This is a genomic window from Novosphingobium sp. (genome assembly GCF_036820275.1).
GTDB lineage: Bacteria > Pseudomonadota > Alphaproteobacteria > Sphingomonadales > Sphingomonadaceae > Novosphingobium.
Genome location: NZ_DAISLT010000031.1, coordinates 1 through 57671 on the forward strand (window position 1 = coordinate 1; position 57671 = coordinate 57671).

The 57671-nt window shown below is 62.3% G+C and carries 50 protein-coding genes and 1 pseudogene (1 of these 51 running past the window's edge); 15 read left to right on the forward strand and 36 right to left on the reverse strand.

The genetic code is table 11. From position 1 onward, the window contains the following. The first annotated feature begins 797 nt into the window (after positions 1-797). Complete coding sequence (locus V7066_RS20350) at positions 798-4667, forward strand: hypothetical protein (RefSeq protein WP_334184808.1); 3870 nt, start codon at positions 798-800, stop codon at positions 4665-4667. 23 nt (positions 4668-4690) lie between these two features. Here the strand turns inward: V7066_RS20350 and V7066_RS20355 are convergent, their stop codons facing one another. Both V7066_RS20355 and V7066_RS20360 read right to left on the reverse strand, forming a co-directional pair. Continuing rightward, positions 4691-6622, reverse strand: a complete 1932-nt coding sequence (locus V7066_RS20355; RefSeq protein WP_334184809.1) for an ATP-dependent helicase — start codon at positions 6620-6622, stop codon at positions 4691-4693. After that, on the reverse strand, positions 6619-8676 hold the full coding sequence (locus V7066_RS20360) for an ATP-dependent nuclease (RefSeq protein WP_334184810.1): 2058 nt from the start codon (positions 8674-8676) through the stop codon (positions 6619-6621). The genes V7066_RS20355 and V7066_RS20360 overlap by 4 nt, the downstream gene beginning before the upstream one ends. Before the next feature lie 267 nt (positions 8677-8943). On the opposite strand from V7066_RS20360, the gene V7066_RS20365 reads away from it, so the two are divergent. Both V7066_RS20365 and V7066_RS20370 read left to right on the forward strand, forming a co-directional pair. Beyond that, positions 8944-9444 (forward strand): DUF2726 domain-containing protein, encoded by a 501-nt coding sequence (locus tag V7066_RS20365; protein ID WP_334184811.1) that lies wholly within the window; start codon positions 8944-8946, stop codon positions 9442-9444. A gap of 11 nt (positions 9445-9455) precedes the next feature. Further along, on the forward strand, positions 9456-9881 hold the full coding sequence (locus V7066_RS20370) for a hypothetical protein (protein WP_334184812.1): 426 nt from the start codon (positions 9456-9458) through the stop codon (positions 9879-9881). Positions 9882-10512: 631 nt separating this feature from the next. Here the strand turns inward: V7066_RS20370 and V7066_RS20375 are convergent. The 3 genes from V7066_RS20375 to V7066_RS20385 are packed head-to-tail and all read right to left on the reverse strand — an operon-like array spanning position 10513 to position 14560. Then, positions 10513-12528, reverse strand: coding sequence for a hypothetical protein (locus V7066_RS20375; RefSeq protein ID WP_334184813.1), 2016 nt, complete (start codon positions 12526-12528; stop codon positions 10513-10515). After that, positions 12525-13772 (reverse strand): hypothetical protein, encoded by a 1248-nt coding sequence (locus V7066_RS20380; RefSeq protein ID WP_334184814.1) that lies wholly within the window; start codon positions 13770-13772, stop codon positions 12525-12527. Before V7066_RS20380 ends, V7066_RS20375 begins: the two co-directional genes overlap by 4 nt. A gap of 59 nt (positions 13773-13831) precedes the next feature. Continuing rightward, positions 13832-14560 (reverse strand): trypsin-like serine peptidase, encoded by a 729-nt coding sequence (locus tag V7066_RS20385; protein WP_334184815.1) that lies wholly within the window; start codon positions 14558-14560, stop codon positions 13832-13834. A 394-nt stretch (positions 14561-14954) separates the two neighbouring features. On the opposite strand from V7066_RS20385, the gene V7066_RS20390 reads away from it, so the two are divergent. Together V7066_RS20390 and V7066_RS20395 are read left to right on the forward strand one after the other, a co-directional pair. Continuing rightward, positions 14955-15989 (forward strand): ETEC_3214 domain-containing protein, encoded by a 1035-nt coding sequence (locus tag V7066_RS20390; RefSeq protein WP_334184816.1) that lies wholly within the window; start codon positions 14955-14957, stop codon positions 15987-15989. A gap of 186 nt (positions 15990-16175) precedes the next feature. Next, positions 16176-17099: a DUF3616 domain-containing protein gene (locus tag V7066_RS20395; RefSeq protein ID WP_334184817.1), complete on the forward strand. Its 924-nt coding sequence runs from the start codon at positions 16176-16178 to the stop codon at positions 17097-17099. 324 nt (positions 17100-17423) lie between these two features. Here the strand turns inward: V7066_RS20395 and V7066_RS20400 are convergent, their stop codons facing one another. The 3 genes from V7066_RS20400 to V7066_RS20410 all read right to left on the reverse strand — a co-directional run bounded on the left by V7066_RS20400 (position 17424) and on the right by V7066_RS20410 (position 18981). After that, the gene (locus tag V7066_RS20400) at positions 17424-17654 is read right to left on the reverse strand and encodes a hypothetical protein (protein ID WP_334184818.1); all 231 of its coding nucleotides are present in this window, start codon (positions 17652-17654) and stop codon (positions 17424-17426) included. Positions 17655-17753: 99 nt separating this feature from the next. Beyond that, positions 17754-18029, reverse strand: a complete 276-nt coding sequence (locus tag V7066_RS20405; protein ID WP_334184819.1) for an HU family DNA-binding protein — start codon at positions 18027-18029, stop codon at positions 17754-17756. Positions 18030-18066: 37 nt separating this feature from the next. Beyond that, positions 18067-18981: a HEPN domain-containing protein gene (locus V7066_RS20410; RefSeq protein ID WP_334184820.1), complete on the reverse strand. Its 915-nt coding sequence runs from the start codon at positions 18979-18981 to the stop codon at positions 18067-18069. Between the two features lie 267 nt (positions 18982-19248). Between V7066_RS20410 and V7066_RS20415 the strand changes: the two genes are divergently transcribed. After that, a complete protein-coding gene (locus V7066_RS20415; RefSeq protein ID WP_334184821.1) occupies positions 19249-20328 on the forward strand; it encodes a hypothetical protein in 1080 nt (359 codons plus the stop codon). Here V7066_RS20415 and V7066_RS20420 read toward each other — a convergent pair. Both V7066_RS20420 and V7066_RS20425 read right to left on the reverse strand, forming a co-directional pair. Beyond that, a complete protein-coding gene (locus V7066_RS20420; RefSeq protein WP_334184863.1) occupies positions 20325-24074 on the reverse strand; it encodes a conjugal transfer protein TraG N-terminal domain-containing protein in 3750 nt (1249 codons plus the stop codon). The genes V7066_RS20415 and V7066_RS20420 overlap by 4 nt on opposite strands. Positions 24075-24091: 17 nt before the next feature. Next, on the reverse strand, positions 24092-25507 hold the full coding sequence (locus V7066_RS20425; protein ID WP_334184822.1) for a conjugal transfer protein TraH: 1416 nt from the start codon (positions 25505-25507) through the stop codon (positions 24092-24094). A gap of 98 nt (positions 25508-25605) precedes the next feature. On the opposite strand from V7066_RS20425, the gene V7066_RS20430 reads away from it, so the two are divergent. After that, positions 25606-26772 (forward strand): ATP-binding protein, encoded by a 1167-nt coding sequence (locus V7066_RS20430; RefSeq protein ID WP_334184823.1) that lies wholly within the window; start codon positions 25606-25608, stop codon positions 26770-26772. A gap of 23 nt (positions 26773-26795) precedes the next feature. Here the strand turns inward: V7066_RS20430 and V7066_RS20435 are convergent, their stop codons facing one another. From V7066_RS20435 to V7066_RS20525, 19 genes are all read right to left on the reverse strand, one after another. Next, the gene (locus V7066_RS20435; protein WP_442947354.1) at positions 26796-27386 is read right to left on the reverse strand and encodes a hypothetical protein; all 591 of its coding nucleotides are present in this window, start codon (positions 27384-27386) and stop codon (positions 26796-26798) included. After that, positions 27383-28270, reverse strand: coding sequence for a conjugal transfer protein TraF (locus tag V7066_RS20440; RefSeq protein WP_442947355.1), 888 nt, complete (start codon positions 28268-28270; stop codon positions 27383-27385). Before V7066_RS20440 ends, V7066_RS20435 begins: the two co-directional genes overlap by 4 nt. Then, a complete protein-coding gene (locus tag V7066_RS20445) occupies positions 28267-28725 on the reverse strand; it encodes a S26 family signal peptidase (protein ID WP_334184824.1) in 459 nt (152 codons plus the stop codon). Before V7066_RS20445 ends, V7066_RS20440 begins: the two co-directional genes overlap by 4 nt. 130 nt (positions 28726-28855) lie before the next feature. Next, the gene (locus tag V7066_RS20450; RefSeq protein WP_334184825.1) at positions 28856-29722 is read right to left on the reverse strand and encodes a type-F conjugative transfer system pilin assembly protein TrbC; all 867 of its coding nucleotides are present in this window, start codon (positions 29720-29722) and stop codon (positions 28856-28858) included. Beyond that, positions 29694-30806 (reverse strand): conjugal transfer protein TraN, encoded by a 1113-nt coding sequence (traN, locus tag V7066_RS20455; RefSeq protein ID WP_334184826.1) that lies wholly within the window; start codon positions 30804-30806, stop codon positions 29694-29696. The genes V7066_RS20450 and traN overlap by 29 nt, the downstream gene beginning before the upstream one ends. After that, complete coding sequence (locus V7066_RS20460) at positions 30803-32659, reverse strand: hypothetical protein (protein WP_334184827.1); 1857 nt, start codon at positions 32657-32659, stop codon at positions 30803-30805. Before V7066_RS20460 ends, traN begins: the two co-directional genes overlap by 4 nt. Before the next feature lie 263 nt (positions 32660-32922). After that, entirely contained in the window at positions 32923-33882 is a 960-nt protein-coding gene (locus tag V7066_RS20465; protein WP_334184828.1) for a TraU family protein, read from the reverse strand. Between the two features lie 53 nt (positions 33883-33935). Beyond that, positions 33936-34598, reverse strand: a complete 663-nt coding sequence (locus tag V7066_RS20470; RefSeq protein WP_334184829.1) for a conjugal transfer protein TraW — start codon at positions 34596-34598, stop codon at positions 33936-33938. Beyond that, positions 34588-34818 (reverse strand): hypothetical protein, encoded by a 231-nt coding sequence (locus tag V7066_RS20475; RefSeq protein ID WP_334184830.1) that lies wholly within the window; start codon positions 34816-34818, stop codon positions 34588-34590. The genes V7066_RS20470 and V7066_RS20475 overlap by 11 nt, the downstream gene beginning before the upstream one ends. Next, positions 34815-35156 (reverse strand): hypothetical protein, encoded by a 342-nt coding sequence (locus V7066_RS20480; RefSeq protein WP_334184831.1) that lies wholly within the window; start codon positions 35154-35156, stop codon positions 34815-34817. Before V7066_RS20480 ends, V7066_RS20475 begins: the two co-directional genes overlap by 4 nt. Then, positions 35153-37642, reverse strand: coding sequence for a TraC family protein (locus V7066_RS20485; RefSeq protein ID WP_334184832.1), 2490 nt, complete (start codon positions 37640-37642; stop codon positions 35153-35155). Before V7066_RS20485 ends, V7066_RS20480 begins: the two co-directional genes overlap by 4 nt. Further along, positions 37639-38238, reverse strand: coding sequence for a TraV family lipoprotein (locus V7066_RS20490; RefSeq protein WP_334184833.1), 600 nt, complete (start codon positions 38236-38238; stop codon positions 37639-37641). The genes V7066_RS20485 and V7066_RS20490 overlap by 4 nt, the downstream gene beginning before the upstream one ends. A 35-nt stretch (positions 38239-38273) precedes the next feature. Beyond that, positions 38274-39593 carry a TraB/VirB10 family protein gene (locus V7066_RS20495; RefSeq protein ID WP_334184834.1) on the reverse strand — a complete coding sequence of 440 codons (1320 nt, stop codon included), beginning with the start codon at positions 39591-39593 and terminating at the stop codon, positions 38274-38276. Beyond that, positions 39590-40405, reverse strand: a complete 816-nt coding sequence (locus V7066_RS20500) for a type-F conjugative transfer system secretin TraK (protein ID WP_334184835.1) — start codon at positions 40403-40405, stop codon at positions 39590-39592. Before V7066_RS20500 ends, V7066_RS20495 begins: the two co-directional genes overlap by 4 nt. Then, on the reverse strand, positions 40389-40988 hold the full coding sequence (locus V7066_RS20505; RefSeq protein WP_334184866.1) for a TraE/TraK family type IV conjugative transfer system protein: 600 nt from the start codon (positions 40986-40988) through the stop codon (positions 40389-40391). Before V7066_RS20505 ends, V7066_RS20500 begins: the two co-directional genes overlap by 17 nt. A gap of 42 nt (positions 40989-41030) precedes the next feature. Next, complete coding sequence (locus V7066_RS20510) at positions 41031-41297, reverse strand: type IV conjugative transfer system protein TraL (protein ID WP_334184836.1); 267 nt, start codon at positions 41295-41297, stop codon at positions 41031-41033. Positions 41298-41410: 113 nt separating this feature from the next. Next, positions 41411-41728, reverse strand: a complete 318-nt coding sequence (locus V7066_RS20515) for a hypothetical protein (protein WP_334184837.1) — start codon at positions 41726-41728, stop codon at positions 41411-41413. 184 nt (positions 41729-41912) lie between these two features. Then, positions 41913-42737: a DsbC family protein gene (locus tag V7066_RS20520; protein WP_442947356.1), complete on the reverse strand. Its 825-nt coding sequence runs from the start codon at positions 42735-42737 to the stop codon at positions 41913-41915. Further along, positions 42721-42990, reverse strand: coding sequence for a hypothetical protein (locus V7066_RS20525; RefSeq protein WP_334184838.1), 270 nt, complete (start codon positions 42988-42990; stop codon positions 42721-42723). The genes V7066_RS20520 and V7066_RS20525 overlap by 17 nt, the downstream gene beginning before the upstream one ends. 331 nt (positions 42991-43321) lie before the next feature. Between V7066_RS20525 and V7066_RS20530 the strand changes: the two genes are divergently transcribed. From V7066_RS20530 to V7066_RS20540, 3 genes are all read left to right on the forward strand, one after another. Then, positions 43322-43729 carry a hypothetical protein gene (locus tag V7066_RS20530; RefSeq protein ID WP_334184839.1) on the forward strand — a complete coding sequence of 136 codons (408 nt, stop codon included), beginning with the start codon at positions 43322-43324 and terminating at the stop codon, positions 43727-43729. A 158-nt stretch (positions 43730-43887) separates the two neighbouring features. Continuing rightward, the gene (locus tag V7066_RS20535; RefSeq protein WP_334184840.1) at positions 43888-44319 is read left to right on the forward strand and encodes a transcriptional regulator; all 432 of its coding nucleotides are present in this window, start codon (positions 43888-43890) and stop codon (positions 44317-44319) included. Next, positions 44319-44924, forward strand: coding sequence for a GntR family transcriptional regulator (locus V7066_RS20540; RefSeq protein ID WP_334184841.1), 606 nt, complete (start codon positions 44319-44321; stop codon positions 44922-44924). Before V7066_RS20535 ends, V7066_RS20540 begins: the two co-directional genes overlap by 1 nt. Here V7066_RS20540 and V7066_RS20545 read toward each other — a convergent pair. Continuing rightward, entirely contained in the window at positions 44891-45811 is a 921-nt protein-coding gene (locus tag V7066_RS20545) for a hypothetical protein (RefSeq protein ID WP_334184842.1), read from the reverse strand. The two genes, V7066_RS20540 and V7066_RS20545, sit on opposite strands and share 34 nt — an antisense overlap. Here V7066_RS20545 and V7066_RS28820 point away from each other — a divergent pair. Both V7066_RS28820 and V7066_RS20550 read left to right on the forward strand, forming a co-directional pair. Beyond that, positions 45695-46000, forward strand: coding sequence for a lasso peptide biosynthesis B2 protein (locus V7066_RS28820; protein WP_442947357.1), 306 nt, complete (start codon positions 45695-45697; stop codon positions 45998-46000). The genes V7066_RS20545 and V7066_RS28820 overlap by 117 nt on opposite strands. Then, positions 45997-47838: an asparagine synthase-related protein gene (locus V7066_RS20550; RefSeq protein ID WP_334184843.1), complete on the forward strand. Its 1842-nt coding sequence runs from the start codon at positions 45997-45999 to the stop codon at positions 47836-47838. Before V7066_RS28820 ends, V7066_RS20550 begins: the two co-directional genes overlap by 4 nt. On the opposite strand, the gene V7066_RS20555 is transcribed toward V7066_RS20550, so the two are convergent. The 6 genes from V7066_RS20555 to V7066_RS20580 all read right to left on the reverse strand — a co-directional run bounded on the left by V7066_RS20555 (position 47792) and on the right by V7066_RS20580 (position 55714). Beyond that, complete coding sequence (locus V7066_RS20555; RefSeq protein WP_334184844.1) at positions 47792-49855, reverse strand: Atxe2 family lasso peptide isopeptidase; 2064 nt, start codon at positions 49853-49855, stop codon at positions 47792-47794. The two genes, V7066_RS20550 and V7066_RS20555, sit on opposite strands and share 47 nt — an antisense overlap. 111 nt (positions 49856-49966) lie before the next feature. Continuing rightward, positions 49967-52483, reverse strand: a complete 2517-nt coding sequence (locus V7066_RS20560) for a TonB-dependent receptor (protein ID WP_334184845.1) — start codon at positions 52481-52483, stop codon at positions 49967-49969. Positions 52484-52669: 186 nt separating this feature from the next. After that, a complete protein-coding gene (locus V7066_RS20565) occupies positions 52670-53725 on the reverse strand; it encodes a FecR family protein (RefSeq protein ID WP_334184846.1) in 1056 nt (351 codons plus the stop codon). Continuing rightward, entirely contained in the window at positions 53718-54263 is a 546-nt protein-coding gene (locus V7066_RS20570) for an RNA polymerase sigma factor (protein WP_334184868.1), read from the reverse strand. Before V7066_RS20570 ends, V7066_RS20565 begins: the two co-directional genes overlap by 8 nt. Positions 54264-54504: 241 nt before the next feature. Beyond that, on the reverse strand, positions 54505-54939 hold the full coding sequence (locus V7066_RS20575; protein WP_334184847.1) for a MarR family transcriptional regulator: 435 nt from the start codon (positions 54937-54939) through the stop codon (positions 54505-54507). Positions 54940-55357: 418 nt separating this feature from the next. After that, on the reverse strand, positions 55358-55714 hold the full coding sequence (locus tag V7066_RS20580) for a hypothetical protein (RefSeq protein WP_334184848.1): 357 nt from the start codon (positions 55712-55714) through the stop codon (positions 55358-55360). On the opposite strand from V7066_RS20580, the pseudogene V7066_RS28825 reads away from it, so the two are divergent. From V7066_RS28825 to V7066_RS20590, 3 genes and pseudogenes are all read left to right on the forward strand, one after another. After that, positions 55625-55864, forward strand: a pseudogene (locus V7066_RS28825) (DUF7146 domain-containing protein); the annotation flags it as partial. The gene V7066_RS20580 and the pseudogene V7066_RS28825 overlap by 90 nt on opposite strands. Before the next feature lie 51 nt (positions 55865-55915). Next, the gene (locus tag V7066_RS20585) at positions 55916-56248 is read left to right on the forward strand and encodes a toprim domain-containing protein (protein WP_334184849.1); all 333 of its coding nucleotides are present in this window, start codon (positions 55916-55918) and stop codon (positions 56246-56248) included. A 40-nt stretch (positions 56249-56288) separates the two neighbouring features. Next, on the forward strand, positions 56289-57671 hold the 5' portion of the coding sequence (locus tag V7066_RS20590; RefSeq protein ID WP_334184850.1) for a ParB/RepB/Spo0J family partition protein. The gene runs 654 nt beyond the window's last position; 1383 of the gene's 2037 nt are visible here — the first part of the coding sequence; its start codon is at positions 56289-56291; its stop codon lies beyond the right edge, outside the window.

The following is a 57671-nucleotide window of genomic DNA, read 5'->3' on the forward strand; positions in this document are numbered from 1 at the left end:
TATGGCTGCCTGAGTCAAACCGGATAGCCTCCGGAAAACCCGGGACGCTTCATACGACAGGACCAGTCACCTTTGAGAATGTGTCTCCATCGAAACGAAAATGCTCAGGCCGTTCCCACGTAACCGCTGCTCCATTCTGTGTATCCTGTAATTCGAAACGAAAGATCGTCGTGTCATCGATCTTAAGTTCCCAGATGCCGGGGGCCCCGGAAAGAGCGGCGGTAGCGTTCAGCACGAATGGGAGGATAGCTTTCATTACTTCGATGGTGCCACGCTCTAATTTTGACCACAATGCCAACGGCTGCGGTCGGGTGGGTTCTGGATTAAATCTTTGAAAGGCAGGCTGTCCGCCAAGCTCGGCCTCGCACCCCACTTAATCGACCTTCACATGGCCTCTGCGACGCCGTGAAAGCGTCGTCATGCAGGGGGCGGATCGAGACGCGCTACGACCAAAATGTACCAGAGTCGGCGGTTAATCCCAGCGAATCCGACCCATGTAAGTCGTTCAGCAGCCAATTTTCGATGCCCACCAGCAGACAGTCCGCTATACGTCGACTAGCTTGGGTCTTCGGCCCGTTCTAAAGATTGCAGGTCTTGCCTCCCTTGGACTGCAAGGCGTCTCGAAACCAATCTGCATCGTAGCCAGCACGGCTGCTATCATCGGCCACAACTATCGCGCTAATTTTGTCGGTGCATTCGTAGTGTCGATCCTATTCGACGCCATGACTTGGCCGCACCTGATCGGGCGCGAAAGGAACGGTTTGTTTCTGGAGGGATACCATGCCTAGATGGCACTAATGGCAGACGCTGCAATTCAGATCGATCCCAACCTTTGGGCAACCAGCCGAGCCGGCGCACGGGCGGGGCGGGGCTTTCGCTTTCAGGATGCCGCAGGCGCATGGTTGGCGACCCGGATCTGGACCGGGAATCTTGATGCCACGGTCCTCGTACCTGAGGGCATAGACGACCTCACGCTCCATGGCGGGACCGCAGAGATTCGTGTCCAGGCAAAGTCCCGCCATGATCCGCGCGGTCGATTCACGACCGCGGAACTCGCCACAATCATCGCGAAATCGGCCAGCACCATCGAGGTAGAGAGGCTGCGGTCCGGGGCGTGTAGGATTGTGATTCTGCTCGAGCGACCTGCCGAGGAACTCTCCGAAACCGGTTGGGACGGCAACCTCGCCGATGATGCAAATAATGCCGTGCGTTTGGCCTCCTATCTTTCGGACTTCACCGCATCGAAGGGCCTGACCCTCACCGAGCTTCTTAGAGTTGCCGCGGTAATGAGTATCGCCAATCCGGTAGACGAGAGCGTCAACCTGTTTGGCGCGCGCCGCGATACTCCCGACGCTGTCGGTCGGCTGATAGCGCATCGTCTCCGTCACCTCGTCGGCGAACGAGCCGACCATAATTATCGCGCGCCAGCAGACAAACCGGCCGTCGTGGACGCGACCGACGTCGAAGCGATTGCCGCAGATGTCGTTGCGCTTATCGACCGTGATGGACTGTTCCCGGCCATCGCCGCTGGTCTTTGCGAGCCTGTCACCTTTGCACCCTTGGAAGATCCCCATTTCTATGAGGGCGTTGACGCTGCGCCCGGCCATGTCGCAGCAGGGCTCGTGATGGAGCGCCCGGACCTGATGGTTGAGGTGGCGGCCGGCCTCCAACGGCAGCGGCGCGTGCTGATCACGGGGCCATCGGGAAGCGGGAAATCCGCGGCGGCTTGGCTGTTCGCTTACGAAAACCGACATGCCATCCGCTGGTTTCGGTTGCGACGCGCAACCGCCGATCAGGCCCATCTTTTGGTACAATTGGCTCATAGCCTCGAAGCATCGCCTGAGCGCGCCGTGGGGTTCGTGTTCGATGATGTCGGTCGCGACCTTGGCGGGATCTGGGAAGCGCTGGCAGATGAACTCGGCCACACGCCCGGAGTGTTGCTGCTTGGCACAATACGCGAGGAAGACCTCTTCCTCATCAGCAGTCTCGCCTCGACCGCGCTGGCGCGCCCGGCTCTCGACGCCGAGCTCGCCGAAAGAATCTGGCTGGCGTTGCGGCAAGAGCGCGAGCTGGCTTTCCTCCACTGGCGGGAGCCTTTCGAACGCAGCAAAGGGCTTCTGCTCGAATACGGGCATCTGCTGACAAGTGGACAGCGGCTGCAGGATACGCTGGATGCCCAGGTCCGCCGCCGCTTGCTCGAAGGTCGCGACGATGAGCTTGCCATCCTTCAGTCGGTCGTTCCTGCCGCACGCTTCGGAGGGTCGGCCGACTCCGGAAGGCTCCGCGACCGTTTGGGATTGAGCCAAGGTGACTTCGCGCGCGCCTTGGCGCGGCTGGTGGACGAACACGCCGTACGCGTCAGGGACGATGGCAGCCTCGGCGGACTGCACCAAATTCGATCGGCGGGACTGTATGCCGCGCTCGAGCAGCAATTGCCTCGTAACCTCGACATCGAGCTAGAGGAATTGGCGGCCGTCCTCCGTAGCCATGATTTCTCCGTTGTTCTCCCGCAACTTCTAGCCGCGCTGCCCGAAGCCGATGACGCAGTCCTAGACGCGCTAGCCAGACGTGCCGCTGCACTTTCGGTCCCCGAACTCGCCGCTATATTCCATGGACTCGGGCTTGCCGCGTGCGATCGGGTTGCCGAGCGCTGGATCGCGATCGTCGAGGAGGAAGACCTCGAGGTGCGGCACGCCAGTCTAGCCTTCTCGTTTGCTCTGGCTGGATCATCGCTGGATTTGCCCCAATTCGCGAAGGTCAACGCTGTGATCGCGCGGCTGCCCGAGGTCGGCCAGCGCGACCTGCGCGCGGTATTGCTCGAACGCATGGGCGGTTTGCCCGCCGAAATCGACGCGGATCTGGAGGATTATCACGAGCTTGCCGCTGCGCTGGTGCCGATGGTGACGATGGCGCCAGCTCCCAGGTTCACCGCGCTGCCTGCGGCCGACAGGGTCGATGTCCCGCTCGAGCAGGCGCTCGCGGTCACAGCGACGATACGCGAATTCGGAGCCGCAACAGCGCAGCAACTCGCAAATTGTTTCGGCGGGAGCAATCATCTGCTGTCGAGAATCCATAAGGAAGTCGCCTGGGTGACGCGCCCGACGATCGAGGCAGAAAACGGAGCACTGGTGGTAACCTCGAACGTCCGCTTCCAGGGAGAGCCGATCCATCCAAATGCAAACGATACCGTGGTCGAGCATTGCGCACGGCTGTTCGCGGCCGTTCCAACAGCCGATATTGCCGCTTCCTCAATGCTCGGCTGGGACGGTAACCCAGCCGGACTCCAGGGCCATCCGCTCGCAATCAAGCACATCCCTCGTGATAACCTGCCGGCTCCGGTGCGCATCGCCTGGAATCGAGCCGCCTTGCGAGCGATCCAGAGCCGCTCCGGACCGACCACTGAAAGCGGCCGCGCGAATGCCCTTGCCAGCGCCATCACAGAACTCGCGACCATGCTCGCCGATGCCGCCGACCTGTACTGCCGCGGGATAGCGGCGGATCAACGTTTCACGACCTTACTGGCGGTTCGCTCATTGTTGAATTCATTCATCCAACCACCCTCAGTCGGTTCGACCACGCGCTCTGCCCGCGATCAGGGCGAGTATTCGACAGCCGATCAGACTTACGACTTTGTCGCATCGCTCACTCAGCTCGCCCAGGAATTGGGAGGAACGATCGAGCGTCCAATACTCATGTCTGTCAATGCCGCAAAGCTGCATACGGACGCCGAAGTATTGCTGTCGGCTAGCAGCTGGAGATGGGTCGAAGCCCCGCCAGTGGATGCACTGCAGAGCCTATCCGCGACTCTCCATGACATCGATGCGATCCTCGGCGATGCCCATGCGAATGCCGAGGCATTCCGACGTTCCCGGCTGGTAGCGGAGCGCACCAGTCGCAATCGTCGGGCGCGAATTCGGTTCGCAGCCGACGCGAGAGAGCGCGCTCGGCACGCTGCGGAGGCGATGACCGCGCAAATCCGCGCCGCGCTTGCCGCGAACGATATCGAGGCGCTCGTGGTTTCGCGGCCAATGGACGAGCCGGACGCACCATATTGGCCGCGCGTTGACTATGCGATCCTGCTACCGGTCGAGCATCTCATCGACTATATGACGCTTGCAGATAACTTTACTGCGATTGTCAGCCAGTTTCCCGACACCCATCGCGTCAGCATCGTGCCAGTCCGTGAGGGGCTGGTGGTCGCGGCCCTAGCCGGTGTTTTTCTGTCGACATTCTTTCCGATGACCGACTTCGCGGCGAAATGGTCAGGACATCTGCCGCTCCCGATTTTGGAGGAGCGCGCAGCGGCCGCGCTTGCCGAGGCGTTCAACGTGCTCCTTCAGATCTCGGCGGTGTTCGCGAATGCTGACCGGGACCTCAATGAGGATGAGCAGGGATATGCGCAACAGCTCGTAGACAGCGTCAGTTCTCGGCTGGCATTGCTCGAGACGCTGCGTGATACCGAATATGATGACGATATTGGCGATGCGTGCCGGCTGATCCAAGAAGTGCTCGATCGCGTCCGAAGGGAGCTCGATGGCGACCCGGCGGAGCGGCTGTCGACGGAGTTCGCGCGCATGGGAAATGGCGAACAGACAGAGTTCACCACCCGTGTCATCGCGTACCGCGTCGGACTCCTCGAACGCGACATCCTTTCGTGCGTCCAATGAGCAGGTTGGGCCCAGCCCCCTGTTTAGACTCTGCGTTCTGTGACACCGGCCTCGGCCAACAGCGTGAATATCTCGTCTATCTTGCTTCGTCGATCGCTGGCGCACCGTGTAAGCACCAGACGTTCCCTGGCGCGCGAAGCAGCGACGAAAAAGAGCGAATGCCCCTCCTCAACGTCACGGTCGAAGCTCCACCACTCGTCGTCGTTTAGGCCCAGAAGCACGACCAGATCATATTCGAGCCCCTTACTCTTTGTGATCGTGAGCAACGGCACTTGGCCGTTGCCCCGATAGCGATCGATCGCCCCCCTCCATGAACCGGTCGCGCCCGCGCATTCGACCAGGAACTCGACAGTTGCCTTCCGGATGTTCTCGAAGAACTCGCCCGTCGCGTATTGAGGCGCGAGGCCGCGTAACCGGTCGAGTCCGAGTGCCTCTTCAATTGTTGCCACGACGCGCCGTACCTCCGCTTCCTCCGGCTGGACCTCCGGATCCAGTCGATTGGCTCTGTGAAAGGCGTCTACCCGGACCGCCAACGCGCGCTCCGCGCTTTCGTCGTCATCGATTTCGATCCCTTGAGCGGCCGCGAAATGTCCCATAGCGATCGACCAGAGAGGGCCGCCGTGTGTGCGAGTGGCAAACTCGACAAGGTCAAGGACGGCGCGCGAATAGATCTCGGTCATCAAATCCTGGATCGAGCCGCCACCGACGTCCCGGTCCTCGTTGCGGTAAGAGACATTTGCGGCCTCAAAGGCCTCGCGCAGGCGGTCTTCCCACTCCGGCGCACGCTGTCGCACAAGCAAACCGATCGAACGGGGATCCGCACCTTCCTTGATCGCCTTCGCCACGATTTCTGCCACGCCGCGCGCCTCCACATCTTGATCGCTTGCGACCATCAAGGCGAAGATCTCGCTGTCGGGCAAGGCGGGCGCTTGCCGCAGGGCGACGAAGTCGGGCTCGTCGGGGGCAATTCGACGCTTCAGGATGTTGAGGATTCGGACGATCCGGTCGTTGCTGCGATAATTCCGGGTCAAGGTAAGCCTGCCCAGCGCACCGGGTTTGCTGAGGAAATCGCTTTCGAAGGCTTCGAACACGTCCCGCTGTGCACCAGCCCAGCCCATGATCCGCTGCTTCACGTCCCCAACGGCAGTGAGCACGCAATCGGAACCGGCAAAGATCGCCTGAACCAAGCCGTATTGGACCGAGGTCGTATCCTGGAACTCGTCCAAAAAGACATGACTATAAGTGGCGCGCAGCGCGTCGCGGATAGCTGGATTGGCGGCAATGATCGCCGTCGCTAGGCAGCCGATCTGTCCGAATGAGAACGTCGGTGGCGTTGAGATCAGCCCTCGGCGAAGCGCCACTAACTGCAAGAATGCACCGACGGTGGGTACTGTCAAAGGCTCGAGAACTAGGCGCTGGATGCCGTGGTTATAGTCGTCGTACGACGCACTCTGGATGTCGTTGGCCGCAGGTGGGCGCGTAAAAAAACCGGCGGCCCATCCGGTCGGCTGAGCGCCATTCGTGAGGCTATTCGCAACGGAGTACCGGAATTCGGGGAACCCTTGGCGTGAGGGATAGATCGGGCCGATCCGGTAGGCGTTACCGAGCGCCCAGCGAGAAGGCAGAGCGCGCCAGAAGCGGTCGAGCAATTGCTTAGCGAACGCATCGAAAGTCATCGAATCTAGCTGGCGTGCCGCCTCGGGCCCGCTGCGCCGCGCAACCCTGTCACGAAGATTGCTGGCGGCATCGCGCTTGAAGCTGATTGCGAGGATGCGGCGCGGGAAAGGGCATATCCCGGTTTGAAGCAGATACGCCGCACGCTGGCCCAGCAATTCCGTCTTGCCCGTACCCGGGCTCGCCGCAACCAGCGCACTCCCCATGGACTTGACCGCGAGAAGCGCGGCCTCCTCGAGCGAAGCCACACCGATCGGCTTCCAGTCCGTCGGCCGGATCACGCAGTGCCTTCCTCGAGCTTGCGCTTCACATGGGCCACCAGGCGCTGCAGCACGACCGGCGTCTGGAGGACATAATCGACGCTTTTGTCGGCATCGAGCACGCCCAGCGCGAACAGATGCGTCGCCGGTTTTCCCCGACTTCCGAGAAACAGATACTTATACCACGCGAAAAGCTTGTGGACGTCCAGCCCTTGGTAGGGGCCGGCGCCATAGCCATCCTCGCCCAGCACGATCTCGACCGCCTTATCGACCACCGCCGGATCATCGGGATTGCGCGGCCCACGCGCACCGGCCGGGAGCGTTTTATATGCGATCGGGAAGGCCTGGAGCATCAGCATATCCAGATCGAGCTCGCTCGACATGAACACGCCGAACTGCTCAAACCACTCCTTCCAGGACCGGATATTTTCAAGCGTCCAGCCGTCAGCACCCCAATTGCCTCGCGAAAAGGCTGCGGCCTTGTCCAAGCTGGACTTGACCTCGTCCTGGAACCTTCCACTGCGTGACAGCAGCGCTTCAGCCAGCGTCTTGAACGTCACGATGTCGCCACTGCTCCGCCCGAGGTCGAGATCGAGCAGGGTCGTGTGCGGGATTCCAAGCTGTTCCACGAGCCGCCAGAAATGCTGAACGTGGCGGCCCCCTATGGGCACGATCGCGACAAACGAACGGTCTATGGGAACGCCAAGCTTGTCGGCAATCCAGGGCAGGACGATCTCCTCCGAGGCACCCTCACCGAAAATCGCATGCCGCGCGAAGTAGATCTCCGGATGAGCACGAACCGCTTCGCGAACAAACTTCGAAGCCTCGGTCCCGTCGGGCGGAAGGGTCAGCGCAGAAATGCTCGAAACGCCTGACGATGTGTCACGTCGAATATGCCGAATGGCAGTGGGCTCGACCCGACCGACGATCGAGGGAGCATGGCTGGTAATGACACCCTGAACTCTTTTGGTTCCAGTCAGCTTCTCGAGCTGGGTCAACAGGCGCGCGAGAAAATAAGGAGCGAGATGGTTCTCAGGCTCCTCGAACGCGAAGATGGTCAGCGCAGGCGCCCTCGAGAATCGCTCCTCGAAGGGCGGGGACTTACCGTCGCGGATTTCCACCTCGAGTTCGAGCTTCAGATCGAGCAGCGCTTTGACCAGCGCAAAGTGGAAAAGGGAACGCTGTCCGTCGCTCAGGTCCTCGACGCCCATCACTCGCCCTAGCGACGACGGCGTTAGCTGTATGCTGGCCGCCCGGATAATCTGCTGGAGGTCGGGCGGCAGAACCGTCAGGCGAGCGCTGGTCCCAGTTTCCGCGGTATTGAGCTCAGCCCAGCAGCCATTGATGGCTTTGTTTACCCGATCGAGCGCGCTCTCGGCATCGAGCTTGTCGGCAGCGTCCTGGATCAGTTGAGTGATCTCTTCCTTGTTTTGCCAGACGACCGCATTCATGAGGCTTCGGCCGAGACTGCGGACCGTAAGTTGTGTGAGGGCCGTCACGTCCCGTGACGCAGGAATGTAACGGACCGTGATGTTGCTGCGCTCGCTGGCTGTCACACGCTTCTTGATCGACGGGTCCTGCTCGCCCATCGCCACGTCGTCCGTCGTTAGAATCCAGAAAAGCTTTTCCTCTATGACGCCGTCGAGCGTCCCGCCCAGTTCCCAACTGGCCTCCAGGCGCAGCCGCGCATAAGGCGTCTCGCCGGGCGCGGTCACGATCATATGCCGGAACACTGACGGCACCGTCTTTTCCGCGTCTGTGCCGCCCTCGGCCAATTCCGGAAACGCGATCAGCGCTTCCAGGAACAGCTCGCGCTTCGCTTTACTCTCCAGACGCTCGTTTGGTGCGACGAAGAAGTCGGCGGGTTGAATTGTACGCTCGTCGCGTGTCTCGCCGAACAGCCGCAGCAGCGCCTGCAAGAACGCGCTTTTTCCGGTTCCATTACGTCCGATGAAGACCGTCGTATCAGCAGCCAAGTCAACGTCGATCGGGTGAGGTCCATCAAGAATTTCCAGGAAAGGGCACGAAGTGAAGAACCCCCGGAAATTCCACAGCCTGAGCGTCTTGATATACACAGTGGACCTGTTCCCCCTTATTTGTAGCCAGCTCTATACAGTTTCCGACACGGCGTCTCCGTTCAAACTCGGCTTGTTGGACATCTCGCCAACATATTCTGAGTTCGGCCTCCGCCTTTCGAGCTCGCGACGCTGTAATGTCCGCATTCGCAGCCTGTAGGTTCCGCTAGCTGCTGCTCGAATATATGATCAAGGCAGACGAAGCCGCGCCGCCAAAGCTGCGTTAGGCGGCAGCTATGCTATACAGGCGCAATGCGACGAAAGCTCATGAATGGCGGCGAGGCACGGCTGCACCGCGAAATCGCCGATGCGGTCGGCGGCTTCCGAGGCGATATCTTCCGTAAGGTCCGTGTCGCGGACGCGATAGATATCCGGCGGCTATCTCGTCGCAACCTTGGGACCTACGCCTTACAGGCTCATTTCGACATCTGCGTTAGTGATGAAGAAGGTCTAGCTGCTTTTGCCGTTGAATATGACGGCGCTGGCCATGACCCCTCCAAGGATGAGTTGAAAAATGACATCGCGCGCGAAGCGGGGCTGGCGCTTTTCAGGATTGATGAACGGCTTCTTGAACGAACCTGCGGAGGAATGACCTTCCTCCAGTATCTTGTGCATCTCTGGTTTATGGCCGGAGAATTTCGCCGTGCTCAGGAATTAGGTCATATCGACCCGAGCGAGCCCTTCATGATGAGCGGGTTCCTGCGGCCTGACGCGCAGCACATTTTCGACTCTGAATTGACTTGCACGCCGCCCCGCTGGCACGGCTGAGGAAGCTGCTAATGAAGGCTGGCGTGATCGACCCGCCGCGCTCGCAGGCTTTGCTTGGCGTCTCGCACCTCATGCTTGGGAGGCGAGACTCAAGTTTTGTGGCCTATGCCGGACTGCGCTTCCCCCCAAAGATGATTTACGGTCGCGCAAAGCTCGATATCGGTACACCATCTTTGGGCGGGCTTGATGAGTTGCCTTTCGGCTGGTCGGCCCTAGCGGATTTCTGCGAGGGAATGGCGTTGGACAACTCGGCTGACAATGCGGAGATGCTTCTTCAGCAAGGCAGCCATGCGGTATTGGAATTCACAGATATCGAAACAGAAGTTAGCGGCCTCCAGCAGAATGGCTATCGCCTCCTGCGAGCGGGCGGCACTTCCGATGGCCTTCTAGGGATCATGCTCGCCGATCTGGCAAGCCGCGCGAACAAAGGCCGATAAAGCAGCCATCGACTCGGATCAAGAACGGCGGCTTTCGAAGAGTGTTTACTCAAAAGCCGTCTGACCCGAATGTCCCACGACAAGTCGTTCAGGTTCACCCGAACCCCGGTGAACTGAGCGCAGCTATCAGGAGGCTGAGTTGAGGTGGTCTGCGGCCGCTTTGTCGGCGGAGCAGGGCAGGGCAGGGGCGCTACCGGCAGGTCACGACCCATCTCGGACACTCAGCAGTGAGTTTCGACTAGCTAGGTGCGGAAGGTCCCCTTTCCCGGCAGGCAGCGACCAATTCGAGCCAATCCGGTGGAGTACCAACAATGTCAGCTCACACTGAAACTAGTCATTCGAGGGCGAAAGAGGTGACGTACAGCTGCGATCGGCTGATCGCAAATGAGACCAAAAACAACAACGTCGTCCACGCCGCTATCCTGGCCGAGGTGCCGAATTCGTCATACCTCGGGCGGTTCCGTGTAAATCCGCCGCCCCTATGATCGCGCAACTTCCTTCGGATGCCGAGCAGGTGCCGACTAAAGTACTGGCGATGCGCCACCCGTTAAATCAAGCTCGCCGCCAACCATATTTTTGGTGAGCTTGAGTCCCGAGCGTAGCCGAGATCGGCCCGCTCAAACCATCGAATTTAGGCCTTTGCTATAATCTCGTCCCGATAGCGAGCGGTAGCCGCAAATGTTATAGGATCGAACCATGTCAAAGCTCGATCAGTGAGCGCTTCGGCAAGGCTCCGAGATCTCTCGAAATCGGGCGCGGAAAATTCAACGATCTTTCCTTTTTCGGCGGCAGGATAAGTCCGATTTGCCTGGAAGGCGCTCAGGCGAACGATGTTGGCGACGATCGGATCTCGCTCAACACCATCAGCGATGGAGAGTGCCCTGCTCCGTCCCCGGACGCGACTCATGCGTTGCTCAAGCAATTCCTGAACAGCATCGTTTGCGCGGGTGTTAAGGGTCCCACCAAGGGCAAACCATCTTCCCGTGGCGTGGTCGAAGAGCGTGAATGCGTCCCGTTCCTCTTCGCCTTGCGGATGCGCCACTCTCAAGCGAATAGTCGAGGATCGCGTGATCATATCTCGCTCGGCCTGCCGATCATAAATGACGAGCAACGCCGTTACCTCATAGAAGCCGGGTTCCGCGAAAGCGAAGCCGCCGGCTCCGAAATGCAGTTGGACGTTGTCGGAGTGACTGACACCGGGATCCAGTCGGATAGCTCGATCCGGCGATGCGTCGTAACAACGGTCGATGATCGGCGAGAAAGAGCGCCTTTCCCCATGTTCAGGGTCTGACAGATCGAGGCGCCTGATCATGAACTCGAGGAAGCCAGCCTTCGCGTCGAGAAGAAACTCTGGGATATCGACCGGACGGCCGCTCGTGTTGGTCAGCTTGATTCCCAAAAATACTGGCTGACCAAACCGAAATAGAGGTCCCTGTTCAGGCAGGATCAACTCAATCCGGAAACCCGGTAATTCCGTTTCGGGCACGTAAGGCGAATAGCCGCCGTTTCCGTCCGCCCAATACCGCACCGAGTGAAAAGCCGCTCCGCCGGGAGAGACGTTGCGCAGTCCACCGTGACGAAGGAAAATCAACTCATCGGTATCAAAGGAGAAATTGAAAGCGGACCAGAATTCGTTCGCAGCCCCGCCGCCGCGGAACCGCCAATCATAATTCATAAACGACGTCGAATCGGCGCGACCGACTTCGCGCTCAAACCGGTGGGCCAAATTGAGGGCGTGGCCGATTTCGTGCACGGTCGTCTGGATGAGCTTTCGATCGGCGTCCGCGCCGAAACGGTCTCGTATCTCTTCGGCAAACACCGCCAGTCCCTGCCTCGGGAGTTCGTCGTCGCTGTCGAACATGACCCCTAGAAGACCGGGACGATTCGAGCGCGCCAGCCAGAGGAGCCGCAAATCGAAGCTGGGCCGGGACAGATCGCTCTGCGCATATGTACGCATCAGATGTTCAAGGGACTTCTCGCTCCAGCCACCGTCGGGCGCGGCGGGAATCTGCGTCGCCGTCCCGGCACCATAAGTGTCGAAGCCGGCAGCCTGTAGCGCCAGCGCGATGCTACGGGCTACACCACCGATGGTAGCTGTCGGTGGCGGCTGAACATTTACTTCCGAATCGATTTCCAGGCCCAAGCGTCGCAAGAACGGGCTTCGCCATTCGCACAAGAATGCCATCGGCGTACTATGCGCGAGGCCATCGATCAGCGCGTCGAGCGAGAGCGTCGCGATAGCCCGTTCGGGGGTCGATGCGTCAAGCTGCAAGCCTCCCGTCGCGCTCTGTTGCGATGCTCCCTCGACAATCACTTGCCAGTTGCCGCTCGCGCCGCTTATCGATTTTCCTGGTGCACTCCGGCCCGAGGCCACAAACGTCTCGCCGAAGTGCTCGCGACGGTAGATGTCGAAACTTGCGACGCCCGCCCCGGCCGCGTCGAGCCGAAGGTCGACGCGAAGCTGAGGATTGGAACCGTCATAGCGTCCGTCGCGCAGCACTACGGCGTTGTCTGCAAGCGGGAAGGTCATCATGACGCTCGGCAGACCCAATAAGTCTGGTTCAAGGGGGTCTGTGCCCCATCGTCCCATCGGAACGTCAGCCTCGAAAAAGCCGTCCGGCCGGCGACCAAGTCCATTATCGGTCATGGGTGCGTAGCCCCAAGCGCGGCAACCTTCACGGCGACTGCGGCGCAAGCACCGTTCACGCTACCGCTTGGGTCGATGACCTTGATGCTCAGCGCATCGCTTTCAGCAAGGCCGATGTTGTCGAAACCTCGCGCGGTTGCCTTTGTAATGAGCGTGCGAATGGCTCCGCGCGCTTCGGCAATGGCCTCGAACGAAGGCTTGCCAGTACTGCACGCACGGGTCTTTGTAAGAGCACTCGCCAAAGCAGTTTCGTATTCGGTCCTGAGCGTAGCTGCAGCCGTCACCTCCTCTGTGCGAGCCTTCTCCCGCTCAGCCGGATCGAGTTCGTTTTTCAGTGCGGTCGAGACTGCGCCGGTCACAGCGTCCGACCCCACCACGCCGCCGATGAATTTCAGAAACGTATCGGCCTCCTGCGTCTCCGTAACGAGTACGCCAAGGGTCAGTGGCTGCTTGCTTTCAACAAGGGCAAGTTTGAACCAAGCGGAGGCATCGACAGGACCCACATAGGCGTTGTGGGCGATGGGCGCGTCGGGGCCGCCGCCGATTGGATTGGCGGCCGGCGCCGGTCCTGCCGCAATGGCTGCAGTATAGTCACGGGCGACCTTGGGCTGCAGCTCTCCAAGCACGATGGAGGCGGCCGCATTGGTTTCCGTCACGAGTTGGGCCTTGTCCGGCGCGAAATAGGTCAGGAACACCGCGATGTGACGGCTTTGCCCAGGCCTCAACGCCCGGCCCCCGATCGGCGCATCAAGGCGTGCGTAGAGCGGCGTCAATGACAAGGCTTGTCCGCCAGTCGACTTTACCAGCCGCCCTTCGAAAAAGAAGTCGGGTTGAGCCGCGACGTAGATGCCGTTCGCAGCGAGCTTTTGCCAAGATGCGCTGATCTTCGTATCTATAAGATCTGTTGGCCTGCGACTGAGCGGCGGCGCATTGGTGAAGAAGCGCCCGCGTACGATCTGTACGCACGACCCTGTGCTAAACTCGTCTGCGGTAATATCAAGATTTCGGCTGGCAGTGGTTTTCCAAGTTTTCTCATCGCCGGCTGTCTTCAACGCGGTGCCGATCTTGTTGACCCCCGTTGTGATCAGCGTCCCCAAAAGGGCAGAGAGAATAGGGCCAAAAAATTCCTGCCCAGGGGTCACGCAAGGCCCTTGGGTCACCTGCGTTCCGTAGAAGGTGTCGGGATCGGTTTTCGGCTTCGCCGCCATGGCAGGTGTTGCGAAAGCATTAGCAAGCAGCAGCACGATCGCCGTGCCCTCTCGCATGGCTTTTAGAGGCAGTTGCCCTCGATATGTCATCCCAGTCATCCCCATTGATCGATGTGCTGCTGTATGAACGCGACCAACGCAGGCCTAAGTGGCAGCGCCGTATTGGCGGACGGAAATTTCGCGGCGAACGGATTGCTTGCGAAGCCGCCGACATGGATTGCGATGGCGCTGGCAGGGGCTCCCACCAGGATCATTGGCGCACCGCTATGGCCGGTGGCCGTGTCGATCGAGTGCACCATCAGAGTATCATGGGCTCGGAATGCCTTGGCCGTGTGGCTCACAAGATTGCTCTGGCCATTTGGAAAGCCTGTCACGTACGCTGACAAGGCGGCCGGTGGCCCAGGGTCGTTTATCGCCAGCAGCGGTAGGTTTAACGGCTGCAGTCGGACGCAGGCGACATCCCAAGGATCAGCGATCGCACCCATTCCTCTATATTGTGGATGGATCCGCGCATCCTGCGCGACGATCGCTTGCGTCAGCGTCGGAAATAAAAGCCTGACTTGTTTGATCGCACCCCCACCAGGCGGTCTGAAATTATGCGCGGCCGTTACTGCCGTCGCATGTCCTGCTAGCCATGCAGTGCCGGCGCCAAAGAGACCGCCTTGATCATAGAGTTCCAACCGACCTACTGTTGCGAAGGGAAGTTGATGGAGCGCTTGGAATGGGACGGCCTTCCAGGCAGCGCCTGTAGGCGTAACGACATCGAGCGCAAAATCGCCACCTGACAGATGTGTTGTCGGGGTGTCCGTCTCGAGACTCGGCATGGGCACCCCCGTCAAGAAGAGACCGTAAAGATTTCAGATTTACTTGAGTCGATCAAGCAACAATGCCGAATTTCATCAGTTCGGACAGCTTTTTGTCATGAAAACCCGCGATCTCCTACGTTAAATATCTGCAGAATCTACGTATTTCTGCGCACCTTCAACGCGATGTCGATCTACGATCAGAGGTTTTTTGATGCTATATCGATCCAAGCCTCGATATCACGAAGATCGAAACCAAGTTGTAGATGCAGAGAATCACGTGTTCCTGTGGCAAATCTGGCGGACCGTCTACCGCTTTTGCGCTTAACGAAGTGCATCATAGATCGATCGATCATAGGCCATTTCGGCCGCAGACCTAGCGATCGATTGACTTGGGGCCAACCTGTGGCAGCCTGTGCGGATCGGCGGACGGGGGAATGGGATCGTGTCGTGGATTAATAGCGCCTTCGAGCACATTCCTGAGGCCGCGGCCTCCCCGCGAGCGCTCGTCGCCTACCTCGGGGCCGTGGTGGCGGGCGCCATTCTCAGCTACCAGATCGCCCGCAACCGGTCGCAGCAGAAGCTGATATTGGCCCTACCCGAAGACAAGCGCGATGAACGCGTCCGCGAGATTATCGGCAAGCCGTTCCCGGCCAAGTTTTCGGGCGAGCAGTGGCTCAGGCACAAGCGCTATCAGCTCATCTTGGCGGGGATCGGGCTAATCTGTGCCACGCTCGTCATCGTTTTCGCCATAGCTGCGGCGACGGCCTCGTCTCCGGTCATTACCGGTCCTGTTATCACAGAGATACCTGCGCCGCCGCCGACGCCGATCGAGACCGACGCTGCCCTCCTCGAGCGCTTCGACCTCAAGCTCGACAAGGACTTCGTGCGCAACTTGTTCGGTGTCCCCAACTGGACGACCAGCACCCAGGTCCAATCGCAGGACGGGCAGAGCTTCGCTACGATGCCAATCGAGATTTATTCCAAGAACGGCTATAATCTCACCGTCGGCTACGATGAGGAGAACAAGGTCAACATCTATTCGCTGGTGCCGACCGACGAAATGTTCCTGAAGACGTCGGCTCCTCAAACGGCGGTTCTCAACAAGACCTTCGCCGAGCTCGGTGCCGACGCCTTCGTTGCCAAGGACATGTCGCCCAAGTTCTACTACTACGCTGAAGGACATTTCGGCATGACCGAGGCCGAGGGACACGTCAGCGACGTCTATTTCTACACCGACACCGGGCTTGAGCACCAAGGCGAGGAGTACCTGCTTCCGCCCTCGAACGAGTCCGATAACCTCACCCAGGGCGACACCCCTGTCCAGAGCGACGATGCCAAGAAATGGCGCGCCAAGGCCAAGCCAAACGGCTACTTGCGGGCGCGGGAAGGCGTGGACATCGACTCGGTCTTCTTTCACGATATGAATTGGAAAAGCGTGGTGTCTTAAGCGGCAGCTGAGTCGGCGAGATCGACAGGTCTCGACCAGATTACGCCGTCTCCGTGTTTCGCTGCGAATTTCTGGAAGCGCTCGACGTATCGAAGGCGATGATCCATCTTGCCATGGCGAGCAACCTCCTCCGGCGGCTCCTTATCCGATCACTGTCTCAGCTCTCTTCAGTAGAAAGGCGACATTATGATCATCGCGCTACTTTCCATGATTACTTCGGCGTTCGCGTCACAGAGTGACATCCGATTCCCTGGTGCTTGCGATGGGTCTGCAGCCGTCGTGGTCGCGCCTAGACTATTCGTTTCCGCTTATGACGAGAGGAACTTCCTCCTCACTTTCACCTTCGATGGAGAGCCGGTCGGATCGCCGTTCGATTTGGATCGCTTTCTGAATGTTCCAGCAGGTTCGGAAAGCGATCTCGAAGGCGGTGCGCTCGCTGGTGACGGCCGCATTTACTGGATCGGCTCGCATGGCCGAAACAAGAACGCGAAACTCAGGCCGGAACGACACCGCTTCTTCGCAACCCAATGGGACGGCAAATTATCAACTGTCGGCCACGCGCGTTCCGATCTTCTGGATGCTTTGCTCTCTGACCCGAACTACAAAGACCTCGGACTGCAGTCGGCGAGCACAAATGCGCCTGAGGCAGAAGACGGGCTGAACATCGAGGGGTTAGCCGCCGCGCCGGACGCGGCTCTTTTCATTGGTTTTCGCAATCCGCTTTTCACTATCAACGGGGATAAACATGCGCTTGTCGTGACACTCCTAAATCCCGCAGAGTTGGTAGATAAAGGAGGTTCGACGCCCAGATTTGCGGGGCCGCGCTATCTCAATTTGGGCGGACGGGGCATCCGTTCCTTGGATCGGTTGAAAGACGGCACATATCGGATCGTCGCAGGCGCCATCGACGACAACAAGGACTTCGCACTTTTCTCCTGGGATGGGACCACGCAGCCCTCACAATTGAAAGCGGATTTCACTGATTTCAATCCCGAAGCGCTCATCGAAACCGCGCCGGGGGCGGTGATGGCGATCAGCGATGACGGAACGGACATATGCAAGGCTGCTCCAGCTTCGGAGCAAAGCTTCAGGGGACGAGCGCTCCCCTGAGGGGGTCGCGCCGAATCACGCTGGGCCCATTCTGACTGTCGGTCGGACGCGAAGAAATGTCGCGCGCGACTCGGTGCTCTTGGCTAACAAGAGTTGCTCCAGTGCCAGAAGTTAGATGCTCGCCAAAGCTGGCACCATGCCAGGCTCTGGCTCTCCTGGACGTGGGCTTCTGACAAAAGCAAACGTTCAACATGTCGTGCGCGGACGTCGGAAATGTCCCACGTCCGGTCGTTCAGGTTCGCGTTTAACTGGGTGAACCGATGGCCGCTATCAGGGAACCGATATGAGGTGGGTTACGGCCGCTATGTCGGCGCTATCGGCTATTCAATCGGCCGCCACGATCGAATGATCCAGGCGCACATCGTCGAGCAGCCGCTCTATCGCGGCGCGCTGCGCATCGGTGCCGCCCAGCCGGACGTCCCAATTGCAGTGGGTATGTGTCCTCGTGTCGTGCACGATGATCTTGCCAAGCGCCCGCCGCCATGTTTGCGACTTACCGCCTCTTTCCCGGATAAGGCGGGTGATAAGCAGGTGTTCGAGGTCGGATACCGTCATACGTACCGCTTAGCCATTGTTGGTGTTCAATCAAGCAAAGCTGATCGTTGGCGGATTGTGAATGGCGCCGCTAGCTTGAAGTAAGCGGCGCCATTCGTGTCAGCCGTTCAGCTTGTCTTTGATCGCCTTCGCCGGGGCAAAGGTGAGCTTCTTGGAAGCCGCGATCTGGATCGTTTCGCCGGTCGAGGGATTGCGGCCTTCGCGAGCAGGGCTGTCCTTCACCTTGAACTTGCCGAAGCCGTTCAAGGAAATTTCCTCGCCAGCAGCGGCAGCATCAGCAATCGATGCAAAAACGATGTCGACAGCCTTCTTTGCGTCGGTCTTGGTCACACCGGTTTCAGTGGCAAGCTTGTCTGCGAGTTCTGCATTGTTCATTAAATAAATCTCCTGCTGTTATATTTTATCCTGCAACTTATAGATTGGAGCGTAGCTCGGCGATCTTCTCTGCGCAAACTTTGTGCACTGCTTGCCCCAATTCCTCGATACGACTGGCCAACCATTCAAGCTCTTCGTTATCGATGGTGAAATGCTTAGAATATCGCCCTTTGACGTACGCATCTTTGAGCTTTTCGAATCTTGCTCGGTCGCGTTTGCTTTCACGGGGCCAGACGTCGACCAGCAATCCGGAAACTTTCTCAGCTTGGTTGCGAAGAAAATTCACATTGTGCGCACGCGGCGTATAGAAAGTGCAGACCAGCAAAACGCACTGATAAAGCCTCTCGACGGTCTGATGAAGATCAAATGCCGCGTCCCTCAGAAAGCCACACTTCATACCATATCTTGCGATCTGGAAGCGGCTCATCGCGTAAGGGAAGAGATCATCAAAGTAATCCTCAGCCATTTTCAGCGCACCGGCAGGAGTCTTGGGCTGTGGTCTAGCTAGTTCGCTTTCGTCTGCTTGGTAGATGGCAATTCCATCGTCAGCGATATCCAGGAAGAAATATCGGCCATGCGAAAGACCATCATTCACCTCTTGCAGGGTGTGTACGATCAATTGAACCGGCGTATTGAGATAGCCGGAAATTTCGCGCTCCCTGCTCAGCCGTTCTTCGACCTTTTCCCAATAGTCGAACCAGTCGGTGAGTTCCGGTTGATTGACGATTATCAAAATGTCGAAATCGGACTGGTAACCCTTACCTGTGGTCGGCTCATTGACCCAGTTTCCGCGCGCAAATGACCCATAGAGAACAATCTTCAGGATCCTGCCCATCTTGCGCTGGCCGGTCGGTACACCGTGCGCGTCATTGAACTCCTCGAAGATGACGCGGACGAGCCGTTCCAATTCGTGCTGCTTCCGGGCTGGAAGGTGTTCGAGGCTTGTCTTCATGGGTTAGGCTTCAGACTCAAGGATCAGGTGAGCAGGCATGACTTGCCTGTCAGCCATGTGCAAGGCCCGACTGACAAATATGTCGGCCGCACTGTGTAGCGGTGTTCGGGTGAAGAAAGGCCCTGCATATATCGCCAATGTATCATGCGTTTGCGCTCCCAGAAAGAACAATTTGCGAACAAAGGGAAGGGGGAGTGTTGTCAGATTGAGAAAGTGCGGTAGAATTCTCTTTGTTCGATCGGGGATCTACCGAGCAGGAGTACGCTCATGCACGAACAGATACGTACGTCCGGCGCTTGGTCAGGCGAAATCGATTTGCCGCAAACTGTCCGAGTATACTTCGAGCATCGAGATGGAACATATCATCCCGGTTTGTTCGCGATTTCACTGCGCGAAGCTCTGCAGCTTGTCGTGGAGTACGGCTTGGAGGTGCCCCGAGCTTTCGTGACGCTGCGGGATGAGGTCATCCTCGACGTTCGCGAAGGCGAGCTCGAATTTCCGGATGAAGCACTTGAGATTTTCAACGAGTTCAAATCTCGATTTCCGTTACGGATGGATACCTGGATTGAACCTGAAAATCTCGAGAAATGGGTCAGAAGCCGGTGCGCCAAACTCACTCACCGGGCAACAGCCTATGCGGAGGAACTCGGCTTCGACGGACAGGCGCCAGAGGATTACGACCATCCCGTGAACCGGCTCGAACGTGAACTGCAATCCGTTGCGGCGAACTACGGCCTTAATCTGTTCGCCTATGGCTATCAGGTTCCAGGTGTCATCTGCGCCGAGCTTGAGCGGTTTGGTCCTGACATTCCGACCGGAGCAACGGACGCGCAGAATCTTAACGTTTCTGGAGCGGCTCCAGACGGGCAGGAATCCGTAGGGAACGAGGCGCAAGTGACAGCAGCTTCGTTGCATCCCAGCGCTGCGGTATCCAACCTCGCCGGAAAGCAGATTACTTCACCGCCTCCATATAGAGGGGCATTGGCAGCGATCCCGAGGCGCTGGCTCGTCATCGGAGCGTTGGGGGTAATTGGAGCCGCCTTGATCTTTGGAAATGATTTGGACGACATCGCCATGAAGCTGTTCATGGTGGCCCAGTACAGCATCATGGCCGTGCTTGCGTACGCACTATACCGGGCACTGGACTCCATGGTTTGGGGGGCATCCAGTTCGGGTTCCGCCGATGAGGAGCTTGAGGCTACCGACGAGTTCGATCTCCAAAACTGGAGAGATGGCCGGGTTCCCAGGTACATGGACGAGACCGATCCGGCGTCGGGCCCGGATTGGATTGGCAATCGAGTGCGTGACCAGATAATCAAAGATCACGCAGATAGGGCACAGCCCTAATCCTTTCGCCGCCTGTATGACGGGTCATCGTCACCGATGCCGCGGACCATGTCGGTTGAGAGCCTGCCGGTCTCAAGGACTGAATGTTGTTCGAAGCTATTCGCCAGAGAAGTCGGGTCGAATACCGACCTTCCGGATGCTGCGTTTCCAAGGTAGTGGTTTCTGAGACCAGAGCTTCCCAAGACTTGCTCAGACAAGGTGTCGCTGAACACCGTGGCAGGATTCTCGCTTCTGGCAGCGGCGCGTTCAGCCGCAGCGATGACGGTACGGACATCGTAGTTGACGATGTCGAGTGTTCCGGAAGCGGTTACGCCAGTGCCGAAACTTTCGCGGCTGTCCATACCAAGTTGAGCACCGGACCGGCCGCTGGAGGATTGCCGGGACGTTCGACTATTGGCGCTGCGTTCTTCATTGCTGTTGATGCCGCTACTCTCGTGGCTCGAAGCACTCCCCCCAACATTGAGTCCCCAGGATGTCGAGAGCACCGTCCTTTTGTCCGCAACACGGGTCAATGATCTTTGCCATCCCGTCTGCACCATCACAGCCTGTAGATCGCGCTGCAAGGTATCGGCAACCTGCGGCTTGAGGCGCCATTCGCCCTTGCGGTCCATTTCGAAGCCGCCTTGCAGCCAGTTGGCGAGCATCTCCTTGCCATCTTTGCCGCCGCCCATGAAGTGCTCGATCGTGTCCGGCCCCGCTTGCTTACCGGCCTCGAAGCGGGTGCTCGTATCCGAGCGGGCAGATTGCGCGAAGCTCGTGGCACTGGAAACGAGCATATCGTTGTCGGCGAGGCTGAGCCGAGCGGTCCCTCCTTTGGTGATGGCGCCGAACTGGCTGTCGTTGATCAGCCCGGCGTCTCGGAACGCGGCTGCGGTTCCGGGCGTCAGGTTCATGCTGAAATCGCCGTTCTGGTCCATGGCGATTTGCCGTTTGGTGAGGCGGATGCCGTTCGCCGCGAGCAGGCCCTGCATGCGGGACAGGCGCTCATTCTCGACGATGTTCGTCAGACGGCGATTGCGGGCCCTGTCGGCGACACCGGCTGCGCCGCCTTCATCCATGTCCACACGGTTTCCGACGGTCTGGCTGAGCGTAGTGATGAAGCTGTCCAGCCGCGCCGCCTCGCGCACGGATGCGCCGGCAGCATAGGCACCCTGGGCAAAGCCTTCGTTGTCGGCCTGGCGGCGCTGTTCGCCAATGCGCGCCGAGCTACGGGTGCCGTCATGGCCGACTTCGCGCTGCGCATCCAGTTTGCCGGCGCGTTCGGCAAAGTCATACCCCGCAGTCTCGCGGGTGCGGCCATAGACACTGGTGCCTTCGCGCGCCGCTTCCGCGCTCGCGCCGTCAGCGGTTCCAACCTGGACCGCGGCGTTGTAGCTCTCCAGAGCCCGCAGCACCTGCGCTTCGCTGCGTCCGGTCGAATGGCCAAGCCGGGTAATCGCGGTACTGCGTGCTTCGCCGGAGAGCGCATTGATGAAGCTGATCCGGCGGGCAGTCTCCGTCACGCCGAGGCCGAGCATGCCGGCGGCCTGGCGCTGGCCATGGTTCGAACCGGTGCGCCATGCCTGCTCTGTCGCGACATTGCCGCGCTCGGTTTCGGCGATGCGGTTACCGGCGTGATCGCGGCGCCCTTCCATTGCGCCGACCTGGATTTGCGCACCCGTCAGATCGTTGGCGAGCATCTGATGCTGATCGTAGGCATTGGCGATGAGCTTGGCGAACGTCGGGTCCGCATGGGCCTCGGCGATGACGCCGGTTGCTTTGAGCTGTGCGTCCTGCGGGGAGTAACCGTTTCGCTCGAAATGGCGCGTCGCGGCCTGCATCATCATGCCGTAAGCGCGCTGATCGCCGAAAGCCCGCCACTGCACGAGGTTCTGGGAAAAACCGGCAAAAGCCTGTTCGCCGGCCTTGCCTTCCCCAAAGTAGCCCGTGCCTATCGCGCGCAAGGCGTCCTTTTCGGCGAACTGGTGGATGGCACCAGTCGCAGCATTGGCTTCGACCGCCCGCGTGGTGGCAGGATCGGAAAGGTTCTTGCCGGAGAGAGCAGGGGCCAAGCTGCCGAGCTGGCGCGCGCCCTCGATCCCGCCGAATGCAAACGCTGTCGAGCCGCGTGCGCCCGGGCTTTCGCCAAGCACATGACCCGCTTCGCCAAAGGCGCGGTTGTTGTGGAACGTCGTTCGCTCGCCGAAATCACCGAAGCTCGAGGCGGCGCCGCGCCGTGAGCCGGTTCCAAGCGCTGAGGCCTGGGCCTCGAGCGCGGAAGCCTGTCCTTCCGCAGTGGCGATCGGGGCCGCTGCGGCCGCCCCCTGACCGGCGATGCCTAGCGAGCCTGAAGTGAAGGCGGAGAAGACGTTGCCGCTGAAGCGGAAGACGGTGAAGACGAAGGCACCGGCAAGACCTGCGGCGGCCGTTCGAAACGTGCCGAAGATCGCCAGCGCCTTCATCGCTGCCGAAGGCGCCAATAGCCAGGCATTGGCGGCAAGGTTGTTGGTGCGCAGTTCCGCGAGGCTCGCCATCGCCCGGCCGAGCGTCAGTTGGTAGATGCCGGCATCGATTACGCCCCAGAGCGCGACGAAAACGAACATGCCGAGCGCGAAGCTCGCGACCCTGAGATTGATGGGCGTCAGCACGAAGAGCAGGGCGACCGGGATCATGAACAGCATGATCCCGAACACGGCAGCCCGGATCGCCGGCATCCATTCGTTGGCGACCGACATCGTGGCGAGGCCATTCGATCCGATCGCCCTGTTGGCCATGGCGCGTGCGGCGCCCGCCGGTGAGTCCTCGAACAGGACGTCACCCACGCTCTGTGACAGCAGCGTATGGGTGAACAGTGCCTGGGCGGTCAGCGGACGATCGAGCATCATCTGGCCAAGATTGCCCAGCTGCTGCCTGCAGCGCGCGAGCTGCTGGGCATCGGCGGTGTCATAGCCGGTCTGCGCACAGACCTGCTTGCTGTAGGCGTCGAACAGCGCAGGATCGGAGAGCCGCCCTGCGATGTGATCCCAGGCCTCCGTGCAGCTGACGGTGCTGCCGCCCTTGTTGCTTTCGGTGTAGATCGTCGAGAAGGTCGCGGGGCCGGCCATCGCCGCAAATGAAGCGGGCAGGTCGGTGCTGGTTCGCAGCAGCTGGTCATCGTCGATCCCGTAAGCCGGCGAAACCCTCGCAACGGGATAGCACTGACGCACGTAGTCTTTGATCGTCGCGTCAAGGAACGTGTCGGTCATCGGTCCGCGCGGGCTGACGGCATTGAGGAACAGATCGAAGCTGTGCCCACCCGATCCGAACTCGAGCTTGGCGTTGGGATCGAGCGTGTTGTCGTCGATCGTCTCGACGAGCGCGCGCTCCATCATGTTGCTGGCACCGCCGACCAGAACCAGCAGGTTGGGCACGCCGCCGACGGCCTGGTAGGCATTGCGTACACGGTCATAGACGTGGACGGTTCCGGTCGAGGCAATGAGGCCGACGAAGACGCCGACGCCGAACAGGATCTGAAATCCGAAGGCCACCAGACCCATTCCGGAGCCGCGGACGCTGGCGATAACGGCGCCAAGCGCGATACCGGCGGTCGCGATGATGAGGACCAGGGTTTCGTAGCGGGGGTCGCCGAAGATCATCGAGACGAGGCGGAACGCATCCACCGTCTCGGCAAAGCCGTCGTAAGTGTGGAAGCTCGCATCGATCGCCGCCGCAGGCGTGACCGTCAGGGTCGGTAGCAGGGCGAGAAGGGCGGCGGCGCGCTTGACCATGGTTCGCTGCACGGCGGCTACTCGCGGCGGGCGGCAGCGCCCGCTGCATCACGTGCATCACGGTCGCGTTCGCGCAGCAGGCCTGCATAGTTCGCCGAGAGGTTGGCGGCCGAGAGTGCGGCCATGTAGCTCTGGCGCATCTGAGCGCGCTGTCGGAGCGCCTCTTCTCGCAGATCGCGCAGCTGTTCGATGCCCTTGGCGAGAATGCGCGTCTGGCAGACATTCGCGCTTGTGCTGTTTGCGGCGCCAGCCGCCGTAGCCCCTCGCTCGGCATTACTAACTGCGAAATCGATCGTGCGCGTGAGATCGTTGAGCATCTGGTAGGCAAGCGAGAGCGCGACGAGCTCATCGGTGTCGGCGATCACGGAACCGACGACGCCTTGGCGAACGCCCCATTCCAGCATGCGGTAGACCGGCAAGGTCCGCACATTGGCAACGAACTGCCGTTCATCGGGCGACAATGCGGACCGGGTGCGGACTTTCGTGGCAATGGCCTCCATGCGGTCGCGGGCCATTGCTAGCGCGCCGCGCCCGCCGCCGTCCGGACTACAATCAGCGCCGGTCGGCGGTACGTTGAGCGCCCGCTTCTGCACAGTCCCGGTCAGGAAGTCCTGCGGACTATCGGTGTCCTGGCGCGGACACTGCGGGATCGCGGTGAAGAGCGGCACTTTGTCGTTGGTGTCCCAGCGCATGTAGACGTCGCCGACGCGCGCCCGCATGACACTTGCCCAGTCACCGGCGCCGATGCGCGAAGCAGCGTGGCTGAGGAGCGAGCCGGTGCGGAAGATCTCGGTCACCTCGGCAGGGCAGTTGGCGAGCGCGTCCTTCAGATCCTCGGTCGGATTGTTGGCATTGGCTTCGATCTTCTCGCGGCTCTGTTGGTAGCTCTTGGCAAAACCCTGCTTGACCGAGCGGTATCCGGTCATTTCCTCGATGATCCCGGACATGTTGTCGTCGCCCTTGGCGATCTGCACCATGCGGTTGGCAAGCCGGCAATCGTTGACCTGGATCGAGTTCAGGAAGTTGGTCGCGGCCTCCATCTTGCTGATGATGTTCCCCATTTTTTCATCAAGGGTCTCGAGCAGGTATTGGAAAGCCACGGCGGGGGCGGCTTGAAGGATGCTCTCGAGCTTTTGGACGAGGTACTCCGGATCGAGGAATGACATGCCGCCCAGGAACATGTCGATGCCGCCGCAACCTGCGCGGACCTTGGGCAGGCTCATCGACATGAGGTAGTCGTTGTGGACGTCTACGCGCCCCGACATGCCGCCGGCGGTCAGATAGCCACGCGTCTGATCCTCGAAGCTGCCCGGTGAGGAATAGGTGACATTGTCGAACCAGCTTTCCGCCCAACTCTGTGCTTGCGCTGGAGCGGGGAGTGACAGGCATGCAAGCAGGACAAATCCGAATCCGATCAGGCGCGGGATTGGCATGACAAACCTCCTGTGGGATAAGGCTCCGAGCGAAGTAGCCCTAAATCTTCGGGAATTTTAACCTTGCAAATTTGGATCAGTATTCCGAATATGCGAGGATGATTGAGAGGAAGATTGCAGCCGAACTCGTCGAGCGATTGGACAGTGCTCCAGCCGTCGCCCTCCTTGGGCCGCGCCAGGTCGGCAAGACCACGCTTGCTCAAACCATCGGCGAGGAACGAGACGCGCTCTACCTTGATCTCGAATCCGAGGCCGACCGCGCCAAGCTCGCGGAGCCCGAACTCTATCTCGCACAGCACGAGGACAAGCTCGTCATTCTCGACGAGGTCCACCGGCTGCCGGAGATCTTCCAGCCGCTGCGCGGGCTGATCGATCAGGGGCGCCGCAAGGGCCTGAGGGCCGGCCGCTTCCTGCTGCTCGGATCCGCATCGATCGACCTCCTGGCCCAGTCGGGTGAAAGCCTTGCCGGGCGCATCAGCTACCTTGAGATGGGGCCTCTCGGCATTGTAGAGGCACCGAAGCAGGATGGCGACAAGCTCTGGCTGCGGGGAGGGTTTCCCGACAGCTTCCTGGCCCGCAGCGATCATCTGAGCATGCGGTGGCGGCGGGATTTCATCCGCACCTATCTCGAGCGTGACATCCCGATGTTCGGGCCGCGCATTCCCGCCGAGACGCTGCGCCGGTTCTGGACGATGCTGGCGCACCACCAATCCAGCCTGCTCAACGCATCGGAGTTCGCAAGAAGCCTCGGCGTCGATTCCAAGACGGTTGCGAGCTATCTCGATCTGATGGTCGACCTGCTTCTGGTCCGCCGTCTCGAGCCCTGGCACAGCAATGCCTCGAAGCGCCTCGTCAAATCCCCGCGCATCTATGTACGGGACAGCGGTCTCGTTCACGCGCTTCTGGGTATCGTGACGCCCGAAGACCTGCTGGGGCACCCGGTAGCCGGTGCGAGCTGGGAAGGGTTTGCGCTCGAGAGCCTGATCATGGCCGCACCTGAAGGAACGGCTGCGAACTTCTATCGCAGCGCCGCAGGCGCCGAAATCGATCTTCTGCTCACGCTGCCGGGCGGCGAACTCTGGGCCATCGAGTTCAAGCGCAGTCTCGCCCCCAAGGTGGAACGCGGGTTCCATCACGCGGCGGAAGACCTTGCCCCTGCGCGCAAGATCATCGTCTATCCGGGGACGGAGGCATATCCCTCCGGCCACGGGATCGAAGTGATGCCGCTGTGGGCAGCCGCGCGCCTGCTTGCCGGCCAAGCATAGGGCGAACGCATGCGTCCCCGGTGTCATGGCCGAGGCTTCCGGTCCGGCGCTGGGCTTGCAACAATGCCGGTGAATTTTGCCATCGCGCGTACGGCTACCGCAGGTCTGACCCCAGTGAGCATTTTCGACGAGAGGTAGAGGTTGCGCGCGAGGTTCGCGGTGTGATCGGTGCCGATCGCAATGGGGATCGCTCTGGCCTGGTCTGACCGCGGCCGTACCCAGGCGACCGGATATCCGACCCATGGCAGACCCATTCGGCCCGACAGGACGGCAGCTTGCTCGGGGCCGAGGGTGCGGACCTGCCAGCCGTACCTGCGCGCGAGGCCACTCAATTTCGACCAGAGGTCGCCGCAGGGAACGCATCCGGGCGATGTCGTCATCTCGATCACGAAAGCGGGACCATGGCCGGCAAGGGTCGGGGCGAAGTCGTCAGGAAAGTCGCGCGTTACCGGAACCCTTGAAAGCCATTCTGCCATCGCTCGCTGATCGGAGACCGGATGAATGGCGGCGCTGCGCGGATCGGCGGCGACGCTAGCTTGGGCTGCCGGGGCGGCGTAAAGGGCCGTTGCCGCGCCGGATGCGAGCGCGGCAAGCCGCAGTTTTTCGGCTCTCATGGCGCGTCCCCTCCCATGCTGGTTTCCGAGATAGTCGCGTCACGACCGGCACTGCTCGCGCCGACCGGACCGTTACCGAGGGCATCGAAGAACCCTGCGTCCTCGCCAGGGCCGGTCATGAACTGCTCTGGGCGGATATCGCCCCGCAGCAGGCGCACAGCCTGGTAGGTCATCTGCGCAAGGGTGGGATAGGCCTCGACCCCAGTCGCCACGATCATGCGCTGCCGGCTGCTGCGGCGGATCACCATGGTGGTCGGCGTCACTTCGACCCCGAAGCGCGACCCGGCCTCGGGACGCTCGTCGAGATCAATCCGTGTGACCTGCCAGCCGGTCTCATCTTGGAAGCGCTGGATGATCGGCCACTGCACGCGGCAATATCCGCAAGAAACCCGCGAGAACATGACCAGCGCGAACTCGTTCGACTTCGCGCGCAGATAGGCGTTTCGGATCGAGTCCTTCTGCGCGGCAAGCTGCGCGCGGGCATCGCCGACCATCGGATTTGCCGATTTCGCATTGAGTTCCGGGTGCTGGAGCATGGCGATTTGGGTGAGCCCTGCAAAGGCGCGTGCCTTGCGCCGGGCAAAGTCTTCAAGACGCCAGAAGTCCGCGACCGCCTCGACGGTCAGAACCGTGGCGGCATAGTCGCGCTGGTCCTCGATCAGCTTTCGGATCCGGGGCGGGGTCCAAGCCGCGAGTTCGGCCATCGGCGGGATGCGCGGCTTCGGAAGCGGTTCCTCGTCCGCTGTGCTTTCCGGCTCGGGAGCCTGGTACCACCAGTAGCCTTGCCTACCGTCCGGGGGAGCAGTCCTGGATTCTGGCGAAGCCTGCGCGGCGCTGGACAGCACTGCGGCGGCAGCAAGGGACGCGAGCAGGGCGCCGCTCACAGCAATCGCTCCATGCGCGTTAGACGTTTAATGGAAACCAGGCCGAAGTAGCGGCTGTCGAACCCGCGCGGGTGCGCGGAGCCGACATAGGCCATGCCTGGCGGAACGATCCCGCTCCAATGCATGTGCTGAAGCGCCATGCCGTTATGGGCGCGGGGCAGGCTTATTCCGAGGAGGCGGCCGTTGCAGTAGTACCAGCCGTCGCGGTCATGAGCCGAAAGCGGAGACGAGCGCTCCACCGTCGTCAGTTTGTCGCCCGGAAGGCACAAGGCATGCTTGGTGACCGGAACCGGGGCGGGGCCCGCGACGGGATGGCTAAGGGTGAAGCGAACGAAGTCGCCGCGCGCAATGGGGCCTGGTTGTTCGGTCAGCACCCAGGCTTCGATCGAAGGCGACACCACAAGGTTGATGCGCGGCATCATGATGCCCGCAGCGAGTGCCGCAGGGCAGGCCACCAGCAACGCGAGGCACAGCCGGCGCCAGCTTGTGGGTCCTTCCTGCCCTTGGGGGCTTAGGGCTTCGGCGGCCTGCCGTGGAAGATATATGATCGTACCTATCAGCTGCGAGGTCAGGCGGCGAAGCGGATCAGGGATTGCTGAGCAGGGCTTGTGCATCGCGCACCTCCTCCTTGCCGCCGAGGCGGGCATATTCCTCGAGTAAGCCGGACAGAGCGCTGTCGCCGTAAACGAGCGGGGCTGTGCCGCGCACCGGAGGCGCCTCATCATCACCGCGCTCGCAGTACGGGAGAGTGGGATCGCCTGGCACCATGACCAGTGCGGGGACACGCCTGACGGTGAACTGACGGAACAGGATCGGGTCGACGACGATCTGCACCGAGCGCATACGGCAGGCTGGACCCTCGCAGCCGGGATCGATGCGCAGGACCTCGGCGCTGAGCCTCGCCAGCGGGGTGATCTTTTTCATCCCGCCGGGAACGCCGCGAAAGGCGATCACCCCGTGGACCCGTTCGAGCTGCGCGGCATAGCTGCGTAAGGTCGCAGACGGCATCGAGGAGGAGGCAAACAGGACCGGGACCCATCCTTTCGGCGCAGCCGGGACGGCCTTGGCAAGCGCCTGTTCTTCTCCGGGCTCCAGCCCCAGCGCCTGGCGCAGGGCCCGCGCCTGCTTGGCGCGCTCGGCGGCGAGACCGGCCTGGGCGGCGGCATTGGCGGCTCGAGCCCGCGCTTCCATAGCCGGATTTGCGGATCGCTGCCTCAGGCCTTCGAATGCGCGCCGTCGTTCCGGCGGCGTGGCCGCTCGCGGCAGCTGCGGAGACGGCGTCCCGTCCGGCAGGTCCTTGGCATTTCGCAGGGCTTGCTCGAGCCGGTCCATGGCCGCCGCTCCCTCGGCGCCGATCGCCCGGCGTCCGTTTTCGGGGGCTGCTGCGCCAGCGCCGAGGCCGATCAGGCCTGCGAGCAGGGCCTTACTGATTGACGGCCTTGAGGTAAGCATCGACCCTGTCCTCCATGTCGATCTGGATCTCCGATTGCGCGCGGGTTTCGATCTCCGCGTAGTATTCGGAGAGGTCCATCTTGCTGAAATCGAGTGCCTGGAACTCCTCGGGCGTGAAGCCACGGCACATCGGCTGTTTCGCCGTACCCCAGAGATCCGCGTTGAAGGCCTTGAGCTGCGGGCGACCCTGCTCCTGGATGATCCGGCCGAGCTTGGTGTTGAAGCAGCAGGACCCGCGCGCCTTTTGCAGGCAGACGCCGAGCACGCTCGATGTGCAGTAAGTGCCGATCTCGTGGCACATGCCGGAGGCGCGCAGCATGGCGGCTTCCATGTCCTGCTGGTCGCAGCCAGAAAGCAGGAACTCCATCATGAAGTTGATCGCGAGGCTCACGGCGATGGAACTCGGATCGAGCCCGATGATCAGGGCATTGGCGCCGGCGCTCGCAGCCTGGCCTGCGGTCGCACCTGCCTTGAAGGCGGTGTACGCCGCTTTCATGCCGGTGAAGACGCCCTTGGCGACGGCGATCTTCGTGCCGATCGACGAGATCGACGAGCCCATGCCGTCCTTGACGATCTTGCCCTTGTCCTTGCAGCAGTTGGCGAACGTCGTCGAAAGTCCGGGAGGGCGGCAGCGCATGCCGCGACCCGAAAAGATTCGTACCTCGCCCATGCAATTGCCGTCAGCATCGATGCCGCCATTGGCCTCAGGGCCGGCATCGTCGATCGGCGGTTCTTCGGCGATGGGATGGGCCGAAAGATCGATGCAGGAATTGGGCGAGCAGGCAGGTGTCCCGCCGCTCGAACGGGTGTGGCAGGCGAATTGCGCGCCGATGGGGCAAGTGTATCCGCCGGTGCCGTCGGCCACACAGTCCGCCGCCTGGATGGGGCAAAGTTGCTGGCCATCGGTCGCGGCAATGCAACCGGCCTGCTCGCCGGGGTCGGCAGCGTCGCCGTTTCCGTTGAGGTCTATCGCGCAGATCTGCTGCGCGCTCACGGGCACCGGCACCGCAAAGGCGAGGAAGAGACAGGCGAGCAAGCCGGCGAGGCCAGGGGCGGTGCGAGCGGAGTGACGCAGCACCTTCATGGCGTGACCTGCGTGCAAACGAGATCGGCTCCGGCAAGCCGCACGGTCTGCATCATGGCGACCGCTTCCGGAAAATCGTCGAGGCAACCGCATGCGGAGACGATCTCCTCGCCGGGGCCTGCCGGGCACCGGTTGTCATCGGTGCAGGCGTGGAAGTGGATTTCTTCGCCGACCGGCACATTCTGACGACCGGCGACAATGCCGTCTGCTGCCACGCCGTCATTGGCGGCGGCTTTCCGTGTCTTGCAGATCGGTTCGCAGGCCGCGACCGAACCGCGATCGGGAAGCGAGAAGGGACGGGTGGTCTCGGAGAAACTTCCATCGTTCCGGCGTGCCCGATCGGCGAGCAGGGCTTCGGTCGAATGATCGATGATGTAAGCACCGCGGCTCGTGTCCGGCAGCGGCGCCTCGACCGAGGTGCAGCGATAGGTTCTGTCCTTTTGGAAGAAATCCCGGGTGAGTTCGACAGGACAGGCGGGCTCGCCCAGCTGCCGGGTCTGGGACAGGGGTTTAAGACCGGTCGCCACACCCTTGATGAAGGTCTGAACGCCGTCGACCGTCTCGCTGTCGAGGCGGCACTGCGGGTCGTCTGCAATGACGGCGCAGCCGTCGACGAGCTGCTCGACCGTCTTGCAGCTGTCGTCGACATCGACATGAATTTGCGCGAACGCCTCCCCCTCGTCGGCCACGGCAACGTGCAGCCAGATCTCGTGGGTTCCGGCGGTCAGCCGCGAGGTGATGTCGAGGTTCGGAGTTTGCGTGTAGGTCTTCTTCTGCTCGCATTTTCCCGGCGGCAATCCCGAGGAGGTCCAGGCTTGCGGCCCGGAGGCTACCACCTCGCCGTCGATCCGGATCTGTGCCCAGTCGTCTGCGAACCACCGCGCAAGCCGTGCATTCACGATGCGAGCCGGATCGCGGACATCCAGCGTCATGCGAAAGTCGATGAGCTTGCAGCCGCTTGCCGACAGGCTGTTGTCTGAAGGGGAGCCCATCAGGAAGTCGAGCGAGGTACCGCTGCCGACCGTCGAATACCCACCGGACGTCCGGCTGATGATCTCACCGGGTTTGGCGCTGAGCACGGTCACCGTGCGCTCGGCTGAACAGCGGCGATACTGAAGCGAAGTTCCGGTGCCCACCTGCGAGGCGGCGAGTGCCTGGAAGACAGAACTGCCCGAAGACACGGCATAGGCGTCGGACGCCATCGGCGCGGGATTTGCCCGGTAGCCGGGTTGTGCAAGGCTCGGGCTGGCGGCACATGCCGTGGACTGCGCCCCGACATAACGGATCGAGGGGCCGTCGATGACCGCCTCGGTCACGCCGTAGCGCGGATCTGAGGTGGTCAGCGCGCCGATCATGCCGCCGCCGAGATCGCGTAGCACGCCGCTCATGTTGGACCAGGCCAGATTGGCCCCGCAGCTCCCGTTGATGCAATAGCACCCGGCAAGTTCAGCGAGCTCAGCCGATTGCAGCGTCAGGCTCCCTGAGGCGTCGGCGTGCCAGCGGTAGCTCTTGCAGGCATTCCAGGTCCCGGGATCGCAGGCGATCACGCCGTTGGCGCAGATGCCCGAGACCGGTACCGGCAGCTGCCAGCGGCTGTCGAAGGTTCCGTCGAGATCGGTATCCCGGGCGATGCTGACCGCCGTCAGGTCGCCGGTACTGGCAGGTTGGACCAAGACTTCGAGCAGGCTGGCAGTCCTCCGGCAGGCAAGGCTTGGGGTGAACGAGCGGCTACCATCGACGGTCGTGACCGCCTGTCCGGCAAGCCCCGGCGTCAGGTAGTTGCGCGTGATCGCGTCGCTTTCGCTCGATTTGGTCCGGGAGGCTGCGGCGGCGGCGCGGGCGCGTTCTTCCATGGTTTGTGCCGCGGCCGTGGGAATGGGCCCGGAAACGGACAGGGAGGCCAGTGCGGCCAGAACGACTTGGCAGGCGGAGAGGGAATGCCCGCGTCGATCCAGGAGGGAGGTGGCCGCACTGGCCGAGGTTGGAGCCGTGCCGCTCAGGGGAAGCAGCGACACGGCTCCGGTCCTGCACAGAAACCGCGGGCCGTCTGGGCCTTGGCGGACAGGCCTCCGGGGGGAACGGACACTCTGTGCGGGACTTGGGGAGAGCGATCTGCTCATGGCGCCGAGATCCCGGCACAGCAGATCACCTTTTCGAAGAGCATGAACTGGGCATTGTCCTTGCCCGGTGCATGCTTGCCTGAACTCCAGAGCGCGCCGGGCCTGCCAACATTGACGCACTTGCCGGCCTTCACCGGCTCCATGAGCTGGAACTTGTAGCGCGACTTGGTCCAGATCGGCTGCGGGATGAACGAGCAGCCGTCGGCGGAACTGACGGTGAGCGCGCCGAGGCGCCCCATCATAAAGGTTCCGCGCGCCGCGAGGCCGGCCCAGGCCTCGACACTGTCGCCGAAATGGATGTCACCGGCGATGGGGTAAGTCGCGCCCCAGGAGCCCATGCACCAGAACAGCGGATCGATCACCTTGCCGGCTGCCGCCGCCGCGCTGTCGCCCATGCAGGCGAGGCCTGCGGCGGGATTGCCGAACAGGATGCCTTCGGGCTGGATGATGGCGCCGAGCGTGGCCGACTGCCAGGTCGGCAGGACTTCGGTCATGAGCGCGACATCGAAGCCGTCGTTCTCCAGACAGGGCAGGTCGGTGAACATGTCGAGCATCGCCCAGACCGGCGAGATGTAATAGTGCATCTGCGCGAACATCTTGCGGGTCTGCGTGCCGTCCGCGATCGAGGACTGGCTGCCCTGTAGCTTGCCGCCTGTCGGCATGATGTCGGCGCCGAGCGCCATCATGCAGCCCGGCTCGGTGACGACATCGATCATGCGGTTGGGCGACCAGTACGAGACCTTGATCCCGAGCGTGACCTCGAGGCCCTTGCGGCAGGCGCAGAGCGGCTTGGATGCCGACTGCGCGTCGAGTTCCTTGTCGAGCTTGTCGTAGCTGCCGACACGTACGCCGCCGATGGTGATCGGAAAGATGCAGGTCCAGTGCACTTTGGTGATGGGATTGAAGACCGTGCCCGCTTCGCATTTGGAGGCGTGGGCATCATCCGGGAGGGCCATTGCTCCGATCCAGGTTATGGTGAGCGCCGCAAGGAGGAGTGTGTTTCTGGGGGTCATTGCGCCGTCCCCTTCTGCGCCTTGAGCGCTTCTCGGCCATATTCCCTGAGGACGAGGTGCGTGCCGGACTGCGCGACGATAACCGGCGCAACCTTAAGGCCGAGCCGGGCTTTCACCCGTTCCTCCAGGATGAAGATCGGCCGTCCGGCCTTTTCTCCGAGTTCGATAGGATCGCTCTGGTTCGCGCCGTGCGCCGCGAGGAGAATGAAGTCCGCGGCCCTCGCGGTGCTGAGGGCCCAGGCAAGGTCGCGCGGGTGCACGACGACCAGCCGCTGCGGCAGCTTCACGTAGGTCAGCGGATTGAAGGTGAAGCCCTTAGGGTAGAGCGTTTTTCCGCCCGGCAACGTGACGTCGAATTCGAGCGTGTAGAAGGGGACCACGTTTCGCGTCCGGCTTGCTGTTGCTGCCGGGAGCGGGGCCGCCTTCATCGCGCTCCAGTTCGCGCGCGGGCCGAAGGCCTTGCCGAAGCCCTCGGGAAGGGCGGCCGCCTTACCTTCGATTTCCGAGAGCGCGTCCGGTTCGGCGATCGGCCAGGTGCGCCCGATCGTGCTCGAAGGCGCTGCCGCAGCGGCGGTAGCCAGGGCAGCACTCACAGCCATGATGGATGCGCTGCGCACCAGGTTCCCCAGCACAGGCGGGAGCCTCGTATCAGCGAACATGGCGCTTCCTTTCGGGTGTCTCGCTGCCCGGCCAGCCGGCCAGCGCCATGGCAAAGCAGCCGACGCCCAAGGGGCAGAGCGTCCACACCAGCATGCGCGCATGGGCATCGAGGCTGGCGGCGAGCAGCAGCAGGACGATCTGCAGCAGCATCAGCAGATAGCCCGCAACGATAAGCCGGATCGCCGGAGCCGAGGGGGCAGAAGAGAGCAGGCCGTTCATCGCCCGAGCCTCCGCCTGATGCGATCGGCAAGACGCATGGTTCCTGCCGACAGGCCCACCAGGAGGACGCCGGTAGCAAGGCAGGATCCAGCCACCATGAGGCTGGCGCGCAGCACGAGCATCGCCGGGTGTCCGAGCAGGCTTCCTGCGGCGAAGACGAGGACGCCCATCATGCAGGTCTCCGTGACCACCAGTCGAAGCCGCCAATGGACCGCCTCCGATCTCAGACGCTGGGCGACGCGCTGCTCGACGAGGTCGTCGATCCGGGGATCGGCCGTGACCTCTTGGGTGAGCTCGAGCACGTCTGTCTCGTCCCGAGCGGTAACGAGGCGGGTCATGGCCGGCCCTCCCCGAGAACCTCGGCCGGGTCGACACCGGCAAGCCGGCACACGGCTTCGAGCGGCGAGGCGCCCTGACGCATGAGGTTTTCGAAGGCCGCGACATCCTCGGGTGCCGAGGTGTTGATCCAGTAGGAGAACGGATCGACGACGAGCCGCGCGATGCCGAGGCCCAGCGGCGAATCTATGAAGACTTCGGAGTAGTTGGGCTTGGAATTGCGGACCGATTTCAGGAGATCGAGAACGAAACCCGAGTAGTCGAGGATCTTGTTCTCGACCGCCCGGTCATAAGTCGACCCCTGGAGCAGGAAACGTGTTGCCGCATTTTCCAGAATGACCTGGCCCGTGCCGCCGAACAGCAGAAGGTCGTTCATCGACTGCAGCACGATACCGAACGAACCGCGATACTTGCGCGCGCGCCGGTACCCCTGGCCGAAGGCTTCGGCGAGGCGGGAGAGGTCCTGCCCATCGGTGCGGGTCATGAACTGGGCAGCCTCGTCGCAAAGCACGAAGCGGGGGCGGTCCCGGGCGGAGAGGTAGAGTTCCTGGGTGAGCGCGTTCACCACCACCATGACGATGACGTTGAACAGGTCCGGCATCGCTTTCAGCCGTTCGAGCTCGAGAACCACGAACTCGTCGGAGCGGATGTCGAGGGTGGAGGGACCGTTGAAATAGTGGCCGTAGGCGCCGTCCGATCCGAAATCGCGCAGATTGAAGGCGAGTTCGCGCGCGGTCGGCAGCAGGTGATCGACACTGTCGAGTGCGCTGCCCACCAGTTCGGGATAAGTCCCGAGCCATTCGCGCACGGCATCGATCCCGCGCTCGGCCCGGCCGGTGTCGATCGTCCATTGGACGGCGGACTTGAGCAGGTTCCATTCCGAAGTCGTCACCCCCTTGCGGGTCGAGGCATTGGCCATCTCGGCGACGATCGCGACCGCCATGGTGATGGCCGACTGCTTGTCGTCACCGTCCATCGCGAGGCCCATGTCGAAAGGATTGAGGACGAGGCGCTCCTCGCCGATGTCGATGTAGCGGCCCGAGCACAGCGTGCAGAGCTTTCGGTAGCTCCCACCGATATCGATGATGCGGATCAGTGCGCCGCAGGCGTAGTACTGTTGGCAGAGGTTGTTGAGCAGGAAGCTCTTGCCCGCGCCGCTCTCGGCCGACACCACGAAGTTGTAGTTGTTGATCCTGGGGTCGAAGAGGTCGAGCGTGATGAGCTGGCCCTTGCGGCCGGTATAGAGGAGGGCCGGACGCCCGCCGCCGCGAAAGTCGGTCTGGACCGGCGCCATCAGTACGGCAGCCTTGGCCGGCATCCGGAAATCGCGTTCGAGCAGGCGCAAGGTCGTGCGGTCGGGATAGAGCCCGAACGGCAGGCTCATGACCAGCATGGTGGGATTGAGGTAGCTCTCCTCTTGCATCGAGAAGGGCAGCGGCTCGCTTTCCCAGAGGCGCTTCGCGCGTGCGGCGAGTTCGCGGGCATGGGCACGGTCGCGTCCGAAAACCCAGAGCGTCGGGATCACGCGCACGAAGCGCGAGTTGCTGGCCTCGTCGAGGATCCAGCCAATTTCCTCGATCTGCTTGCCGACTTCGATCGCGAAGCTTCCCGCTGCCTTCTGCGCCGAGAGGATCTGGGCGCGCTTGTGGATCTCGAACTGGGAGTGATCGAACAGGACATTGAGCGTGTAGAGGAAAGGACCGCCGATCTGGTCGCTGTCTTCGGACGCGCCGCGCATGCCGCCCATGAGCCGGTTGGCGCGTTCAGCGGTTATGCGGCGGGCCGGCGCCTTGGGGGTCAGGCAGCGCGCGACCTGGTTGCCGAGGAACACTTCGGCACCTTCGAACACCAGATCGGGACCCGCATCGATGATCTGGCGGGCGATCGGCGGCGCGCCGACTTCGCTGCCGTCCGCAAAGACGCCCGGTGCGGGCTTGCTGATGCCGTTGAACACGCGGCGGTAGAAGGAAACCGTTTCTTCGGGTTCAAGGCGCCGGATGCCGAGTTTCGAGAGCTGTTCCTCGACCTGACGGCGCAGGTCTTCCCCAAGCGGACGCCGGGTCTTGATCGAAAGCAGGGTGCGGAAGTTGCGCACCGGGATGCCGTGAAGTGCTTTCAAGCCATGGCGACCTTCGCCGAGATAGGCATGCGTGCGCCGCGCAGAGGCCTGGATCAGCGGGTCGTCCCGCAGCTTGAGATCAAGGAAGGCATCGAGCGCATCGTCGATGAGCGGATCGGCAAAAGTGTGGAGCTGAAGGACCGTCCCGTCGGGAAAGTGGATGTTGAACAGCCCTTGCAGCGCGGCCTGGACGTGCGCGAACATGTAGGCCGCTGGGTCGATTTCCCAGGCATGGCCCCAGGTATCGTCGATGCACAGAAAGGCCTCGGTGTCCTGGTCCCACGCGAGGAGCGGCAGGAACTGCGCGAAGCTGTCACGCCGAACCGCGCTGCGCAGCCTCGAGTACGTGAGTTCGGAGGCGGCGGTCATTGATCCTGCTCCCCGTCCGGGGGCTGCGGTTCGCCCCCGGCCGGTGCGGCAGCGGGTTCTTTCACTTGTCCGAGCACAGGCGCATGGACTGCGGCGCCGGGGCTGCGCACCAGCGTGCCGCCGACGACCCAGACCGGGCGGTCGAGCACGGAATAGACGTAGCGGGGCATGTAGAGCCGGTCCGGTCGGGTCCGGTCGGCATAGGGCAGTATCAGCGTGCGAATGGTCCGCGCCGGCTTCAGCATCGGCGTGACGGGCTCGTCGATAAGCCCCTTCAGCTCGCGGTAGATGCTGTCGCGGTAGCCTTCATACCCCGCTGTCGCCGCGCCTTTTCGCCGCGCGGCGGTGTTCGCGGCTTTTGCTGCGCCGGTCGTGACGCGGGGATCGGATTTCGAGACGGCGCCTGCGACTGCATCTTCATAGGCGCGCTCGGGATGGATGCACTGCCCGTGATCATCGTTCTTGCACGAGAACTTTTCCGAATAGGGCGACATCATCGAGCCGACCGCAGCGCAGCCCTGTAGCAGGGTGGCGGTCAGCGAGAGGGCGAGAAGCGGCGCGCCGCTGCGCGCGCGGGCGGACCAGATCGGTACCATGAACCTGTCTCCTGATGTGTGGGGATAAAGCTGCGTCACAGCTTGGCGCCGACAGAGGGTTTGATCTCGAGCGAGAGACCTTCCTGGATGACCACGACGACGTCCTTCGCGGCGCCGACCTCGACAACGGGGCCGGCCTGCCGGGCGAGATCGAGGTAAAAGTCGGTGAGCTTGTCGGAGGAACGAGAGAGTCCTCCCGCGATCCCGGCCTTGGCCGCGTCCCCGGCATCGAGCGAGCGCACGCTGCCCAGCGCGGAGGTCGAGAGGTTGCCGAAGGTCCCTTCGACAGATTGCGAAATCCCCGCGATGGTCCCGGCGATGAAGGAACGCGCGAGCGTGGCACCGGCGCGTGTCACGACCCGGCCCGACAGACCTTTCTTGCCATCGGCATCGACGAAGAAGCCCTTGATCGGCTGATCGACGACGGCGTGCTCCTCGAAGTCGACGCAGGAGAGCGAGACCAGCTGAACTTCGACTCTTTCCTTGGCGAGACTGCCGGTGGCGTTGCCGATGACAAAGCAGCCGGAGAGATTGGCCTTGACGTCGTTGGGCAGAACCGCAGGCGCCTGAACCCGGGCGATAATGGGCTCAGGGTTGGTCGTCGCGTCCCGGCTCGCCAGCGCGTCGATGCCGGTCAGCAGCCGCGCCTTCATGAAACCAGGCGGCAAATAGATCGTCCGGTTCGCTTTTTTTGAGCGGGCCGCGCCGGCCGTGCCTCCTTCCGCAGGGAGCGTGGTCGTTGCCGAGCCGATCGCGCCGACTTGTCGTTCGCTCGGCGGAGCCGGCGGCGCGGCGCCGGTGCCACCTGGAACTGCCGGCGGTGTGGGCAAATTCCCCATCTCTGCCTGCGCTTGAGGCGGCGGAGGGGGAAAGTCGGGAATGTCGACCGGGATTGCCGGAGGCAGATCATCGTCTGCGGCCGCGCGCCCATCCTTGTGCGTGCCGGGAAGGGAGCCCGGCATGACCTTGCCCTCCTCGATCGCGGAAACCCGGTCGCCGAGCAAGCTCTGGCCATCGAGGATCTTCTGAAGGTCGCCGCGCAGCTTGACCTCGAGACTGTCACCGCGAAGGCCCGCGCCCATGTCGAGCTTGGAGGCCTCGGGAGCCTTGGGGGCAACATTTCCGCCGCTCGAGCTCGCGGCATAGAGGCCCATGCCGAGCAGGGCGATCCCGGAGAGGACACCGGCTTGCTTGATGCGAAGCCGCTGATCGGAGGTAAGGGCGGACCACTTGTCCCGGGTTTCGGAGACCAGGCGATCGGCGAGGCTCTGGTGATGATGGGTTGAGGCTGCTGGGGTGCGGGCCTGGCTGCGCCCCTGTGCCGTCGGGGGCTGGTCTTCGGGTGAAGCGGTCATGGTTGCCGGCTCCTGCGAACAACGACGAGCCGCGCAGCGTCCCCGCCACCGGGACTGGCATCTGTACCAACCCCAAGGGTGAGACGATCAAGGGTCACCGAAAAGATGTCGGCGCCGAGCGCGACATTGAGGAAATCCCGCTCATCGAGCGTTATCGGGGCCGGACTCGGCGTAGCCGCCGTAACGAGGTACTCGCTGATAGACAGGCCCGTCCCCTCGACCTCGAGGCGGCGGCGCTCGGTAAGCGAGATTTGCGGTAGGTTCTCGAGCAGGATCGGCTGCCGCGCGGGCGCGGCCTCGCTGAACGAGGCGGGAATGCGGTCCTGCAAGACGGCCAGTGCGATACCGACTGCGCGCTCTTCCTCGACAAGGGGGGCAAGCAGGGCTTCGTTGCTGCGTGCGCGCTGGGCCTGACCGGGGAGCAGGTTCACGGTCTGGGCAGGAATATCGGAAGGCTCGGCGTAAAGCGGGTATACCGCGCCGTTGCAGGTGACGAAGAACTCCGATGGCGCCGTCACGTAGGTTCGCGTCTTCAGGCCCATGTCCTCGGTCTCGAGGACCAGGAACTTGATCCAGGCGTCCGCGCCGCCGCGCTCGACGGCAAGGCCCTTTTCGGCCGAGAAACGCACATCCTCGATCTCACCGCCTGTGCAGACGAGATGGTTCACATCGCGGTTCGACAAGCGGATATGGCTGGTCTGCTCCGGGAAGGCCGAAATTGCCGCGGATTGGGCTTGTGCGTCGGTAGGAGCCACAGGAATGAGCGGGGCGAGCAGGATCGCGAGCAAACGCGCTCTAGCGGACGTCGGCATCGAAGTTCTCCTCCTGGAGGGCGATAAGCCAGAAGCGACCGCTGTCGATCGCGTAGCGAATGCGCAGGTTTCCGCGGAACTTGCGGATGACGCCGCCGATGACGCGGATCTTCTCGACGGGCACGAGTATTTCGCTTTTCGTCCAGGTGACCGGTTGATCCGAACGGATGTAGGTCGAGATCGAAAGCGTCGGGTTCGTCGCGAGCTCGTCGAGCAGGCGGCTGAGGCTGTCGCGCACCCCGTTATAGGTGCTGGGGTGGACGAGGCTCAGCAGTTCCTGGAACTGGCGATCGGCAGAATAGGCCGAATAGGTACCGGCGAGCGAGACGATGTTGAACGTCATCGTCCGCAGGTAAGCCGCCGACGGCGTGTTTCCGGTGACGTAGAGATCGCCTCCGGCGCCGAACGGCACCACGACGGTTCGCTGGTTCTGGTTCGACGTATAGATCGCCCCGCCCAGGACCGTTGTGATCCCGAAGAGACCGACGACCGCGACTTTAAGCAGCCGGTTTTCCTCGAAGAGGTTGGCCGAGCCCTTGAGATAGCGGTGAAGGTGCCAGCTTGGGCGCGTGTCGCCGATCATCTCGGGCTCGCGGCGGCGGCGGAAGGGAAAGACCACGGCGCGTTACTCGAAGAAACGCGTCTGGGTAGGGCCGGGATAGCGGCGCAGGCGCGTCAGTCCCCAGCGCCAGGCGAGATGCGGTATGAACCCGCGCGGCTTCGAGCGCTTCCACGGCAGGAAGAAGAGAAGAGCGCCGGCGAGCATCCAGCCGATGATCCCGCCGACTATGACCGCGACGAAGATCGTGGCCATCACGACGATGAACTCCTGGCTGTCGAACCAGAGGATCTGGACCGGACGGTGCAGGTATTGAGGCAGACGTTCGTCCAACGCTCTTCTCCCTTGCTTCACCACGCCTGTGCCGGCGTGATTAACGCGAGGCGGGGTTGCCTCACGTGGATGTGGCCGTCCGGCGCGCTATCCGCTGCCGGGCGGCGCATGTTTCAGATCACCATTCCGAAAGTCTGGAGGATCGAGTCCGCCTTGATGAGGCAGACCGCCGCCACGATCGTGGGGATGCCAATCATGATATTCGAGAACAGGCGCGAGACGCCGAACAGGAACGCCGCGACACCGCCGACAAAGCCAAGCGGGCCCTTCACGCCCTGGTTCACGACGATATCGTAGATGTCGTAACCGAGGTCGCCCGCAGCGGGGGCAGAGAAGGCATGAGCCGCCCCGGCGCCGATGGCGGCCGCGAGCAGGACGAGGACAGCGCCGACATGGACGCGGCCGCCGTTTCCCAGGACAAGTTTCTTCATTTCAGGTCTCCTTGAAAGGGAGCCATCCTCGTGGGGATGCCTTGCCGGCAGCGATCGGTGTCGTTTCCGGCCGCCGGCTGCGCTGGACGGCTCCATGGCGGGACGCAGTCGTCGGCATTCTCGGTTTTGCCGGCGCGATCACCGCGGCCGGCGTCAGGCGGGCGTCCGGGCGCCGGGTATCCGGTCAGGGATCCTTGGCGGGTTTGGAATAGGCGGTATCGAGAAAGGCCTGCAGTTCGCCTTGCTGAAATCCGGAAATGAGCTTGCCGTCTGCGACCAGCGTCGGCGTTCCGGTTATTCCCATCTTGCCGATGGCCTGCGCCATGCGCGCCACGCGATCGGCACCTTCCTTGCATTTACGCAAGGGGGCGGGATCGGCACCGGCATAGATCGCTCGGAACTCGCGTTCGGGATCGGGCGAACACAGGATGTGTTCTGCCTTCGCAGCCGCGCCGGGATGGATGCCGCTGACGAAGTAGACCTGGCGCTGTACCGGCTGACCTTCGGCCGTCCTCGCGAGCCAGAAGCGTTCGAGGGCCTGACAGTAGGGGCAATCGGGATCGGTGAATTCGATGACCTTGGGCGCGCCCTCGGGACCGATCTGCAAGGCATCGGCAGGGGCGATTGCGCCCATGCGCTTCCTTGCGGCAGCATCCTGCGCGAAGGCCGTCAGATTGGCGCCGCTGCGGTCGTAGAGCGCACCGAAGATCAGGTGTTCGCTGTCGGGAGCGAAGTAGATCATTCGGCCCCCTGCGAGCGCCTGATAGACAGGACCGCGCAGCGGAGACAGAGCGAAATCGTCGAAGGTGAGGTTGGTGAAGCTCTGTCGCAGCTGCGTCTCGGCCTGAGCGGCTGCAGCACTCAGCACTGCGCCGTCGCCTCTGCCGGCATTGCTGCCCCCCCGATTGCCGTTGCTGCCCTCGAGATTGGAGCCGGCTTCCGCTCCGCCGCCGGCGCACAAGAGCGCCGCCAACGCCGCGCCGCCAATGAACCTAGCGCAGCGCAGCACGACCGGCCTCCTGACGGCGCGTGAACAGTCTGGGATCGAGCTGCAAGCCGTTCCCGAGTTCGATGGCATGGCGCTCGGACGCTATGACCGGAGGGACGGCAGGCCGGATCATGAAAGCGCCGCCGTGCTGGACGATTTCGAGGGTGTTGGCAGGCGGCGCCTTGCGCTCGAAGGCCGGCGTTTGGGGAGGCGGGATGGGCGGAGGCGGTACCGCGGTGCCGGCGAGCATGATAAAGGGGTGCAGGAATGACATCAGGCCTATCTCCTCGCAGCGCTGATTTCGTGCGGAATGGATGATGATCGATGATCCAGGGCTCGCTTCCCGCGGCGCGGGGGTTCTGCGATGTCCGTGAAGGCATAGCACCACGGCGCTGACGGGTGCGCAAGGCGCAGGGCACCAAGGTGCCGGAGCGGTGAAACAAAGCCGAGAGAGACCGTTTCTATCTCAAATAGGTCTGAAACCGGCGGCGCTGTGACGGATTTCGACAGAAACGGCATTTCAGTGCCGGTTCAGCCCTGCGACCATGTGTTTTTACCGGCGAGAAGCTGTGAAGAGGCAAGGAAATCCTCATCCAGGAGTGGTCATGGCCCGAGCAACACGAACGTTCAAACTCAGGCTGTCACCGGCAGGTCTCGAAGTGCTGATCGCTTCGCATTGCCGGCTGATACAGCAGACCCGTGCGCTTATAGCCTGGGGAACGACTTTGCATGTGGCCGTCGAGCACCTCGCCGCCTGTCCGCTCGAACAGGTAACGGACGGCCTGAGATCCGTCACGGACGATGGGCTCGCCGGTTCCGAGGAACATCATCTCGGTGCGCCGCACCGTTTGGGTACTATGGCTGCCGGCATTATCGAGCACTATTGCCGGAGCAGCGGCGGCTCTCCAGCACCGACATTGGGCGCTATCTATTTAGCCGCGCTGACCCAGCTCGTTAGCGGGCAGCGCGGCGATATTCTGGCTGCATACGACCGCGTGATCACCTCATCGTGAGTTGCGAAAGGCGGTGACCGGATCACTCTACTGACCCGGTTTCTGTAGTTCAGACAAGTTGTCTGAGGTTCTATTTGACAGTGGTGGTATGCACACCCTAGCTAACCGCGATGAATTGGCCTTGGCGGGCAGTTTCTCCCCGTAAAGGAGACACGGATATGTCGCAACTGAACGCGGCTGCCGTTGCCGAGAGTCCGCTCGATTACGTCAAGGTGCAGTCGGGACGGCAGATCGAAGAGGCACGGAAGCGAAAGCGCATAACGCAAGCTGATCTTGCCCGCGATCTTGGCATGGGCGTTCGGTGGTTACGCGAAATTGAGGGAGGAAATCCGAGGGCACGGCTAGATGACCATCTGCTCTGCACCTACAGGCTTGGGCTTTCGACGGGTCACATCCTGTTTCCGCTCCTCTTTGCCGGGCAGCAGATGTCCTTTCCCCGGCAACTCGCGACCGGCGATCTCAGCGACCTCGAGCGTATTTGCATCGAAGTCATTGCGCATAAGCATCTTGAGCATCTCACGCGTGCCTTGACCCCGGCATGGCGCCCGGTGGAACTCCAGACACATCTTCAAAGGAAGGTAGCCGGGTAATGGCAGCGCTTGATCCCCAGCTTCAGGAACGCATCTACGCCTTGCTCAAGGCTGACTACCTCGCCGGTGTAATGCCGCCCGGCGAGAAACTGGACCTTCAGATGCTCTCCGATCGCTTCAAGACCAGCAAGACCCCGGTACGTGAGGCTGCCTGCCGCCTGATGGGAGAGGGACTGCTGGATCGGCACGTCGAGGGGGGCTTCATGGTCACCCTCTACAGCGCCCGCGAGCAGGTCCAGCTCTATGCCTGGAGCGCACACTTGCTCACCGGACTTGTCCAGGTCCTGAAGACAGACGCCATAAGCCGGATTCTTGGCGGGTTTCCAACGGATCCGCAGCCGGCGGATAAAGTCGAGGTGGCACAGCTTACCGGTCTGCTCTTCGAGCGCCTGGCAGGCGCGACGGGCAACAACCGCGCAGTTGAGACCATCGCCGCGATCAACGCGCAGACGCACTACTTGCGGATCATGGACCCGATGAGCCTCGCCGATGCGACTCGCGAGCTGCAAGGGCTCTTCAATCCGGCCGTCTCGGACGTCCAGAAAGCGCTGCGCAGGCGTATTGCTGCCTATCATACGCGGCGAATTACCGCTTGCAGCGCCTGACTTACCCGCGCGGGGCGTGATTTTCGGTCTCGACGAAGCTCGCGAGAAAAGCGGAGGAACGGGGGCGGCGTCGCGGTTTCCAGCAGATCGGAAAAGGTCTCCCAGTATTCTACGTCAATCTGGCGTAGAATATCTGCGTCTTCGTGGTCGACTTGAGAGGTACTGTAGGGGCTGCCGCAATCCTGCGGCCAATACGAGAGGAAACTACCATGAACCGCAATGAACAGCCCGCTGAAGAACTGGCCGATCTCGGCGCGATCGTCGAGGAAACCAAGGGCGGATCCGTCCTCCTGAACGATACGAACGGCCCGCAGCAGCAGCCGGTCGGCCTTTCCGACGACTGATGGCGTCACGAGTGCACTTCCCTCGCGTGAGGGGAGTGCACGCTCGGTAAGATCGAGGGGAATGCCATGTATTACCGCCTGCGTCCCGGCTTGCATTTCTGCCTCCTCGATGGCCGGGCCCTGTTCCTCGACATCGAGAGCGGCCGCTATTTCGCAGCAGCCGGGCAGTCCGCCGCCACTCTGGCGCGCCTCGCTGCCGCCGGAGGATTCGACGAAGACGGACTTCTCGACGTTGGCGCGCTGGTTGCTGGCGCCTTGATCGTTCCTGCCGGAGAAGACCGGACTTTTGCTCCGGCCGCGACTGTCGATCCGCTCCAGGCAGCGTTCAGCGCAGCAGGCGATGCGGTAGGATGGCGCGGAACGGCGATGTCGGCCGCCCGGCAAATCGCGGCAAGAAGGATGACGGCGCGAATGACCTTTGCCCAGATTCTCTCTGAGGTTTCGAGATGCAGGCGCCGCGATGATCGAGGGCTCCGCCGATCCGCCCACACCCTTGAAGACCTTGCCGCCTTTCATGAAAGGGCCGGGCTTTTCCTCGGACATGCGGATCGCTGCCTGCCCCGCTCACTGGCGCTTCTCCTCCATGCCTACGCGAACGGGCACCGGCCAAAGTTCGTGATTGGGGTCAGAAGCCATCCTTTTGCCGCCCATTGCTGGGTCCAATCCGCAGGAACGGTGCTCAATGACAACATCGATCACGCCCGCCTGTTTACGCCGATACTCGTCCGATGACAGGGCATCGCTATCTCATCCTGGTGCCGCGGGGCGATTGCCCCAGCGACGTGCACATCGAGAAGATCGCCCGTCTGACCGGGCTTCCCTACCGCGCCGCACAGGACCGGCTCGTCGTACTGACCGATCGCAGCGAAGCGCTGTATCGTGCGGGGTGCGGACTTGTCAGCGGAACCCTGTTCCACCGCTTCGGCAGCGCCCGGCCGATAGGCCATGACGAGGAACTCGAGCTCGGAATGCAGCCGGCCAAGCAGCTTCTCCAGCGCTACTGGGGCAGCTACGTCGCGGCGCTCGTATCGGCTGATGCCGTCATGGTTTTACGAGATCCTTCCGGAGCGACGCCAGCGCACTACGCCGAGGCAGACGGCCTCGTCTTCGTCGCTTCCGATGCGGCGCTGCTCCAAGACGCCGGAGCGATTTCCGGTGAGATCGATTACGAGGCGCTGGCGCGGCACATCTATCTCGCGGACCTGCCGCTGCCCAACGCGCCGCTTGCCGGAGCTCGGCGTGTTTCTCCAGGCTCCGCCCTGATCGTGACGGCAGGTGATATCCGCTGTCAGCCGCTGTGGAATCCGTGGGATTTTGTGGAGCCGGCCTCCGTCCCCGGCAGCCTGGACGACGCTGCGGTCGCTCTGTCCCGAACGGTCGGGAACTGCGTTCAGGCCTGGGCAAACTGCTTTTCCTCGATTGTGGTCGGCGTGTCCGGCGGTCTCGATTCCTCGATCGTGACAGCCTCCCTTGCCGGGCGAAAGCAGGCGATCACGGGACTGACGCTGGTAGCGCCCGATCCGGTCGGCGACGAACGACGGTATGCGAGCGCGCTTTGCGAGCATCTCGGCGTGCCGCTACGCGAGGAGTACTATGCCCTCGAAGACATAGACCCGGGCAAATCCTGCGTCTCCCACCTGGCGTTTCCCTCGGGGCGCACGCAATCCCAGGCGTACAACGCGGCGGTGAGCCGCGCGATGGAGGGATGCGGCGCGGAGGCATTCTTCACCGGCAACGGCGGCGACAATGTCTTCTTCCTCAGCCAGTCGACACGGGGACTGATCGACCTGCGACGATCGGGAGCCTCGATGGGCGAGGCATGGCAGGCGCTGCGCGACATCTGCGCGCTTACCGGCTGCAGCTTTGCAGCGGCGATCCGTCAGGCGCGGAAGATTGCACGCGGCCCTTCGCGCTACGAGTGGCGTCCGGATCTGCGGTTCCTTTCGGATGCGACCATCCGGGCATGTGCAGAGGCATCGCCGGAGCACCCCTGGCTCGATGCACCGCAGGGCGCGCTTCCGGGAAAGGCTGCGCATATCGCGATGATCCTGCGCATCCAGAACCATGTCGAAGGGTTCGATCCGGCAACCGGCCCTCTTGTCGTCAACCCGCTACTCTCCCAGCCCATCCTTGAGGAATGCCTGGCTATCCCGACCTGGCTTTGTTCCTCAGGCGGGCGGGACCGTGCGGTGGCGCGCCGCGCCTACCGCGACCGGCTACCGCCAGTGGTGGCCGATCGGCGGGTCAAGGGCGGTCCGGATGGCTTTGCCTCCACGCTCCTGGAAGCCAACCTTCCGCAGATACGCGATCGGCTCCTCGGCGGACGCCTGGCCGAGCGGGGCATCATCGATCTTGCTGGTGTCGAGCAAGCCTTGCGGCCCGGTGCAGCCGATCGTGGCCCTTCGTTCGTGCCGCTGCTGTTTTTCCTCGATATCGAGGGTTGGATCGAGCACTGGAGGTTTCGATCAGCACGGAAAGGCACTGTAACTGGCTGGGACTGCGGGAGCGCAGCGGCGCCGAAGGCTAGAGCAGGGGGCGGGAAGGGTGAGCCTCGGTCCCATGCGGGTTGATCGGGCTGGAAGGCAGCTCCGTGCGCGCAGCGCTTCGAGGTTTCGATTGCCAGTCTCGCTTCATGCGGATCCAGGTCTCTCGCTCGGTGCCGCCGGGCGGAGCCACGTCCTTGAGCCAGAAATCGAACCACGCCAGGTTTCGCTCATAGACGGCCAGCTTGTGCGCCGGTTGCCACTTGATGTGGTGTTCATCGCGGAAGACATACAGGTCCACCGGGTGGCCGGCTTCGCGCAGCGCCGTGAAGCTTTCCAGAGCGCCGAGGTATTCCGTATCGGCCATCTGCAGGAGCAGGGGGAAGCGAATGTCCCGCGCATTCTGCGCGAGAGAAATCCTCTTCCAGAAATCCTTTCGCTTATCAAGAAGGCGCGGCCAACCGCTGCGCGCGAAATGATCGGCGATGCCCTCGCTTAGCAGGAAATCCTGGCTGCGCTCCCAGCAGCAGCCGCTTGCCGAGCCGGCGGCAAACATCGTGCTGTTGACGGCTGCAAACTGCACCGTGGAAGAGCCATCGCTGAGACCCGTGATGCCGATGCGTGCCGGATCGACGAGACCTTGCACGATCAGCGGTCTGAGCAGGTTTTCGACGGAGGAAAGGACACTGCGGCGATCGCGAAAACCGTTCAGGAGCTGCGTCTCGGCTTCCTCGCTCGTCCTGGCATTGCTGGTCAGAGCAAGGGCATCGGGTCGCTGCAGGCTGAGCACGAAGTAGTCTCGCGCGGCAAAGGCCTGGATCGGAAACTCGTCGCCGGTTCCGCCGCGAAGAAAGCCGCGAGAGGTGTATTGGACCACGATGAGTGGATAGGTTTTGCCTACGCGATACCCCAGCGGATAGACCAGATCTCCGAATGTCTCGATGCCGAAGCTGTTGCGGGCAAAGAGCCGTTTCACCCGGCTCTTTCGCAAGGCGGCGAACGAGGCATTGGGATCGAAAAGCACCGATTTGCGCTGGTTCGAAGGATCGAAGTGGACCAGCCGCCGGGGATCGAGTGATCTCTCTTCGAGGCAGTACAGCTCGTTTCCGTGCGGTTGGCAATCCGTGAGCAGCGCAGTCGTCGCCATCAAGCGCCGCGCGTGTCTCGCGCCGGGCCGCCACTCGTAGACAGCGGTTACGCTTTTTGCCGGGTCTTCGCGGCGCAGGAAGCGGACATGGCGGCCGCCCGGCATCCACCAGGCGACAAGACCGGGTCCGGTGCAGGCGATATCAGCGCAGGGCCAAATGCGGCCTTTGTCATCCTGCACTTGCAGCCGCACGATCGGTTGCAGGGGGGATCCGCTCGTCGGTGCCAGCGCGATTCTGCTGCCGTGCTGCGATAACAAGGATTGAATCGCTTCATTGCTGCCAAGCCGAGCGATCTGCCCCGGCGTCGCGGGGATCATGCGCCTGTCCTCACCGACGGTGAAGTAGGCGTGCCGGTTGCCCGGGCGGGGAAACGGGACGGCGCCTGCTCCGGGCGAAATCCGGGCATCAAACCGGAAGCCTGACCGCTCTTCACGCTTGATGGCCTCCCGCTCTGCAGTGAGGTCGGGGCGAAGCGCAACGACCAGGGTGCGCCCATCGGCATCGAAAGCGAAACGATCCACCTCAACCACGCCGCTCGTTGCCGCGCGGCTTCTACTGCCATCGGCCTCGGCGACCCAGACCTGTATGGCCCCATGGGTTTGCTTTAGATAGGCAAGGCGCCGGCCGTCCGGCGACCAGACCGGTTCGATAGTCCGGACGAGGCCCGTCGCAACGCCCGCTCGGCCCAGCATATCGCTTCTGGAAAGAATGAGCTCTCCGCCCCTGTCGAGGATGCGAACCGGACCCGATCCATCCGCCGGCAGAACCACCAGCGCCTGGCAAAAGCCATTGGCGTCCGGATCGGCCTTTCGGACCTGAAGCGCGATCCAACGTCCGTCTGGCGAAATCGAGAAGATGTGTCCTTCGCCGGGATCAGGGGCGTCGGGCCCTAAGTCGGCGAGAGTCACGAGATCGCGGGCGGTGACGGGGCCGCTTGAAACGGGCTTGCCCTGCACGACGTCGGAACAGTCCGGGAGGACCGCCGCAGCTTTCGCGCTGGGTTGAAGAAGGATAGCGGAAGCCGCCGCCGCCAGAGCAGCGCATCGCACTCGCATGACCATGGGACCTTACCAGCGCTTGCTGATCGTAAGGCTGACCGTCCTGCCCACCGCCGAGTAGTTGGTGGAATCGTAGGGGTACGCCGCTGCACTGCTGACGAGGATCAGATCAGGTTTTTCGTTGAGAACATTGAGCGCGGCCAACGTGAACTCAATGTTGGCGAAGGCGCCGCGCTCATCCTTCGAAGTGATGTGGGCGGTTACATCCAGCGTCGTGAAACTTCCGACCTTGCGGAAGACCGGTCGCCGATCATCAGTCGTGCCGCCGATGTAGCTGGCGACTCCGCCAATCCGGAAATTGTCCCGTGTCCAGGCCAGGGATCCTCTGGCGCGCCAGTGCGGAGGGTTGAAAATTCGCCCGGCTCGCTCGATTTTCGCAGCACCCTCGCCGAGGTCCTGTCGGCTTTCCAGATAGCTGGCTGACCCTTCGAATTCGAGTTTGTCCCTGCTGCTGATGTCAGTTGTGTAGGCGAGGGAGAGATCGATGCCGCGAACGCGCTGGCGCGCCGCATTGCGCAGACTGTCATCGACGATCGCCGTCACCGAGGCCGGATCATAAGGCGCGCCGGTCTGGTTGATGAGACCGTCGGGAAGGCGGGCGATGAGTTCGGCTATCACTGCCTGGCTGGGGTAGATTTCTGCGAGACTTGCGTACTGGGCGGAAAATGCGCTGAGGAGGTTGGCAATCGGGGTCACGACCCGGTCGCGGTAGCGGATGTCGAACACGCTGACCTGTGCCTTGAGGCCCGGGACCGCCCGGGGCGTCACCGCCAGTGTCGCCGTCCAGGTTTTCGCCTTTTCGGGTCTGAGATCAGGGCGCCCCCCGCCCAGAATGATGGCGGGCGCGCCGTCAGGCCCGCTCGGCGTGAACAGCGAGCCCGGCACCAGGAACCCCTGCAGCGGCTGTCCGGTCTGGTAGAGCGTCGGCGCCTTGAACGAACGTCCCCATGTCGCACTGAGCGTCACGTCCTCGATCGGCGCATAGATCAGCCCCAGCTTGGGGGTCGCCAGGTCGCCAAATCCCTGATTATGCTCATAGCGCACCGCGCCCGATAGCGAGAGGCGGTGTATTCCTGCCATGGCGTTCCCGGCGCCGACTAGCGGAACCAGCATCTCACCGTACCCGAAGTACGTGTCGCGCGACTCACTGAACAGGTAGGTTTGCCTCGTCACGCCGCCGGTGATCTGGCTGGAGTCCACGTCGAGAATTACGCGGCGGAAGCCGCCACCGAGTGCAAGCCTCGCCTCGCCCCCGGGGGCCTCGAACAACGGGCCCTCGAACCCGAGTTCCACTGCATCGAGGCTGTTTTTGTAGTCGGGGAAGTACTGGGCCGTGAGATTGCCGCCGCTGAAGGCGCGGGTGTTCACCTTGGTCGCGCTTTCGCCGTGGGTCGCTGCAAGGCGAACATCCCAGCCATTCGATAGCTCCAGCCGGAGCGACGGGCTCACCGAAAACGCGCGCACCCGCCGGTTGATGGAATTGCCGCTGATGAGGCAACTCGCGGTCGCGAGGAACGGGTTGCAGGCATGTGACTTGCGTTCGTTGAACTGGGCATCGATCTCGAATTCGAGATTGGCGGCGAGTTGCTGGTGACCGGCAAGCACAGCGCTGAACTGCCTTTGCCCGGGCAGAAGCGTGGCCGATCCGTCCATCTGGCGGGTGTAGCTGCGCTGGCTGGCAAGGATCGCCGAACTATGGAGGTAGTCGCCGGCGAGCATGAACCCGCCCGAACTCCACCGCGTTCCGGCGACCGCGCTGACCTGTCTTTCGACATCGCCGCCGCCTGTTGCGGCACTCACCCGCGCCGATGTCAGCAGGCCGTCGTAGTCGCGCCTGAGTATCACGTTGGCGACGCCGCCTACGGCGTCGGAACCATAGAGCGCGGATGCGCCGTCAGTAACGACGTCGATGCGCTCGATGGCCACCAGCGGGATCGCTGCGATGTCCACGCCCTGTGACACCGCGTCATAAGCCACTCTGTGCCCATTGATCAGGGTGAGCGTTGCGTCCGGCCCAAGCCCGCGCAGGTTCATGGCCGAAGAGGAATTGGTATTCTCGGACTGTCCGGGATTTCCGACAACCCCCGGATTCTGCCCGCCGGCGAAGTTCTGAGGAAGTGTGCGGGCGAAGGTCCCGAGATCGGTGACGCCGGATTTTGCGATATCCTCGCGCGAAGTGATGACGGTCGGCGAGGGACTGGGCGCGCCCTTGATGCGCGACGCCGTGACGAGAATATCCGCGCTCACCGCCGGGGCTTCGGGCGCCTCGGCTGCGCCCTCCACTCGCCCCCCGACAAGAATTACGTCCTTTCGATATTCTACCTTCAGCCCGGAACCGGATAGCAGTCGACGCACTGCCTCGTCCGCGCTGTAAGCCCCCTTCAGTGAAGGAGCATGCCGGCCGATCACCGCTTCCGAACTGAAGATGATTTCGCGACCCGAGAGGCGGCTGACGGCTTGGAGTGCGTCGCCAAGTTCGCCGGCTTCGAGATTGTAGTCCTGACGGCTGTTCTGATTCTCGTGCACCTGAGCCCGGGCCGGAGATACGAGGTAAAGAGAGGCCAGTATCGCAGTGCTCAGAAACAATGGATAGGCCCGGTCTTTCATGTAAACCACTTCATCCCCTCCCGTAGGGATCCCGCCATTTTGACTGGAATTTACAGGAGGCATCGCTGCCGCTGGGGCGACTACGGGGTATCAGGCGAAATTTTTTCAATTCACGGGACGCAATGTCATTTCCCCTGAGGGTTCCCTCTCGATTTCCAGCCCGAACAGAGCCGACAGCCGGTCGGCAACCTGCTCGCTGTCGTCTACCCGGAACCGGCCACTGACGCGCAATTGACCGATCGAAGGGTCTGAAAGCCGGATCGTCCGGCCCGACGCTTCACCGGCCTCGGCAATGACGGCATAGAGCGGCGTACGGTCGAATGTGCGCGGCTCGGTTTTTCCATCAGGACTGGCGGCCGTGAACAAGGTCCTTCCCTCCGGCGCGAGAGGGGACGGACCACTCGCGGCGGTAAACGCGAGAGTCTCGCCTGGTTCGAGACGGGAGAAGGGGGCAATCGATCCGTCCGCCTGGCGCGGACGTTCGACATCGATAGCGCCTCGCAGGAGATTGACCGTTACCTGCCGGTTCGCACCGACGCGTACCTCAAAAATCGTTCCGCGCGCCGTTACGCTTCCGCCGCCGGCTGTAACGACAAATGGCCGGGCCTCATGCGCGACATCGAATTGGGCCTCGCCGCTTTCGAGCCGAAGCTCTCGGCGATCCGGCCGGAAGGCCACAGTCAGAATGCTTCCCGGCGTCAGGGTCACAGCCGAGCCATCGGCAAGTTTTATGGATCGACCTGCTTCCTCGCCTGCAGCGTAGCGAGCCGTGTGCTGGCCGTCCGTCCGCTGCTCGGTCATGGCAGTTCGTGGCGCTGGTGCGGCACTTTCCATTTGCGGCAGGCCTGCGATGACAAAAGCGCCCATGATCAGCGCAATCGCGAGGATGGCTGCAGCAGCAAACCACTTTGCCCTGCTGGACCACATGTTGTCGTTTGCGGGCGCACTTTGCGCGCTGTGCTCGGCGGCCAGAAAGCGGCCGATGGCGAAAACCTCGCTGGCACGTTGGTAGGCAATCGAATGCAGCGGGTTTGCCTCCAGCCAGGCCTCGAAGTCCCGTTCGAATTCGTGCCGGTCGGGCCCCCGCATGCGGGCGAACCAGACCGCCGCCTCCTGATTGATCCGGTCGGGAAGGGGAAAGGAACTGCCGCCTTCAGTCATCACTGGATAGGCTCCTGCCGATGCGCTGAACCGCCTCCGCCACGTGCCACTCGACCGTACGGATGCTGATGCCCAAGTTCTGGGCTATCTCTTTGTAGGGTATGGATTCCGCCCTGTGCATCAGGAACACGGTCCTGGTTTTCGCAGGCAACGCCTCGACGGCCGCGCGATACAGTTCTCGCATCTGAGCCAGTTCGAGCGCTGCATCGGGCATTTCAGGCGCGGGCGCAGCGGGCATTTCCTCGACCCTTGCAGCACTGGATCTCGACCAAGCCCGTGTCCGATCGGCGAGAAGATGCCGCAAGATGCCCTGAATATAGGAACCCGGATTGTCCCGGGCAGCGTCTGACCGGGCTGCCAGGAGGCGCATGAAGGCTTCCTGGACGAGATCCGCCCGTTCCTCTTCGATCCAGATCCGGCGCTTCAGGAATTGAAGCAACTTAGGGGCCTCCCGGCGATAGAAACTGTCGAATTCCTTCCGGTCTTCGAACAAGCTTCGCGAAGCGCTGCGGCGCTTGGTTTTCTCAAAGCCGAGCATCGCGATCACGATGCTGCAAACAGGCCGACAGACTCCGGGTCATCGGCAAAATCAAAGAACAAGGTACGCACGACTAGGCCACCACCGGCGGCGGGCTAAATATCCAGTGCCTGCGCGCGACCCGTGCGGTCCCGCCCCTGTTCATGCGTGGAAGGTATTACCTGCAGCCGGTACCCGCCTTTCAATGCCGGCCTGCGCTGCGTAAGCTGCCTTCGTTCGAACAAAAGTTCAAGTCTCTTGGTCAGTCGCCGTTTCTCAATGCCGAAGTGACGCGCCGGATTATCAGTTGTTCGTCGACAAGTGCCGTGAATTCGGTGCTGGCTGCCCACTCGTCGAGAAAGCGCTCTATCGCTCTTCGCCCCAATGGTGTGAGCGTTACAATCGTTCGGCGCCCATCTTCAAGATCCGACTCTGTCGTGACGAGGCCATGCTCTTCCATCCGGTGGACGATACGCTGCGAGTTTCGCTCGGATGTGCTCGATACGCCGCACAGCGCAGTCAGATAGCGAGCCTCCTCCTGCGGCTTGTTGTAGAGATCGAAAAGCATCTCGAGCGCTGGCTGGCGAAAGAGCGCAAGGCCGAGCTCGCTGACCAGCAGTTCCAGACCGCTTTGCGCAAGACCCATCATCAACCGGCGATCGGAGGGCCGGGGTATCTTCGGGATATCGGGTTTCATGAGCGAAGCCTCGACTTCGCAGCCTGCAGGCGCCCGTTTGCCGAATGCGGAGCGCGATGCGCCCCCGGTTGATCGCGGTGCCCGCCATCACGGGGCACCCTGCTGAGGGGACCCGCGCGCTGACATTTCGCTTTCGACCTTCTCCCAGGCCACCAACACGCGTGCGTGGCCCTACCGCAGGTCTCTTCGTTAGCGCGGCGCCCACCCTGATCTGTCAAGGCACCATCCGAGTGATTTCGCACCCTTTCCATCGGTGTCTCCCAAGCCTTTTTTCTGACGGCAGAATGACAGGAAAGCGGCGGTGATCTTGAACCATGTTGTCCCAAAAGTGTCATAATCCCGGTGACCTGCCTGCGAGTGAAAAGGGGAGGCGGAAGAGGCTGCGTGGGTGCAACGCTTGGAAGGAGGGCCTCCCGTGTCATTTCCGGCTGATCTTGCTGCCGCTGGGCAGCAACTCGTCACGGCTCTGGGCGGCCGCTGGCACCAGGACCGTGGGATTTGCAGATGCCCTGCTCATGACGACAGAGTGGCGAGCCTGTCTGTTCGCGTCGGTGAGCGGACGCTGCTCTTCAAGTGCTTCGCCGGATGCGAAACCTCCGCGGTACTGGCAGCGCTCCGCGCGGAAAACTGGGTAGTTCCACGACAGGAACGGCGGCAACCAGTTTTCATCACGCCGCGCCCGGGCATGCTGGTCCGAGCCCTCTGGGACGAGGCGTTCCCGCTGCAGCAAACGATAGGTGCCGCTTACCTTCGCAGCCGAAACCTCTTCGTTCATCCACCGGCCTTGCGGTTCCATCCACGAACACCGCGCGGTCGCGGTCGAGCCGTAGAGCGTCGTCCGGCAATCCTTGCGGCGGTTGCCGGCGACAAAGGCCTGACTGCGCTGCAGCGCCTATTCTTGCGCGCTGACGGCCTCGGGCTTGCCAGGGACCTTCCGGAAGCTCGGCTGTGCCTTGGGCGTCTCTGGGCCGGCGCTGTGCGGCTTTCTGCGGTCGAGGCTGAGCTGGGCCTTGCAGAGGGGATCGAAACGGCCCTCTCCGCGACTGCGCTGCTTGGAATTCCGGTCTGGGCCGTGCTCGGCAGCACCCGCTTTCACGTCCTCTCTCTGCCGAGCCAGGTTCGGACGGTGGTGTTGTTGCCCGACAGCGACCGGGCAGGACGGATCGCAGCCGAAAAGGCGCACGCAGCCTATAGCCGCTGCGGTCTTGCGGTGCGGACCGAGTGGCCCTGGGACGGTCACAACGACTGGAACGATGTCCTGCGCCGCCGATGCCAGCAGGAGGAAAGGGAGAAGGGGTGGGGCGGATGACAGGCTGGTTTTCAGCCGATCCGCCAGAAGGATCTATCCTATGACGACGACAAACCTTCTCTACGTCCGGGCGCTCGATTGCGCGGTGTCGAAGCACAATGTCAGGACGCAAAGCGATGAGGCTGCCGATGCCGAGCTGGAAGCGAACATCGGCGAGACAGGCATCATTCTCCAGAACCTGATCGGTGTTCCCGTTCCGCGCAAGAAAGGGCGGTATGAAATCGTCGGGGGCGGCCGGCGCCTGGAATGCGTCCACCGCGCCATCGCCAGCGGCAAGCTGGGCGATGATTTCATGGTCCCGCTGCTCGTGGTCAAGGGCACCCGCGATGCCATTGAAATGAGCTTTGCCGAAAACCACTACAATCTGCCGATGAACCCGGCCGATGAATGCCGGGCGTTCCAAGGCATGATCGAGCGCGAGAACAAATCGCCTGCCGAGCTCGCCAAGCGGTTCGGCAAGACCGAACGGTTCGTGCTGGGCCGCCTGCGCCTGGCTAATCTTGCCGAGCCGGTGTTCGAGGCACTTCGCAGCGGCACCATCACCCTTGAAATCGCGAAAGCCTATGCTGCTACGACGGACATCGATCGTCAGGCCAAGGTGTTTCACGAGCTCGACGGGCACTACTATAGCTCCAACCTCAACGAAATCCGGCGCCAACTCGCAACGGGATCGTTCAACGGCGGCGCGCCCAAGGCCCTGCTCGTCGGGCGCGATGCCTATCTTGCGGCCGGGGGGCGGATCGACACCGATCTCTTCAGCGACGAGTCCTCGGAGGTCTGGTGCGACGGCGAGCTCGTCGAGCGCCTTGCCGACGAAGCCATGTCCGCCGCGGCGGCGGCACTGCGGGAGCGAGAGGGCTATGCGGAGGTTCGCAGGGTGGCGGCGACCAGCATTCCCTACTCCGAGACCTGCCATCTTTCCGTGATCGAGCCGGTGCCGATGCCCCTCGGACCCGAGGCGCAGGCGCGGCATGATGAGATCACGGCTCGTATCGAGGCGATCGAGGCCGGCGCGGCAGATTCGGACGACTACACCGAGGAACAGTGCACCGAACTCGACACGCTCGCCGAGGAGATGGAGACCCTGATCGAAGCCTCGCTGCAACTGACGCTGGATCAGAAGGCAAACGCGATAGCATATCTGGTCATCGATGCCGAAGGACGGCCCCGGCTTCATCATGAGGTGTTCGCCGTTTGCTTCGAAGACGATTCCGGCAGTTTGGACGAAGCCGACGAACCTGAGGGCGGCGTCAGTGGACCGGATGATGCCCTGGACGGAGCTGGCGACGGGGACGAAGCCGAAGAAGCAGGTGAGAGTTACAGCCTGCGCCTGCTCGATGAGCTTGCGAGCATGAAGTCCGAGCTCCTCTCCGTTCACGTTGCCAGAGATGCACCGTTCGCCCTCGATCTCGCCACGTTCATC

Coding starts and splice junctions, on each gene's coding strand:
- V7066_RS20350 (WP_334184808.1), top strand. CDS start 798: ATGGCAGACGCTGCAATTCAGATCGATCCCAACCTTTGGGCAACCAGC.
- V7066_RS20365 (WP_334184811.1), top strand. CDS start 8,944: ATGAATGGCGGCGAGGCACGGCTGCACCGCGAAATCGCCGATGCGGTC.
- V7066_RS20370 (WP_334184812.1), top strand. CDS start 9,456: ATGAAGGCTGGCGTGATCGACCCGCCGCGCTCGCAGGCTTTGCTTGGC.
- V7066_RS20375 (WP_334184813.1), bottom strand. CDS start 12,528: ATGACCGATAATGGACTTGGTCGCCGGCCGGACGGCTTTTTCGAGGCT.
- V7066_RS20385 (WP_334184815.1), bottom strand. CDS start 14,560: ATGCCGAGTCTCGAGACGGACACCCCGACAACACATCTGTCAGGTGGC.
- V7066_RS20395 (WP_334184817.1), top strand. CDS start 16,176: ATGATCATCGCGCTACTTTCCATGATTACTTCGGCGTTCGCGTCACAG.
- V7066_RS20400 (WP_334184818.1), bottom strand. CDS start 17,654: ATGACGGTATCCGACCTCGAACACCTGCTTATCACCCGCCTTATCCGG.
- V7066_RS20405 (WP_334184819.1), bottom strand. CDS start 18,029: ATGAACAATGCAGAACTCGCAGACAAGCTTGCCACTGAAACCGGTGTG.
- V7066_RS20410 (WP_334184820.1), bottom strand. CDS start 18,981: ATGAAGACAAGCCTCGAACACCTTCCAGCCCGGAAGCAGCACGAATTG.
- V7066_RS20415 (WP_334184821.1), top strand. CDS start 19,249: ATGCACGAACAGATACGTACGTCCGGCGCTTGGTCAGGCGAAATCGAT.
- V7066_RS20420 (WP_334184863.1), bottom strand. CDS start 24,074: ATGGTCAAGCGCGCCGCCGCCCTTCTCGCCCTGCTACCGACCCTGACG.
- V7066_RS20425 (WP_334184822.1), bottom strand. CDS start 25,507: ATGCCAATCCCGCGCCTGATCGGATTCGGATTTGTCCTGCTTGCATGC.
- V7066_RS20430 (WP_334184823.1), top strand. CDS start 25,606: ATGATTGAGAGGAAGATTGCAGCCGAACTCGTCGAGCGATTGGACAGT.
- V7066_RS20435 (WP_442947354.1), bottom strand. CDS start 27,386: ATGAGAGCCGAAAAACTGCGGCTTGCCGCGCTCGCATCCGGCGCGGCA.
- V7066_RS20450 (WP_334184825.1), bottom strand. CDS start 29,722: ATGCTTACCTCAAGGCCGTCAATCAGTAAGGCCCTGCTCGCAGGCCTG.
- traN (WP_334184826.1), bottom strand. CDS start 30,806: ATGAAGGTGCTGCGTCACTCCGCTCGCACCGCCCCTGGCCTCGCCGGC.
- V7066_RS20460 (WP_334184827.1), bottom strand. CDS start 32,659: ATGGAAGAACGCGCCCGCGCCGCCGCCGCAGCCTCCCGGACCAAATCG.
- V7066_RS20465 (WP_334184828.1), bottom strand. CDS start 33,882: ATGGCCCTCCCGGATGATGCCCACGCCTCCAAATGCGAAGCGGGCACG.
- V7066_RS20470 (WP_334184829.1), bottom strand. CDS start 34,598: ATGTTCGCTGATACGAGGCTCCCGCCTGTGCTGGGGAACCTGGTGCGC.
- V7066_RS20475 (WP_334184830.1), bottom strand. CDS start 34,818: ATGAACGGCCTGCTCTCTTCTGCCCCCTCGGCTCCGGCGATCCGGCTT.
- V7066_RS20480 (WP_334184831.1), bottom strand. CDS start 35,156: ATGACCCGCCTCGTTACCGCTCGGGACGAGACAGACGTGCTCGAGCTC.
- V7066_RS20485 (WP_334184832.1), bottom strand. CDS start 37,642: ATGACCGCCGCCTCCGAACTCACGTACTCGAGGCTGCGCAGCGCGGTT.
- V7066_RS20490 (WP_334184833.1), bottom strand. CDS start 38,238: ATGGTACCGATCTGGTCCGCCCGCGCGCGCAGCGGCGCGCCGCTTCTC.
- V7066_RS20495 (WP_334184834.1), bottom strand. CDS start 39,593: ATGACCGCTTCACCCGAAGACCAGCCCCCGACGGCACAGGGGCGCAGC.
- V7066_RS20500 (WP_334184835.1), bottom strand. CDS start 40,405: ATGCCGACGTCCGCTAGAGCGCGTTTGCTCGCGATCCTGCTCGCCCCG.
- V7066_RS20505 (WP_334184866.1), bottom strand. CDS start 40,988: ATGATCGGCGACACGCGCCCAAGCTGGCACCTTCACCGCTATCTCAAG.
- V7066_RS20515 (WP_334184837.1), bottom strand. CDS start 41,728: ATGAAGAAACTTGTCCTGGGAAACGGCGGCCGCGTCCATGTCGGCGCT.
- V7066_RS20525 (WP_334184838.1), bottom strand. CDS start 42,990: ATGTCATTCCTGCACCCCTTTATCATGCTCGCCGGCACCGCGGTACCG.
- V7066_RS20530 (WP_334184839.1), top strand. CDS start 43,322: ATGGCCCGAGCAACACGAACGTTCAAACTCAGGCTGTCACCGGCAGGT.
- V7066_RS20535 (WP_334184840.1), top strand. CDS start 43,888: ATGTCGCAACTGAACGCGGCTGCCGTTGCCGAGAGTCCGCTCGATTAC.
- V7066_RS20540 (WP_334184841.1), top strand. CDS start 44,319: ATGGCAGCGCTTGATCCCCAGCTTCAGGAACGCATCTACGCCTTGCTC.
- V7066_RS20545 (WP_334184842.1), bottom strand. CDS start 45,811: ATGTCCGAGGAAAAGCCCGGCCCTTTCATGAAAGGCGGCAAGGTCTTC.
- V7066_RS20550 (WP_334184843.1), top strand. CDS start 45,997: ATGACAGGGCATCGCTATCTCATCCTGGTGCCGCGGGGCGATTGCCCC.
- V7066_RS20565 (WP_334184846.1), bottom strand. CDS start 53,725: ATGACTGAAGGCGGCAGTTCCTTTCCCCTTCCCGACCGGATCAATCAG.
- V7066_RS20570 (WP_334184868.1), bottom strand. CDS start 54,263: ATGCTCGGCTTTGAGAAAACCAAGCGCCGCAGCGCTTCGCGAAGCTTG.
- V7066_RS20575 (WP_334184847.1), bottom strand. CDS start 54,939: ATGAAACCCGATATCCCGAAGATACCCCGGCCCTCCGATCGCCGGTTG.
- V7066_RS20580 (WP_334184848.1), bottom strand. CDS start 55,714: ATGAACGAAGAGGTTTCGGCTGCGAAGGTAAGCGGCACCTATCGTTTG.